The sequence below is a fragment of the Acidobacteriota bacterium genome (genome assembly GCA_012517875.1).
Classification (GTDB): domain Bacteria; phylum Acidobacteriota; class JAAYUB01; order JAAYUB01; family JAAYUB01; genus JAAYUB01.
The window spans coordinates 1-57671 of record JAAYUB010000104.1; the positions used below are offsets into that span (position 1 = coordinate 1).

Below are 57671 nucleotides of genomic sequence, written 5' to 3' on the forward strand. Positions count from 1 at the left end.
GCTGCATGGGCTGGAGCCAGGGCGGCTACATCTCGGCGTTCCGCACCACATCCTCGGACCGCTTCGCCGCCATCTCGGTGGGCGCCGGCATCTCCAACTGGGCGACCTACTACTACAACACCGACATCACGCCGTTCACCATCAACTATCTTGGTGACGATCCGGTGGACGACCCGGAAATCTACCGCCTCACCTCGCCCATGAGCTACATCAGGGAGGCGAAGACGCCCACCCTGATCCAGCACGGCGAGAACGACCGGCGCGTTCCCATCCCCAACGCCTATGAGCTGCGGCAGGGTCTCGAGGATCGGCGCGTGCCCGTGGAGATGGTGGTGTACAAGGGCTTCGGCCACGGCATCGGCAAGCCGCGGGCGTCGCGCGCCGTCATGCGCCACAATCTTGAATGGTTCGGCCACTATTTATGGAGCGATCCCAAACCCGACTTCACCATGCCCGATGTGCCCAAAGCCGACAAGAAGGAAGAGAAGTAAGCCGCGCCCGGCGGCCCGCGCTCGCCGGGCGCGGGCCGCTGTCTCATTCATCCTCCGCACGAGCAAGTTCGGCCGGTTTAGCCTGTCGAGTCATTCATCAAACAGAGCCGAAACAGACGGCGCGATCGTCACCCGGGCCGCAGCAAGAACCTGCGGCGTCGCCTGTGATTCTCTTGACACCGGGGTCCCGATTCGATACGTTTGCACCAATCTGTAGTTTTCAAACGTTCGGCAATATTTGGGGAGCGGTGAGTGATGGGGAACAAATCCGTCTGGATGTCCGTCCTGTTATGGACTGTGGCCGTGGCGCCCCTGATGGGGAGCGGCGGGGAGTCCAGGAACCGGCCGCTCGACGAGCGGCGCCTGCAGGCGCGGGCGGTGGTGGAAACCGGCTTCCACCGGTATGAGGGCGACGACCTGGAGGAGGCCATTCGGAAGGGCGATGCGGATCGGGTCTCGGCGTATCTCGATGCCGGCTGGGGGCCGGACCAGCCCCTCGACCTGACCGGCAAGCGGCCGCTGCACCAGGCGGCTGAATACGGCCAGGCCGCCATCGTCCGGTTGTTGCTGGCGCGGGGCGCCGACCCCAACGCGCCTGACAAACAGGGGGCCACGCCCCTGGACCGCGCGGCCCGTGCCGGAATAACCGAAGTGGTCACGCTGATGCTGGACGGAGGCGCAGTCATCCAGGGTGCCGGCCGGAGCGCCCTCTTTTCGACTCTCAGCGGGGAGAACTGCGCCGCGACCATCCGCCTGCTCTTAGCGCGTGGAGCCGATCCGGGACAATGCAACGCAGACGGTCTGACGCCGCTGATGGAGGCGGCGCGGTGGAACCGGGCCGAAGCCCTGGCGACGCTGCTGGAAAAAACGGATCCGGCCATGCTGGCCCGGCGGGACAAGCACGGGCAGACCGCGCTCGGCTACACGCTGTCCAGCGACGTTAAGCAGCTGCCGGCCACGCGCCTGCTGCTGGCGGCCGGCGCCGATCCCGTCGCGCCGGGCGGCAAGGTGACCGATCTGGAACGGGCCTGGCAGAACCGCAGCCCCGCCGGCCCCGACCTGGAGGCGGCGGTACTTCGGCGCGATCCGCTCGCGGCGGGCGCGCTCCTCGGGCCGGCCATCCGGCACGACCGGATGGGTTTCGCCGCGGCGCTGCTGGCCGCGGGCGTGCCCGCCGACGGGCTGGATCGGAAAACCCGGCTGTTCCTGGCCGCCGCCACGGGCGACGCGGTCATGCTGGCCGCCGCGTCCGACCAGGAGCTCCTGGGGACCAAAGGTCTCCAAGACGAGACGCTGCTGGGCCGGGCGGCGCGCCACGCCCAGCCCGCCACGGTCCGGGTGGCGCTCGCGGCGCTGAAGCGACAGCGGGCCACGTGGCCGACCCCGCCCAAACCACCGTGGGGCTGTCGGGAGATGCTGGACGCGGCCGAAGGCGGCGACGCCGTGGTGGTGCAGAACCTCCTGGCGGCCGGGGCCGACCCCAACACCCGGGATTTTCAGGGTTACCGTCCGCTGCACCGGGCCGCGCGCGGCGGCCACCACGCGGCGGCCACCCTCCTGCTGGCCCACGGGGCCGATCCGAACGCCGCCAACAACTGGGGGGAGACGCCCCTGGTGACGGCAGCCGAGACCGGCAGCGCGGGCGTCGTCCGGGCACTGTTGGCCGCCAAGGCCGATATCAACGGCCGATCGTTCCGCAACGTGACACCCCTGCTGGCGGCCGTGCAGTCCGGCCGACCGGACGTCGCCCGGTTGCTGGTAGCGGCCGGGGCCAATCCCTATCTGGTTTCGGACCACGACAACAGCTGTGCGGCGCTGGTCGCCGCCGCCAGCGGCGATCCGGAGTTGATGGATGCGGTTGCACCGGCTTGCACGGAAACAATGTTCCAAGCGGTGACGGAAGACGATCGCGATGCCGGCGCCCACTTCGCCCGCCGGCTGTTGTACCAGGCCATCGGAGACGGACGGACAGACGTGGTCAGGTCCCTGCTCCGGGTCGGGGTGCAACCCGATATCGGCAGCGGCAGCTTCTCCCGGCCGCCGCTGGCCGAGGCGGCGGCACTTCGGAAAGTCGAGATACTGGAGGTGCTGATCAAGGCCGGCTTCGATGCCAATGAAAACTACCGTGGCTGGACTGTCCTGATCACTGCCGTGATCCATCCCGCCTGCTGGGAAAAGACCGCCATCTGGGGCGATGTGCCGGACGACCATCCGTCGTTCGACCGGCTCCCGCCGGATCCGGAAGCCCGCCTGGTGATCGAACTCCTCGTGGCGGCGGGTGCGGATCCCAACGCCCGCAACGAGGCGGGACAGACGCCCCTCATGATCGCCGCCGCCCAGGGTGGGCCGGAGGCGGTCACGGCTTTGGCGGCCGCCGGCGCCCGGTTGGAAGACGAAGGCGGCGAGGGCGGTTCAGGCAGTAACCGCGCGCTGAACTTCGCCGCCGCGGAAGGCAACGTCGCGGCGGCGGCGGCGCTCCTCGACGCCGGCGCCTCCCCCGACGGCGGCCAGACCCCGCCACTGTGGACAGCCTGTTACACCGCCAATTGGGAAATCGCCCGGCTGCTGCTCGGCCGCGGCGCCAAACCCGACGCCGGTCCGGCAGACAGTTTCCGGACGCCGCTCATGGAAGCCGCCTGCCGGGGCAATGTGGAGATCGTGCAGGCCCTGCTCGACGCCGGGGCCGATCCGCGGCTGGCCAGGGCAGGGGGAATAGCCTTGGAGATTGCCGCGCGGGCGGGTCATCGGGAGGTGGCCCGGCGCATCTACCATGTTCAGTACGCCCAGGTGCCGGAGCTCACCCCGCTTCCGGACCCGCTCGGCGATGAGCTGTACGACTGGCTCGCGTGGGAGAGCGCCCCCTATTGGGGGTATTATTCGGAATCCGCAGCTGCCGAAACCGAAACGGACAGCGGAAAGGAGGCGGGAGCCCAGGATGAGCGCGGGGCGGACGAGCGGATCCACTCCAACCTGGAGCAGTATCTGCTGGACAGTGTCCGCGTGGGCGAGGCGGCGCCGGTGGCTGCGGCCATCCGCGCCCAGCACCTGCGTCAGATGGGGCAATTCGCGGAAGACCTCATGCTCGAGGCCGCCCGGTACGGGGAGCATGAGATCCTGCGAATGATCCTGGCGGCCCAGGCGCCCGCCCGCAAACGGGTAGCCGAGATCCTGGCCGCGCAGGCGGCCGAAAGGCGGCGGGAATCCGGGACGCCGGCGGCTCTGGCGGCTGAACGGGACGAAAAAACCGACAGGCCGAGAGAAGAAGGGTTTGATCCCGAGGCGTCGGTCCGGCAACGGTTGAATGACTTTGGCCGAGCCGCTCTGGCCGCGGCCATCCGGCGGGACGATCCGCCAGCGGTGGACATGCTGCTGCAGGCCGGGGTGAATGTTCGACGGCCTTACCCCATCAATCTGACGCCGCTTCATCTGGCCGCCGACAAGGGGCCGGCGGTGGTCCGACTGCTGTTGGACCACGGAGCGGCGGCGGACGCCCGGACCGTCCACGTGTACGGTCAAGCGCTGGATGAATTGGAAACCGGGGGCATGAGATCCTTGGGTATGGGATCCTATGATTTCCGGTTTTGCGGCGAGGAGGAGACCGGTCCGGGACCCAGAGCCGTACCCGGTGACGTCACCGCGCTGTTCCTGGCCCTGCGGTCGGGCCGGGCGGACACGGTGGAGCAGCTCATCCGGGCCGGGCGGCGGGAGCCGCCGCTGGAGGAACTGACCGCGCCGGATCACGCAGAGGGGAGCCGGCCGCTGCTCCATAACGCGGCGGGACGGGGCGACATCCCGCGCCTGCGCCTGCTCCTGGCCTTCGGCGCCGATCCGAACCTGCCGGACAAAGACGGACGAACGGCTCTCATGGCCGCTGCCGAAAACGGTTTCGTGGGGGCGACGCTGGCATTGCTCGCCGCCGGGGCTGATCCGTCTCGGAGCGACCCGACGGGGCGGACCGCCTGGCACTGCGCAGCCGTCGGTGACTTCGTGGCCGTCATCCGGGAACTCGCCGCCGCCGGCGCGCGCCCACCGAAGGCGGACACCGCGCCCGTGATGCTGGACTACCTCCTGCGCCAGCGGGAGGATTCCGAGCCGTACCGAGTCAAACAGGAAGTGATGGCTGCCCTGCTGCTGGCGGGCGCCGACGTCAACGCGGCGGACGCGGGGGGACGAACGCTCCTGGCCTGGGCATGCATCCGGGGGTGGGGGGATGTGGCGGCACTATTGCTGGATTTCGACGCCGACCCGAACCAGGCCGATACGACGGGCCGGACGCCCCTCCATCATGCCATCGCCGATGACGAGGGCCGGCCGGTGTTCGAGCGCCGATGGGAGCTCATCGACCTGCTGGTGAAACGGGGCGCCGACGTCCGCCGGGTGGACAAATCCGGCTGCTCACCCCTGGACTGGGCCAACACACTGCGCAACCGGCGGCTCATCAACGTGCTCTTCCAGGAGGAGATCTTCCCCAACCATCTGCTGGAGGGCCGGTACTTCGGATTGTCCTCCTCAAACCCGGTCTATCGGCACTGACGGGGTGGCGGCGGGCGGCATGGCCGTCGGCCGCGTGGCTGCGGCTTGGTATAATGGAGCCTGCAACGTTAAACCCAGACAAGAGGAGTCGCCCTGATGGATGCCGACCTGCGTGACCGCTTCTCCGGCCTCTGGACCAGATTTTTTCCCGGCGTCGAGTTGCCCGTGGGGTTTTTCTACACCGACGATCCGGAGTTGGGCCAACCGCCCCCAATTCCCACCGGGCATCGCTGCCTGATCGCCGATCTGGCCCGCGCCCGCCGCGGACAGTCCCTCCGACTCGATCCGACGGTGCTCGGCTGCAGCGGCGGGCGTCGCTACCTCGGCTTCGGCGGGGAACTGATGCCTGGCTTCGAGTATTTTCTCTCCTGCGGCATCACCGGCAAACTGGAAGGCGAGCGGTACAAAAAGACGCCGGAGCTGGTGAAGGAACACCTGAAACACCAGCCGCCGTTCACCGCACCCGGCCGCTACATCGTGTTCCGGCGGTGGGACCGGCTGACGGCGGATGATGCGCCGGTGGCGGTGATCTTCTTCGCCCCCTCCGATGTGCTGGCCGGATTGTTCACTCTGGCCAACTATGACGAGACCGAGCCTAACGGTGTGATTGCCCCGTTCGGCGCCGGCTGTGCGTCGATCGTGGACTACCCCCATCGCGAGGCGCAGTCGTCCCGCCCCCGGGCGGTGCTGGGCATGTTCGACGTGTCTGCGCGGCCGTGCGTCGGGGCCGGTGAGCTGACCTTCACCGTACCGTGGCCCAAGTTCGTCCGGATGGTGGACAACATGCTGGACAGCTTCCTGATCACCCCGTCCTGGGCCAAGGTGCGAAACAGGCTGCGGCGGACGAAGGGGAAATCGTAAGTCGTCGATACGCTGGTGGCGAGATCCGTATCTCCGTCCGGTATGCAAGGGGACATTCGTCATGGCCCATGCCACGGCCCGCGAGGCCTACCGCCGACTGACTGATCGGCTCAACCGATTCCCTCAGGGCGCGCCGCCTGGGGACCTGCTGTTCCGGATTCTGGCGCTGCTCTTCACCCCGCGGGAGGCGGAGCTGGTGGCCCGGCTGCCGCTGCGGCCGTTCACGGCCCGGCGCGCCGCGCGCGCCTGGCGCATCTCCGAGGCGGATGCCCGGCGGATCCTGGAAGAGTTGGCGGACCGCAGCCTCCTCCTCGACGTGGACCACAACGGCGAGAGCCGCTACGTCCTGCCGCCACCCATGGCGGGCTTCTTCGAATTTTCGCTCATGCGGGTGCGACCGAACCTCGACCAGAAGCTGCTGGCGGAGTTGTTCTACCAGTACCTCAATGTGGAAGAGGCGTTCATCCGCGCGTTGTTTTGCGAAGGGGAGACCCAACTGGGTCGGGTGTTTGTTAGCGAACCCGCCCTGTCGGCGGAGAACGCCCTGCATGTGCTGGACTACGAACGGGCCAGCCACATCGTTCGCACCGCCTCGGCCATTGGCATCGGCCGGTGCTACTGTCGCCACAAGATGGAGCACGTGGGCCGGGCCTGCAATGCGCCCCAGGACATCTGCATGACCTTCAACGGCCCGGCCAAATCGTTGAATCGCCGCGGGGTCACCCGGCCGGTCACAGTGTCGGAAGGCCTGGCGCTGTTGGAACAGGCCCGTGAGCGGAACCTTGTCCAGTTTGGTGAAAACGTCATGGAGCGTGCCGGCTTCATCTGCAACTGCTGCGGCTGCTGCTGCGAGGCGATGATCGCCGCGCGGCGGTTCGCGGTGCTGCGGCCGGTGCACACGACCAACTTTTTGCCGGCGGTGGACGCCGCATGCTGTACCGGCTGCGGGCGCTGCGTGGACGCCTGTCCCGTGGCGGCCATGGTCCTGGCGGCATCTGGCGAGCCCGGCGGTCCGCGCCGCCGGGCGCGCGTGGACGAGTCCCGCTGCCTGGGGTGCGGTGTCTGCGTACAAAGTTGCACCGGCGGGGCCATCCGCCTGGTGTCGCGGCCGGAGCGGGTGATCACGCCGGTGGACGGAGTGCACCGTGTGGTGGTGATGGCCATCGAGCGGGGCAAGTTGCAAAACCTGATTTTCGACCGCCAGACGCTCTGGAGCCATCGCGCCATGGCCGCTGTCCTGGGTGCGATCTTGCGCCTGCCGCCGCTGCAACAGGCATTGGCGCGGAACCAGCTCCGCTCCCGCTATCTTGACCAGCTCTTGAGCCGCCACAAGCTCTGACGCCGGGATGATCGGTAATAGGGATACGTCTGGAAACTAACATTTTCTTGGCATATATGTTATGCTAACAGTACATTCCGGGCGTGTTTGGTGTTTTATGAAACGAAGTCCCTCCTGGCAGCATCATTTCAATAATGTCAAAGAATACACTTTCCGTCATACCTTTATTCACAATCTATCTGGAGGAGCGATGAGACGCATGCGTTGGATCGGCTTGATGCTGGCTCTGCTGGCGCTCACCCTCACAGCGTCTGCTCAGGTGAAGGACAAGCGCGTGGAGCTGTCCCCGTACATCGGCGGCATCTTCTACGACGGTGACCTGAACCTGAAAGACAACCTGTTGTTCGGTTTCCGGGTCGGCTACAACTTCAATCCGCGGTTCGGGCTTGAAGGCGGCGCCGACTTCTCGTTCCCGGGTGTGGATGATACGAACCTCTACCCGCTCGAAGAGGCGACGTTTGGCATCCCGGCTATGAGCACCAACAACATGTTCTACCACGTGGACGGGTTGATTTACCTCTTCCCTGAGTCCCGGTTCAACCCGTTTTTCGTGGCGGGATTGGGCGGGGCGCGCTATGCTCCCGACCGGGGAGACACCCTGAATAAATTCCTCACCAACTTCGGCTTCGGGGCCAAGTACTGGATGAGCGATCGGGTGGCGCTTCGGTTTGATTTCCGGGATCTGGTGTCACTCGATGAAGCCCGGCACAACCTGGCGGCTCAAGCGGGCCTGGCCATCGCCATCGGCGAGAAGGCGGTGCCGCCGCCGCCACCACCGCCGCCGGCACCGGTAGTGGAGCAGCCGAGACCGGAACCGCCGCCGCCGCCGCCACCGCCGCCGCCACCGCCGCCGCCGGCACCGAAGCCGGAACCGAAGCCGGAGCCGAAACCGGAACCGAAACCGGAACCGCCGCCACCGCCGCCGGCGCCGAAACCCATCGTGCTGGAAGACGTGCACTTCGCGTTCGACAAGGCGACGCTCACCGATGAAGCCAAGGCGATCCTCTTCCGGAACATTGCCACGTTGAAGGAAAACCCGGGCATCAGGGTGACCGTGGAAGGCCACACCTGCGCGCACGGGTCGCCCCAGTACAACATGCGTCTGGGCGAACGGCGTGCTCAGGCCGTCAAGGAATTCCTGGTTCGCGAAGGCGGCATTGATGAGTCCCGCATGACCACGATTTCCTACGGCGAAACCCGCTTGGCCATGCCGGAAACACCGACGGCGGCCAACGTGAATTCACCCGAGTGCAACGCCAACCGGCGCGTTCATTTCGAAATCGTCGTTCAGTGACAGTTCCCGCGGGGCAGGGTGATCCCCCTGCCCCGCGTTTGTTTCCAGGATTTTTCGTGGCCTTGCGACGGACGCTCTGCCGAATAGGCCTCGTCGGGTTGATGGCCGGTCTGGCCGTATCCGCTGATCCGCGATATTTCCCCGCTCATGCCGCCGCGCAATCACCGGAAGGCAATGCCGACCGGGTCGTTTTACTCTCCCCTCCGCCGGAAGTGACGGACGGGGAAGCGGTCTGGCGTGATTGCACCGCCGTCACGTTCAATCCGTGCGGCCTGCCGGTGTTGCCGTTCCTGAAGCTGGCGTGCGCCGACCTGGATGGCGACGCCCGGACCGACCTCATCGCCGGCGGCAAGGACGGCCGTCTGACACTGTTTCGAAGCACCGACGGCAACGCCTGGCAGGCGGACGCCGACTATTTCGCCGGTGTGGGGGAAGGGGCGTTCGCGGCGCCGGCGCTGGGCGATCTCGACGGGGACGGCACCGTCGAGTTGATTGTGGGCACCGGGGGCTTTTCGTCACGCTCCGGCCAGGTGCTGGTCTATGCCAACGCCGGCACACCAGCGGCGCCGCGCTGGGAGCGCTGGCCCGACCCGGTGATCGATGTGGGCGACGACGCGGCGCCGGCGGCGGTGGATTACAATTTCGACGGCCATTGCGACTTGATCGTCGGCAATTCGACGGGTCACCTGACCATGTTGGCAAACGATGGTCGGGGGCGCCTGGCGCCTGAGGCGCTGCCGCTGGCGCTCCGGCGTTCCTTCGGTATGTACGCCACGCCCGGCGCATTCCGGTTGGACCAGGTGGTGTTGCTGGCGGTGGGGTCATCCATGGGGAAGATCGCGTACTTCCAGTTGAAGCGGGGCGCCCGCGGCCTGTCGGTGCAGCCATTCGCCGTCACGCACCCGCGCCGGGATTTTTATGCGCCGCTGTTTGTGTCGTTGCGCCAACCCGACCGGCTGGATCTCCTGCTGGCGGACGGCGACGGCGGCGTCCAGTACTTCGAACAGAAAGCGCCGGGCGTCTGGGCGTGGACGCGCAACCTGCAGCTGTTCCAGAACCGGCTGCTCCCGGGACCGGTGTGCGCGCCGACGCGCAGCCGTGCGGGCGGTCGTCTCCGGCTCGTGGTGGGCAACATGGACGGTGAGGTCCGCGCCTACGAGGCGCGGACGGAGGCCGGCAACCCGCCCTGGCAGGAATGGGCCTCGTATTTCCTCGGCGTCAAGGTGAGCGGCTTTGCCCGGGCCGTCCTCACCGAATGGGAAGGAAAGGAAGTGGTCCTGGTGGGCCAGGGGAACGGGGTTGTGGCCGCCTGGCGGAACACCGGCACCGCGAAGACCGCCCGCTGGGTGGCTTGGCCGGCCTTCACCGCCGGCGTCCGGGTCAAGGGGCACAGTGCGCCATGCCTGTTCGACCTCGACGGCGACAGGCGCGAGGAGTTGATCGTCGGCGCCGCCGATGGCCGCCTGGCGGTGTACCGCTCCCAGTCGCCGCGTGGCGGTCCGCCGTGGGAGGCCGCATCGGACTGCCTGGGACAAATCCGCGTCGGCGGCTATGCAGTGCCGTCCTTCGTGCGCGTCGCCGCCGCCGTCTGGCTGTTCGTGGGGCAGCAAGACGGTCGAATCCGGCTGTTTGTCGCCCCGGCCGGCGAGGCGGCCGCGGGGGGATTCAAGGAAGCCGTCATGCCCGAGCACGTGCGGGTCAAGGGCTTCGCCTCACCCTGGGCGGAGGCCGGCGCCGGCGGCGAAGTGGATCTCTATGTGGGCGACTATGACGGCAACCTGCGCCATTTCCAGCACGGGATTCGAGCGCCGGAGACAAGGAGACCGCCCGATGCCCACGTGGATTGACTACCGCGCGCTGTGGCGGGCTGACTTCGCCGTGATCGCGTTCCTCATGGCGACCGCGCTGCTGATTCTGCTGGTGGGCTGGCCGGCTCCGCCACCCCGCTGGCTGGCAGCGCTGGATCTCGTGTTGCTGTTCACCGCATTTGACGCCCTGGGCTACAAGTGGGTCCTGCGTTGGGGGTATCGGATCAACCGGATCCGGGACGCCCGCGAGCTGACCTACCTGGAGGCCGGCGCCGCGCAGCCGCTCCATCCCTGGTTCCAGCAGGCCACCGCCGCCTATCGGATCGTCCAGCACGGGATATTCATCCCCATCGGCCTGCTGGCCGCGGTGGCGTTCGGCTGGCGTCCGGTGGCGGCGTTTCTGCTCGTCTGGGTCACCGGGGGATGCGACCTGATGTTCTACGCCCTGGTGCGCCAGCGGATGTCGCGTGAGTTCCCGTGGCTCACCGGGTGGCTCTGGATTTTTCCCTTCGGTTTCCTGTGGCGGCTTCTGCGCCGGCCGCTCCCGCTGGCGGCGGTGACAGCCAACGCCGCGCTGGGTCTTGCCGCCGCCGCGCTGGTCCTGTTTTGAAACTTGGAATCTCGTGTTGAAACGGTTGCGGCGGCAACGCTGAAACCGCTGGAGAAGGCCGGGCGAATTCAGTCCGCCCGGTCTCGAGCGCGAAGCGCCAGAGGCCGCCGCCGAGGGGATCATCCGCGCGGACAAAGTCATTGATGCCGCGAACCCCGATCATCGTCATGCCAATGCCGGGCTGCCGTCATTCGGCCATTTCAGGCTCGGTGAACACCACCATTGATCTCGGCCACTTCCCCGGTGTGAAAATGGATTGCAGCCGACCGGCAGTCCGAATACACTGGGGGCAACGGCAACCCACACGGCAGCATACCCACGGGGGGAGCCGATTGCTCGGCCGGCCACGGTCGAATGCCGGTGGCGGGGCAGGGTGGTGTTCCGGCCTGGATTTGGAGGTCTGTAGCATGCTCTTCAACCAGATCGAGGATTTCCAGGAGGTGCTGCGCGGCGTCCTGGAATACGACCGACGGGGTGTCCGCAAGGTGCTTGACGAGCCCGCGCTGCGCGAGCGGCTGATCGAGCCGCTGGTCTTCAACGCGGTGTTTCATCCGGATGTCGAGATCAAAGGCCACTGCCGGTTCGCCATCCGCACCGCGGCCGACCGTCTGGGGATCTACCCGGCGTCGCTGTTTGATCTGTACGCCCTCAAAGGCAGAGGCAAACATCTCCTGTTCACCGTGCCGGCCGTCAACATCCGGGGGATGGCATTCGACACTGCCCGGGCCGTCTTCCAGACCATGTGCCGACACAAAGCCGGTGCGGTGATTTTCGAAATCGCCCGATCCGAGATCAACTACACCCTACAGTGGCCGGCGGAGTACTCGACGGTCATCCAGGCGGCGGCCATTCGGGAAGGTTATCGCGGACCGCTGTTCCTGCAAGGCGATCACTTCCAGGTGAAGGCAAAGATTTTCCGGGACGATCCGGAGATCGAAACTGCAGCCATCAAGCTGCTGATCCGCGACGCCATCGCCTCCGGCTTCTTCAACATCGACATCGACACCTCGACGCTGGTGGACCTGCGCCTGAGCACTTTGGCCGAGCAGCAGAACCTGAACGCCGATCTGACGGCGACCTTCACGGCTTACATCCGGGAACTGGAGCCGCTCAACACCACCATCAGCGTCGGTGGCGAAATCGGCGAAGTCGGCGGGCGGAACAGCACGTGCGAGGAACTCGACGCCTTCATGACCGGGTACTGCGACGCCCTGGCCAAGATCGACCGGAGCCTCAAGGGCCTGAGCAAAATCAGTGTTCAGACCGGCACCACCCACGGCGGCGTGCCGTTGCCGGACGGCCAGGTGGCCCGGGTCTCGCTCGATTTCGGCACGCTGGAGAAACTCAGCCGCCGGGCACGCGAAACGTACGGCCTGGCCGGCGCCGTGCAGCACGGCGCATCGACACTGCCCATGGAGCTGTTCCATCGCTTCCCCGAGAGCGGCACAGCGGAGATCCATCTGGCCACCGGGTTTCAGAATCTGATCTTCGACCACCCCTTGCTGCCGCAGGAGCTGCGGGCGGAGATCTATGATTATCTGCGGACAAAGCTGGCCGCCCAACGCAAGGAAGGCCAAACGGACGAGCAGTTCATCTACAAGGTCCGGAAGCAGGCGTTCGGGCCTTTCAAGCGGCAGTTCTGGACCCTGCCCGAAGAGATCCGGACGGCCATCCGCGACGATCTGCAGAGCCGGTTCGCCATGATCTTCGAGAAGCTGGGTGTCTTTCACACCCGGCATGTTGTGGAGGAATGCACGATCCCGGCCGACTACCAGCCCACGCTGGACCGGGAATGGGATATGCTGAAATGAAGAGATGCGTACCCGTCGCCGCTGCCGGCCCGTCCGTCACTTGAAGGTGCCGTGCACATCGGGCAAGGTCAGCCAGGCCGTGATCGCCCGGTGCATGATGACGGCATCCACCTGCGGGGACTGCTGGATTTTCACCAGGTAACGGTTCTTGAACAGCAGGCGGATCCGGGTCTGCTCCTCCGCAAAATCCTGCACCAGGTAGCCGGTGCCATACGGCAGGTCGAGGACCGTGATGCGATCGGCCGGGGCATTGGAGCGGTCGAATTCAAATTCGTTGTAATGCATGGGGGAATGCAGGGTGTCGATGACCTCGAATTCAGCCTCGCAGCTGTGGTCGGAGGACACATAATCCGCCCGGGCATAGCTGATCTGGAGGTGGGCGATCTGCCGCCGTCCGTACTCCTTCTCAGCCAGGAGATGAAGCTCCTGCCAGCGAACAGGAATCAGGCGAGCCAACACCAGCGGATCCGTCAGTCGCTCCGTGTCGGCGGGCGAGGCGGCTCCGATCACCAGCAGCACCAGCACCATCCAGCCGGCCAACCGGTTACGGTTAGACGCAACAGAACCGCGGTGTGACGAAGGCTCAACGGAAGACACGCGATATGTCGGCGCGGTGCGCATGGGATTCACCGAATCTGAATGTACGCCCCGGTGGGGATTGTGTCAATCCCGGACGATACCCAGTTCGCGCAGACGGTTCTGCCACCGCCGAACCATGGCGTCGATGCCGTTCGGGAAGCTCTCGGGCCACGGCTGCGACCCGGGATCCAAGACGAACAGGTGCCCATCCGTCCGGACCTGTGCCAGCACCGCCCCGCGAATGTCGAGTCGGGCGAGCGCGATGCCTCTGAACGTCGGCGTGGCGGCTTGCATTTCATCCCAGAGGGCGACCGGGTCGGCGGGACCGAAATCGGCGTCCCACAGATGAGCAAGGTCTTGCAGGATCTGGATGCCGGACTTGCCGGACAGCGGCGTCATGGCGGCACGAATTTTTTGAATCCGCCGTTCGGCGTTGATTACCGTGCCCGAAGTCTCGGCAAACGAGGCGGCGGGCAGGACCACATCAGCCGACTCCGCTGTGGGAGTGAGGAACAGATCCTGGACCATGAGAAAATCCAGTCCCCGGAGCAGCGTCTGCGACTGGGTCGATGCGGCGCCGCCGGCGGGATCGGCGCCGAACACCAGAGCGGCCCGGATGCCGCCGGATTTCAGCGCGGCGGACAGCTGCCGATGGTCCAGGCCGGGTTCGGCGGGAAGCCCGCGCTTCCACACCTGCTGGATCCGTTCACGCGCCGTGAGGCTGTCGGCGGGCTGCCAGCCGGGAAGGAAGGCGGGATGACACCCCATCTCCAACACGCCCCGGCTGTTGCAGCGGCTCACCATGGGTAGCAGGGCGATCCGGTAATTGTGGCTGTTGAGCAGAACAGCCAGGTTGTGGATGTGCGCGTTCGCGTCGGCGCTGATCTCCTCTGGATCGAACACGAGCACCGGTCGTTTGGCCAGCAGGAGATCGAGAATCGCCTGGATGTCAGCTTCGGCCAGGCCGGCCTGTTGCAGGTCGCTTTGGGCGGGCGGCGCAGCCAGCTCCCGGCTCAGCGCCGCCAGCGCCGGCTGGCTGCCAGGGACACCCAGCCGGCTGAATGCTCCGGCCAGAAGCGCCCGGGTGCAGACGGCTGTTTGGTCGACCGGCAGGGGAATCCAGCGGTGGGCCCGGCCGGCCAGAAACGTCTTGTCGGGGTGCAAGTAGAACACCCGGCTTCGACCGTTTTGGGCGATCCGCTGGAGTTTGAAGTCCAGAATCGGATATTTCTCCAGCGGGTTGAGGCCGAGCACGACGATTGCGTCGGCCCGCGTCAACCCTTCGAAATCGGTCGTCGGCTGGCTGGCGGCGAGCTCGGCGGCCCCGGCGTGGGGAGTGACGCCGGCCTCGTAGACGTTGGCGGTCTGCCAGACGCTCCGGGACAGTTTCTGGATGAGGTACGCCTCCTCGTTGGTCAGCCGGGCGCCGGCCATGACCGAGAGGGCACGGGGTCCGTGAGCAGACAGCACGGCGGCAAGCCGGTCGTGGATGACCGCGTAGGCTTCGTCCCACGTCGCCTCGACTAAACGGTTGTCGCGTCTGACCAGCGGCCGGATCAGCCGGTCGGACGAGTTGATGGCGCGGAATCCAAACCGGCCGCTACGGCACAGGTTGCCGCCGTCATTGACCGGCGCAGCCCGGTTCGAGAGCACCCGGACTACGCGGCCCCCAACGGCTTCCAGGAGAATACCGCAGCCGACGCTGCAATAATTGCAGACCGATTCCACCTGCGGCAGCTTGAAGGGGCCTGGTTTGGGCGCGTCGGGCTGGACGGTGATGGCCCCGGTGGGACATGTGTCGGCGCACTGTCCGCACGAGATGCAAGTGGTCTCCAGCAACGGTTTTTCCAGAGCGGGCTGGATCTTGGCATCGAAGCCGCGTTTGACGAAGCCAAGCGCCGCGGCGCCCACCACTTCGTCGCAGATTCGGACGCAGCGCCCGCACAGGATGCATTTGTTCAGATCAAGACGCAGGAACGGATGATGCTCGTCGGGCAGCTGGTGCTGGAATTCGCCGGAAAACGCCCGCTGGGTCACCTGCCAGTCGGTGCAGTGACGCTGCAGATCACATTCGAAAAACGCATTGCACCCGCATTCTAGGCAACGCTGCACTTCTTCGGCCGCCTGGTCGGGTGTGTAGCCCAGTTCCACTTCGAGGAAGCCTTTGATCCGCTCGTCGACCGGCATCGAGGGAATGACCTGTCGCGGAGTCCGGGACTTGACATACAAATCTTCGGCGACGAGCTCCGGCTTGAGATTTTCCTTCTTGCTGAGAAACGGCTTCTGAAGCCGGGGGATCACATGGCCCGTCAGGAACTGATGGATGGCCCCGGCGGCCTTCTTGCCCGCGGCGATGGCCTCAATGGCCGTCGCGGGCCCGGTGATCATGTCGCCGCCGGCGAAGATGCCGGGGACGCTTGTGGTCATGGCCTCGGGATCGACCTCCAGCGTGCCCCAGCGGGTCGTCTTGATCTCCTTGAGCAGGCGGGATGATTCGATGTAGTCGGTTTCGGCCTGCTGTCCGATGGCCTCAAGGATCCAGTCGGTCTCGATGTCGAACTCGGAACCTTCGATGGGAACGGGGCGACGGCGACCGCTGGCGTCGGGTTCGCCCAGTTGCATGCGGATGCAGGTCATTCGGGTGATCCGGCCCTGGTCGTCCTGATGGATGTGCGTCGGATTGGCCAGGAGCTCCAGGCGGACGCCTTCGTGTTCCATTTCCTCGATTTCCAGATGATGGGCGGGCATCTCCGAGCGGCTGCGGCGATAGACCAACGTGACGGAATCCGCGCCGAGGCGGAGCGACGTCCGGGCGGCGTCCACGGCGGTGTTGCCGCCGCCCACCACGACCACTCGGCCGGAGATGGAGTCGATTTCGCCGTTGTTGGCTTTTTCCAGGAAGCCGATCCCGGACAGAACTCCTTGCGCATCTTCACCCGGAATGTTCATCAGGGTGGACCGCCAGGCGCCCACCCCCAGGAAGACGGCTTCGTATCCCTGGTCGAACAGCGTTTCAAGCTGGAAGTCGCGTCCCAGCCGCTTGCCGCTCTCCAGCTCGACGCCCAACTGGAGGATCGATTCGATTTCATAATCCAGAACATCCTCGGGGAGGCGATATTCCGGTATGCCGTAGCGGAGCCAGCCGCCGGCCTTGGGCTGCGACTCGAACACCACCACCTGGTGGCCTTCGAGCGCGAGGTAGTAGGCGGCTGTCAGGCCGGCGGGTCCGCCGCCCACGACGGCGATGCGCCGCCCCGACGGCGGCTTGCGCGGCGGGGTGAAGGGATGGCGGCCGGCGCGGTCCAGGTCGGCGGCGTACCGCTTGAGATAATCCACCCCCACCGGTTCGTCGGTGAGGTTGCGGCGACACTTGCCCTCGCAGGGCCGGGTGCAGATACGCCCGCAGACGGACGGGAAGGGATTGGTTTCCTTGATCAGGGCCACCGCTTCGGAATATCGGCCCATCGCCACCAGCGCGATGTAGCCCTGGATGTCGACGCTGGCCGGGCAGGTCAGCTGGCAGGGGCCCAGGCAGTCGGCGAAGTGGTTCGACACGATGAGCTCGAGAGCCGTTTTACGCGCCTGACGCAGCTCAGGGGTGTCGGTTTTGACCACCATCTGGTCCGTGACCTTGGTGGCGCAGCTGGGCACATACCCCCGGGCGCCGGCCACCTCCACCACGCAGACGAAACAGGACGAGAACGGCGCCAGCCGCGGATCGTGGCACAGCGTGGGGATGGCGATACCCAGCGACTGGGCGACTTCCAGAATGGTCAATGCGCTGTCGGCCAGCACTTCCCTGCCGTCGATGGTCACTTTAACCTGGGCCATGAAACACTCCTTCGAATGTGGATCCGGAGCGCCGGCGGCGCTCAATCCGCCAGCACGGCGGCGAAATTGCAGCGGCGCAGGCATTCGCCGCAGCGGATGCAGGTGGCCTGGTCGATCACGTGCACCTGTTTCCGTTCACCGCTGATGCAATGGACCGGGCAGTTCTTCGCGCACACGGTGCAGCCGGTGCATTTGTCGGCGATGATGCTGTAGGTCAGGAGCTTCTTGCAGCGGTGCGCCGGGCACTTCTTGTCGTTGATGTGGGCTTCGTACTCATGGCGGAAGTACTTCAGGGTGGTCAGGACAGGATTCGGGGCGGTCTGCCCGAGGCCGCACAGCGAACCTTTCTTGATTTTTTCTGACAGCTCTTCCAGTGTCGGGATGTCTTCCGGGCGACCGTTGCCCTCGGTGATCCGGGTCAGGATCTCCAGCATCCGCTTGGTGCCCAGGCGGCAGAACGTGCATTTGCCGCACGATTCCTTCTGGGTGAAATTGAGGAAGAACCGGGCCACATCCACCATGCAGGTGGTCTCGTCCATGACCACCATGCCGCCGGAGCCCATGATGGCTCCGGTCTGGGTGACCGACTCGTAATCCACCGGTGTGTCGATCAGGGCGGCCGGAATGCAGCCGCCGGACGGCCCGCCCATCTGGACGGCCTTGAATGCCTTGCCGCCCTGGATGCCGCCGCCCACCTCATAGATGATCTCGCGGAGCGTGATGCCCATGGGTACTTCGATCAGTCCGCCCCGGACGATCTTGCCGGCCAGGGCGAACACCTTGGTCCCGCGGCTCTTGCCCACACCCATCTCGGCGAACTTGTCGGCGCCGTTCAGGATGATCCACGGCACGTTGCCAAAGGTTTCCACGTTGTTGATGGAGGTGGGGTGGGCCCACAAGCCGGCGGTGGTGGGGAACGGCGGGCGCAGGCGGGGCATGCCCCGCTGCCCCTCGATGGAGGCGATCAGAGCGGTCTCCTCGCCGCAGACAAAGGCGCCGGCGCCTTCCTTGACCTTGATATCGAAGGAAAACGCGCTGCCTAAAATCCCCTCGCCGAGGAACCCGTTCCGACGGGCCACCTCGATGGCCAGCTTGAGGCGCTTGACCGCGAGCGGATACTCGGCCCGGCAGTAGATGTAGCCGAAGCGGGCGCCGATGGCGTAACCGGCGATCAGCATGCCCTCCAGAATGTTGTGGGGGTCGCCTTCGAGGACGCTGCGATCCATGAAGGCGCCCGGATCCCCCTCGTCTCCGTTGCAGACCACGTACTTGATCTCATCCCGGCTCTGGCGGGCGAATTTCCACTTGATCCCGGTGGGAAATCCGGCGCCCCCGCGACCGCGCAGGCCGGATTGGGTGATCGTTTCGATCACCTGTTCGGGAGTCATTTCCTGGAGCACTTTGGCCAGGGCGGCGTATCCGCCGCGGGCCTGATATTCGGCCAGTGATTCGGGGTTGTTCACACCGCAATGGCGGAGCACGATCCGCTTCTGCTTGGCGAAGAACGCATCCTCGCTGCCGGGCAACTCGTCACTCTTGACCAGCCATTCCGGGATCACCCGGCTGGCCAGCACATGCTCATCGAGGATGCGGGGCAGACGGTCCGGGGTCACATCGCCGTAGATGAATGAACCGCGCTTGGGATCCCGGATCTCGACCAGGACTTCGCGGAAGCACATCCCGATGCAGCCGGTCTCGTCGATGTCCACGTCCAGGTTGCGTTTGGACACTTCCTTGACCAGCGCCTCGTGCACTTTCTTGCCGCCGGCGGCGATGCCGCAGCTGCCCAGGCCCACGACGATTTTAGGCCGGGTGAGAACATTCGGCTGTAGCGGGTGAGACAACGCACACCTCCAAAATTCGCCGGTTGGGATCAGGATTCCATCCGGTATTCCTTGACGATCTTGCGCACGGTCTTCTCATCAAGCCGTCCGAAGGTCTCCTCGTCAATCATCATCACGGGCGCCAGCGAGCAGCAGCCGAGGCAGGCGACCGTCTCCAGGGTGAACAGGCCGTCGCCGGTGGTGTCGCCGGGCGCGACATCCAGCGTTTGCGTCATGGCGTCGGTGATCCGCTCGGCTCCGGCGACGTGGCAGGCCGTGCCACAGCACACCCGGACGATGTGCTTGCCCACAGGTCGAAGGCGGAACTGAGCATAAAACGTAGCCACGCCGTAGATCTGGGCGAGGGGCACACCGGTGGATGTGGCAATCTCCTCGAGCGCGGCGGTGGGCAGATAGCCGTACGCGTCCTGCGTCTCCTGCAGCACGGGGATCAGAATGCCCTTTTCACCCTTGTACTTGCGAAGGATTGCCTGCACGGGGTTCACGTCGAATTCCACCGGGAGGGTTGATTGCGGGGTGTCCGTTGCCATGCGCGGCTCCATATAAAACAGGGTTTTAAAACTGAACAACTATAGCAACGAACCGGTTAACTTTCAACCAGAAGGTGGGCTCCGGGTGTCCGGCAGCCCGGTTTTGGACACCGGGTGGTCGGCTCGATATTGAATGACGGGTGTTGATCCACGGCGGAACTTCTCGTACAATTTTGGAGCAATCGATCCGCTCTGATGATTGTCTCCGGCGCGGCCGATCACTCGGGCGCCGACGGCAACGTCTGAATGTGAGCGGCTGTCTGGATCAAGGCCGACGTTCCAGAACGACCGGCGGCCATCTGGAGCCGGTGGAGGTAGGTGATGGCGCCCGACGACAACTCGCGGCACGCGCCGCATCCGGCGGTGTTCAAGACAGGCTCATATCTCAAGTGTCACTGTCCCCATTGCGGCCAGTCGTTGATCAGCGAGGACTGGATCCTGCTGGATGTGATCAACCAGGCCAAAGAGCGCGGCGTACTGAGGCTCAGCCCCTATCTCAATTTTTTCGACTCATCCAGCACCATCCAGCTGACCGAATGGCAGGAAGTCCAGGACCTGAGCTGCCCCCATTGCCGCCATACGCTGAAGGAGCCGGACGCCCAGTGCGCCAGCTGCCGCTCCCGCGTCGGCCGGCTGCAGATCAGGGAGGGGACGGACGCGTTCAACTTCCTGTTCTGCCTGCGCAAGAACTGCCGCTGGCACGGCCTGAGCGAAGAGGCCAAGGGGAGAATCATCCTGGAGGCATCCGGATTCGAGGAACCAAAGGATCACAAGGAATTCATCAAGTCGGGGACCAAGCTGCAGCTGTTCTGCCCCCTCTGCAAGTCCGGATTGGTGCAGGGCGACGACCTGGTGGTCCACGTGCATGACCGTCAGGGGCGGCTCAGCGTCATGAAACTGAGCCCGTACCTGAACGTGTTCACCAGCGAATGCTCTCTCTTCCTCCCGGCCGGTGAGGAAGTGACCAACATGATTTGCCCGCATTGCAACCGGAGCCTGTGGCTCGACAACAAACACTGCGAGGCCTGCGGCGCCCGGGCGGCCAAGTTTCTGGTCAAAGCATTCGTGCTCGATGTGGATTTCTATGTCTGCATGCGCTTGAAGTGCCACTGGCACGGGCTGGGTCCCAAGGACCGCCAGCGCATCATCCTCGACGAAAGTCTGGAGTGGTAGGGGGCTGCCGGGCGAGGGGCCGGCGGGCCGGAGTGGATGTTTGCGACCGCGCCGGCGGGAGTGGGTCCATAGAGACAACCCGGGCCGGCGGTGCGACCGCCGGCCCGGGCCGGAGTTTACTGCCGCTGCATCAGTTTCTGGAAATCCAGCTGTTCCTGTTTGAAGTTGGCCGGCGGATTGAACTTGTCGGCCGGGATCGAGGCGTTCGCATCGAAATTGACCAGCTTGGTGACGGAGCGGGTCTTGGTCCCCATGACCTCGCCGGTCATCTCCTGCTCCACCGCGTAGAGGTTGCCCAAGGAGCGCATTTTTTCCATCATCTGCTTGATGGCCGGGCTGTAGGCGACCATCTCGGCGGACATGGCGTAGTACTTGTCGTAGGGCATGCGGATGTCGCCGGTGCACCACATCCGGATGGTGAAGTTCATGAATCCCTTCAGGGTCATCACGACCTCTTCGCAGTTGTAGGCGCCCACCTGCTGGCGTTTGCCGGTCTTCTGAATGTCGGTGGTGAACTGGAAGGCGGCCATCATCTGCTGCATCTCCGGGGGGAACTTGAGCGGCAGATCGGAAACCTGGTAGGACTTGCCCTGGGTGTTGATGAAGTAGATCTTCTTCTGGTCGAGTCGGACGATCACCGACATGCCGTCGGAATTTTCGGAAGCCATCCGGTCATCGGCCAGGAAGATCTTCTGGACGGTTTCACGCGCCGGCTGGGTTTTGCCCATCACCGTGACGGGGTCGGACTTGACCACCTGCTCCAGGTACACACCGGCCATGGCGAACGGCACCAGCACCAGCACGCCCAGAAGCGTCAGCAAACGGACCGTTGTTTTCATTGTTCCTCCAATGGGATCGAATGTTCGTTGATCACAGGGTTGGCATTGTCATGCGGTCACTCAATCTATCAGACTCGCACTGTATTTTCCAGTCAAAACGGGGGCCGCCGGCGATTCATTCCACCCGGACCCAGGCAAACAGGTCCGGCCGGAAATACGTTTGGCGGACGCGGCGCAGGTCGTCCAGGCTCACCGCTCCGAGCCGGTCCAGTCGTTGCCGGTAGTAATCGGGCGGTCGCCCCTGGAACATCCCCAGTGCCATGAAATAAGAGCGGTTCAGGGCGGGAAAGTTTCGCATCAGGATCTGACCCTTGAGCCGGTTGATCGTCTTTTCCAGTTGGCGGAGCGTGATCTCGGCCCGGGCGAACCGGTCCATCTGCTCGCGGATTCCGGCGGTGGCGCCGTCCAGGTTCGCCTGCCGGGTGCCCATGGACACCGTCACCGTTGCCAGCCGGCCACTGTCGGCGGCGCCGAGACCGGCGCCCACGCTGTAGGCGAGACCCTGACGCTCGCGCAGCTCGAACGCGAGCTGTTCGGAGAACATGGCTACCAGGACCTCCAGTGCCGGCCAGTCGGCTGCAGCCACCGGGAAGGCGTGGCCCGCCCAGAGGTAGCCCTGCCGGGATTTGAGCGCCAGCGTTCGCTGCTGGCCGGCGGCGGAAGCCGGCGTTGCCGCGGCGGCGGACGTGGGCTCGGCCGGGCGGCAGCAGGCCAGGAGCGCGGCCACTTCGTCCATGGTTTCGGCCGCCGGGCGATTCGTGGACACGGTCCAGATCATGTTGGCGGCGCTGAAATAGGTGGGCCAGAAGGCGCGGACATCCTCGATGGTGATGGCGCCTGTTGACGCGCGGGCGCCGTAGATGGAACGGCTCATCCAGGGCGAGTCAAACAGGAGACCGTACAGTTGCTCCTGGCCGACGGCGCGGGGGTCTTTTTCCCGCCGACCCTGCACCTCAAGCAGGGCCGCCTGCGCCCGCTGGAGATTCTCCGCATCGAGGCGCGGCTCGAACAGGATCTCGGCCAGCAGGCGGAGGCCTTCCTGGCGGTAGGTGTCGATCACCTGGAAGCGGACCCAGGAGTAGTCCGGCACGGAGTAGTAATCATCGAAAGGGATCATGGGGCTGTCCACGGTCTTGAGCTGCGCGCCGATCGCGTTGAGCGCCAGCGTCATCTCGGAACGGCTGCGCCGCGCGCTCCCTTCCCCGAGGAAGCGGTGGGCGAGGTCCACCAACCCCTCCCGGCCCGGGGGTTCCGCCGCGGAGCGGTTACGCAACAGGACATGGACGGCAAAGATCCGGGATGCGCCCGATCCCGCCACGGCGACACGGGCACCGCAGGGCAGAGTGCGCTCCAGCGGAGCTTCGGCGCGGAGAGCGCCCGCCAGCAGGACCAGGCAACAGAGGGCTGTGAGTCGTACGTTCACCTTGAGCTCCTTTCAGCGGGGCATGCCGGCGCCGGGGGGCATCATTGGGGCAGGTGACTTGGCGGCGGGTTTAGCGGCCAGCACAGTGATGATGGGATTCGGGTGTCCGAGAAGCCGGGCGGTTTCGGTTCGGACCGCCGTCGCGTCGAACCGGACCAGGGGCGCGATCGCCCGGTCGCCGAAATAGTCCGGGTACCGGGCCGGATCGGCCAGCGCCAGGATCTGCCCTTTCCACATCCCCACGTAGTGGATATTCTCCATGTCGTAGATCTCACTGACCGTTTCCTGGGTGATGTAGGCGCGCACCACCGGTTCCGGCAGGTGATCCAGCGGCAGGGCACGCAGCTTGTCCGCCAACGCCCGCGCCCGCTCGGGGGAGACGGGACCGGGTCCGGGCAGCTCCAGGGTGATCTGATACAGGGAGTAATCCCGGTTGGTCAGCGTCTCGCCCTGAAAGCCCTTGACTGCGCCCGCGCGCACCAGCGCCGCCAGTGGGGACATCTCTTCGTCCTCGAGCCAGCGGCGGACCAGTCGAAACACGGTCCAGGCCGGCTCCGTCAACGCCGGGGCGGAGAGCGTGACCACCACCTGGCTGGCCGCACCGTCCACGTCGAATGCGGCGAACCGGTCTGGGCCGAACAGAGCGGGCATCGCCGGTCCGCCCGGCAGTTCGCCGCGAGGAAGCGCGCCCAGTTCGCGCTCCACATGGTCGAGAGCGGTCGGTATGTCCACGTCGCCCACGAGGAGCAGCACCGCGTTGTTGGGCACGTAGTACGATCGGTAATAACGCAGGATCTGCTCGCGCGACATCGTGGCGATGGACGCCTCGGTCCCCAGGGCGGGAAGCGCGTAGGGTGAGCCCGCGAAGACATGACCCGCCAGGGCGCGCTCCGCGGCGTAACGCGGGCTGGTCCGGTCGCGGGCCAGCTCCTCAAGGACGATGCCGCGTTCCTTCTCCAGCTTCTCCGGCGGGAGGATCGAGTGGAACACCATGTCGACCTGGAGATTCAGCATTTTCGGGAAGTGCTCCCGGGGTGCGAGCATCATGTAGCAGGTGTAATCGTCCCGGGTGAAGGCGTTGTGGTAGGCGCCCATCAGGTCGGCCTCCTCGTAGATCTGCTCCTGGGTCCGGGTGGCCGTGCCGTTGAACAGCAGATGCTCCAGCATGTGGGAGATACCGCTGGACGACATGCCCTCGCCGCGGAGGCCGGTCTTCACCACCACGAACGAAGCGATGGCCGGATTGGTGTTGTCGGTGAGGATCACTACTTCCAACCCATTGGCCAGGCGGCGGCATACCGGCTCGGCCGCTGCGGCGAACGTCCAGGCGGCGGCCAGGCAGACCGGTAACAGCAGGAGCCGAAGTTTCGGGGTATTCATGCGGAGCACCTCCGGGTGGCTGCGATGATTGTACCGGATCTCCCCGGCTGTTTCCAGCACCGGCCGGCTAGCGCGGGGAAGCGGCGGGCCGGCCGAGGCGCCGGAGCCAGCCGGCCGCCTCGCGGATTTCCGGTGCGCCCAGCGCGGCGGCAACGGCTGTGTATGCGACCAGACCGGCCAAAGCGGCCGTTCCGGCCGCCAGGTACGGGTTCGCTCCGGCGAGGCGGTCAGCCGCGAGCAGTCCAGCGCCGATCCCGGCGGCGGTTGCGGGGACCAGCCGGGCGAAGAAGTAAGCATAGCCGTCGGCGGCGCCCGGGAAGCGGCGCCGCAGCAGTAGGATCAGCGCCACGACATAGACCGACACCGCCAGCGAGCTGACGCACGCCAGGCCGGTGGGCCCCCAGCGACCGCCGGCCCAGACATAGAACGGATAGGCCAGCGGGACGATTGCAGTACCCAGGATCGAGGGCACCCAGGTGTTGCCCAGCGCGTAGAAGCCGCGGGCGACGACGGTCTGGGCGGCCCAGGCCCACAGCCCCAGGGAGAAGCAGCCCAGGGCGACGCCGATGGCGGCGTGCTGGTCCGGTGCGATCCGGCCGCCGTACACGAGCATGGAGATCCCGCGGCCGGCACCTGTGAGCACCACCTGGGCGGCGAACGCCAGCACCAGCATCCGGCGGACGGCGCCGGCCAGCGTCGTGTAGGCCTGCGCACCCTCGCCGTGGGCGATCAGCCGGGTCAGGGTGGGGAAGGCGGCCACGCCGGTGGCCAGGCCGAACACGCCCATGGGGACGTACATCAACTGCTTGCCGTACTGGAGGGTGGAGACGGCGCCCGAACCGATGAGGGAGCCGAGGCGGCGCAGGATCCAGTCGTCCACCGCGACGATGGACCAGGCGATCATGATGGGGATCGATCGAACCAGATACGTCTTCAGATCGGGATGGTTCAGGCGCAGAATCGGCCGCCAGTCGAAGCGCTGGCGGAGGCAGCCGGCCAGCGGTAGGGCGAACGGTCCGATGGCGCTCCCCACCAGCACACCCCACGCGAATCCGTATCCGCCGGCGGCGGGGCCGCCGATGAGGCCGCCGGCAATGACGGCGGCGGTGTAACACAACGGGGCCAGGGCGGGGAGAAGGTGGCGGTCACGGGCCTGCAGCACCGCTGACAACAGGCCGCCCACCAGGTGGAATGCCTGGGCCGGCAGCATGATGCGGGTCAGGCGGACCAGGTCGGCCTGCTGGACGGCATCGAAGCCCGGCGCCACCAGCGGGACCAGTCGGGGCGCGGCCACCCAAAGGGCGGGGAGCAGGATCGCCAAGAGCAGCAGGATGAAATTGGCCGTCACGCTGAATGCTTCCCATGCCCGGCCTTCCTCGCCGCGCTCCAGGTACCCGTTGAAGATGGGGATGAAGACGATGGACAGGGCGCCGCCCGCCAGGAGGTAGTGAAAAAAGTCGGGCAGGGTGAAGGCGGTGAAGTAAACGTCGGCCGCCGCCCCACCGCCCAGCACCCGTCCGATGACGGCTTCTCGCACCAGCCCGATCAACCGCGAGAGCAGGATGGAACCGCCCCAGATCATGGACGCGATGGCGATGCGGCGGGACAATCAGCCCTCCTTCGACGAGGCGGCGGCGGCCGGGCAGGCAGCGTGTTTTTGCTGGATAACTCTTGTTTTGACAGGCATTTAACTTGACACTCGTAAGGTATTATAATACCATAATTTGGAAGATGCCACCATATTTGCCCGCACCGAGCCGGTGTGGGCGCAGACGATGCACGCGGCGGGCGGCGCAGGCCGCCGGGAGTGACAGCATGAAAGTCAAGGACATTGCCGCTCGGGTGAACTGCCCGTATACCGGCGACGGTGAGACGGAGATCCGTGCCGTCCGAAGCGTCGAGCGGGCCGGTCCTGGCGAGATCACCTTCGTGATGGACCGCAAGCACCAGAAGATCATGGCCGGCTCCAAAGCATCAGCCTTCATCGTGGCCGAAGATTTTCCGGCAGTGGAGGCTCCCACCATCCGCTCCCGGTTTCCGAACCACACCTTTGCGCTGGTCCAGGAGCTGTTCTACCAGCAGCCGCTGCCCAAAGGACCGCTGGTTCACCCGTCGGCAGTTGTGGCGCCGGACGCCGTCGTCGGCCCGGACTGCTACGTCGGCCCGCACGTGGTCATCGAGTCCGGTTGCCGCCTGGGCCGGAACGTGCGGATCCTGGCCAACACCACGCTCTACCCCGGGGTGAGCGTGGGCGATGACACCCTCATCCATTCCAACTGCGTCGTTCGGGAATACTGCCAGCTGGGCTGCCGGGTGATCCTCCAAAACGGGGTGGTCATCGGGGCCGACGGCTTCGGCTTCGCGCAGACCGCCGAGGGCGGCTACCACAAGATCCCGCAGGCGGGGCGCGTCATCGTCGAGGATGATGTGGAGATCCAGGCCCATACTTGCGTGGACCGCGGCACGCTCGACGACACCCGCATCGGCCGGGGCACCAAGCTGGACAACCTGATCCAGGTGGGCCACGGCAGCACCATCGGCGAGAACTGCGTGTTCGCCGGCCAGGTGGGCCTGGCAGGCACCACGACGGTGGGCAACAACGTCAAGGTGGGCGGCCAGGTGGGGATGGCGGGGCACTGCATCGTCGGCGACAACGCCGTCATCGAAGCCGGCAGCGCCGTCATCACCGACGTGGAGAAGGGCGCCGTGGTTGTAGGCGTTCCGGCCACCGACCACAAACTGTACAAGCGGTGCACCCTCGCGTTCTTCAAACTACCGGAACTGATGAACCGGGTGCGCGAGCTGGAGAAGGAAATCGAACGGATGAAGCATGGGCATGAATGACGCGACGGCCTTTTCGACGCCACACATCCTGGATGCACTGCAGCGCGTCCACCGGCAGCGCCTTTCCGGAGAGCTGTCGTTCCCGTACGGCGACGGGTTATGCACACTGACCGTTGCCGAGGGCGACATCGTCGCCCTGGACACGGTTACCGCCCGCGAGCGGCTGGTCCCCTTCCTGAAGGAGCGGGGCGCCGATCCGACGGATCTTCTCACCGGGGCCACCAATACGGTCAGCCTGGGGCGGATCGAACAGCTCCGCGCGCTGATCGCCGAATACATCGGCCGTCTGGTCAACGAACTGGCCAATCCGAAGCTGGCTGTACTGATCAACTTCAAGCCCAGCGTCACCGGCAGCCCGGACCGCGTCCGGCACAAGATCGCCAGTCTCCTGCTCCAGCTCTACGACCAGTGGCTCGACGGCGGCGTCATCGAAGCGCTGTTGCCCGACCGCCAGGTGCGGGTGCGAGTGGCACCCGACGCGATGAGTCGCATCCGGGGTCTGCCCCTGACCACCCGACAGGGCTTCCTGTTCAGCCGCCTGCACGACGGTCTGACTGTTGATGAGCTGGTGCGCTCTGGCGGGCTGCAAGAGGAAGAGGTCCTGCGCGCATTGCTGGCTCTGGATTTCATGGAGGTGATCACTCTCAAGCCAGGGGATGAATCCGGGCCGAAGGCTGTCCGGAACGAACCGCCGCTGGCCCGCCCCGCGGCGCCCCGGGCCGCGCCGCAACCGGCGCCGGCCACGGCCGTGCCGCGTCCGGCCCCCCGAGCCACACCACCGCCACAACGAGCCGCCACACTGCCGGCCGCCAATGCGACGGCCCCATCGTCCGAAACCGTTCCACCCGAGCTGATGGCCGAGTTGGAGGACCTGTTTATCCTGGCCCAGAACGGCAACCACTATGAATTGCTCGGAGTGGACTATCGCGCCGAGACCGACGAGATCAAGAAGAGCTACGTGGAACTCACCAAGCGCTTTCATCCCGACCATTTCAACCGATTCAACAACCCGGCGCTCCAGGCGCGGGTGGACGCGCTGTTCGCCCAGATCACCGAGGCGGCCGAAACGCTGAAGGACCCGGCGCGCCGCGCCAATTACAACGAAAAGTATGAGCTGGACAAGACAATGCTCAAACCCCAGAGCATTCCCGCCCGGGCGGGACCGGAGAAGGAGAACACCAAGTTATACGCTTACGAAGACCGCGAACACACCGCCAAGCAGCACTACACCCACGGCAAGGAGGCCTTCAAGGCCCAGAAGTTCTACGACGCCACCGAGCATTTTCGGCAGGCGGTGCGGATCTTGCCGGACGTGGCGGAGTACCAGTTCTGGCTGGGCCGGACCCTGTCGCTGAATCCCCAACGACACAAGGAAGCAGAGGAGCGCCTGCTCAAGGCGCAGGAGATGAAACCCGACCGGATCGAGATCCTTCTTGAGTTGGCGCGGTTCTACAACAAGATCAAGCTTCATATCCGCGCCCAGAAGTTCTACCAGCGGGTGTACGAGCTCAAACCCGACAACGAGGAGGCCCGGCAGGCCCTCGGGATCAAGAAAGAGCGCGGGCCTATCACCTTCAAGGGTCTGCTGAAGATGGACCTGAGGAATTTCCTGAAATCAGACGACGAGAAATAGCGCCGCGAAGGCTGCCTCGACCCGTGCGCGGTACAGAAACGCCAGCGGCCGGGTGTCGTACGCCAGGCCGGCCTGCAGGGCCTGTAGCCAGCGGAGGGCGTCATCCGGCTGCAGGAGGGGCGGGGGGCAGCCGGCGGCCAGCAGGGGAAACCACGCCGTCACCCGGACCAGGTGAAACAGGCCGGCGGGGAAGGGTGCGAGATCGGTCAGCCGCACCGAAATCAGCACGCTCTGGGCCACGGGGTGCAGCATGGCCACGGCGGGGGCGGCGAGCCACTCCAGCGTGGCGGCGAGATCGCCGGCCAGCCGGGCCGGGTCGGCGGCCAGGCCCGGTGCGGGGAATCCGGTGTGCGTGCCGCTCCGCCAGGGGTGACCGTCGTTCCACGCGCTGGACAGGTCGGCAAGATCCGCCAGCTGCAACGTGCCGCGTTCCAGGCAGTGAAAGAGAATATCCACGGAGCGAGCCAGGGCGCTTGCGATGTCGGCCGGAGGGCGGTCCGCGGCAGGCGCCAGCGGCGCCAGTCCAGCTTCGGCGGGGAGAATGACTTGGCGCGTGAATGACCGGAGCAATTCCCGGCGGCGCTCCGGCGCCGGGAATTGCTCGAGCAGCCGGGCGCTTGCGGCGTCGACGGCGGCGAAGTCGGCCAGGGTGCGGTCCCGGGGTTCCATGGAGGCATTGTAACCGGCGGCGGCTCCGGCCGCAACGGTCCGCTGGCCGGGCCGGCCGGCCGGCGCGCCGGCGCCTCAAATCAACCGTCGGCGCCGGCGGGGAACACGATGAAATCCTGTCGTCGGTAGCCGCGGTACCGACGGAGCACGGCGTCGCCGTCGCGGCTGCCGCTGTCGTTGGTGTTTCCCTCGATGCTCTCGAACCAGTCGGCGGCCGCGGCGGTGACGATGCCGGCGTGTGCCCAATCGCCGGGCGCCCGGCGCGTGAGGAATACGCTGCCGGCCGGGATGGCGGCGCGGTCGGCGATCCGCACGCCGGCGACCAAGAGGCCTGTGGCGGACCCCTCGGCGGCCAGCACGTCGCACGAGCAGGTGTAGCGCAACGGCGCGGACACGGCCAGGCACTCCGCCGCCTGGCGGATGACAAAGCTGACGAACGCCGCGCACCACGGCCAGCGGTCGCCCTGGCGGCCGCGGGTGTAGAGGCGCACCCAGGGGCCCCGGTTCCGGCCGCCCGCCTCGCGGGGCCGTGCCGCCAGGTGCCGCTGGGCTACCGCCGCCACCAGCGCGCGGAACGACCGGCCCGCCGGTGCGATGGGCCGGAGCGCCCCGGTCATGGGGGCGACCAGGGCGGCGAAGGTGCGCGGATCGGCCGCGCCGCTCACCGGCAGACCGGCGCCGGCCTGGAAGCCGCGCACCGCCGTCTCGGTGGCCGGTCCGAAGCCGCCGTCCACGCGGAGGCTCCAGCCGTTGAGGCAGAGCCATTCCTGGATCCGGCGCACGTCCGCTCCGCGGTGGCCGCGGCGCAGCACGGGCGGCGGCTGCAATTCTTTTTCCATGGACGATCTCCGGCGGGAGGTGTGAGCCATTTCAGCACAAACGCTGCGAAAACACCACCCGCCAATCACCGTTCCCGCAGACAGGCGGAGAGGAAGCGGGAATCCGATTCGGCGGGTTTGGGGTATACTATCGGCTATCCCTGGCCGGTGCGCGCCATGGCCGCCAGTCGGGAGGACACCTGAGGGAGGATGCCATGACCATCAACAATCTCCAGCCGGTGGTTGTGCCGCCGGCCGAGACGGCGGCCCAGCCGGTGAAGCGGGCCCGCGGCGCGCGGATGGCCGTGCTCATCGGCCCGGCCCAGGACGCGCCCCGGTTTGTCACCCGCCGCTTTCTCTTCGAGCCGGGCGGGCGCATCCCGCGCCATCGCCATCCCGACATCGAGCACGAGCAGGTGGTGGTCCGGGGCGAAATGGTGCTTGGCTTCGACGGCGGCGAGCGGACGGTGCGGGCAGGTGACGCCGTCTACATCCCCGCCGGTGCCGCCCACTGGTACGAGAATCGTGGCCCGGAGCCGGTGGAGTTCCTCTGCATTATCCCCCGCACCGCCGACTACGCCACGGAGTGGCTGGAGGACCCGCCGCCTGGCGCGGCGGAGTAGCTCCCCGATTGGTCGGCGCAGGCAAATAGCCCCCCGGCCGGTCTTGGCGGGAGGGCTGGTAATCCCACCGGGAGAAGGGTTGTTGTTAGCAGTTGACGTTGGCCTGGGATGCGTTCTTGTCGGTGATGCTGGAGTTGGCGCCGGAATCGAAATTGCGGAAATACCCCCTTTCCGGATCCTGCTGCGAGTCATGGTACACCGACAGGGCATCGCGGACGCCCCGCTCGCCGCTCAGAACGAATGAGTCGTCGGGCCGCCGGGTGATGGTGGCGATACCCGCATACTCGCCCGCGCCCTTGCCGGAGAGCACCCAGTAGATGAACGCCCCGGTGGTCGTGTTGCGGCAGAGTTTCGCCAGGCCGGCGTCGCCGACATACACGGCGTCAAACATCTCCGGCACATCGAGCACCGCGGTGATCCGGTCGGTCCGGAGCTCTACGTGGTTCGGGATGCCGTCGGTGTCGACGGCGCGGCGCCGAACACGGCGTCCTCGATGAGGTACGTGCCCATCCACGGCGCGTTCTTGAAGCCGTCCCAGGCGGCCTCGGCGAATTTGCCCGACTCCAGCACGTAGAACAGCCAGTCGTCCAGGTACTCCAGCCCCTCCTGCGGGAAGCCGGAACCGATGTTCTGGAGCCAGCGCTGGTTCTCCACCTCGTGGGCGCCCACCGGCGGGCTGGTGATCACCGGCAGGCCCAGCGCGGTGTAGAAGGTGAGTTCCGACGGCTTGGTCCAGATGATGTCGGTGTCGTGGAGGGCGGCGTCCATCTTCTCGAAATAGCCGAACTTGTCGGGCGCGAACACGACGTCGACGCCGTTGGCGATCCCCAGCCGCTCCAACTCCTGCATGAAGAAGGTGTACACCTCCATCCGGATCCCCGCCACGAGGAACACCCGCACTTCGCCTCGTTCGATCCGCCCGCGCAGCGCCTCCACGAGCTGGATGCCGATCTCCCGCTGGGCGCCGGCGCCGCCCACGAGGTACATGAGGGTGAGGGGCCGGCCCGACTCCTCCGTGATGTTGTCGATCCCGAGGTCTGCAGCCATCAGCGGCAGGTACTTTTGCCTGAATTTCAGCTTCGGGTCCAGGTTGGGGATGCGCCGGGCCAGGTCGCGCTTCAGTACGGGGCCCTCCTTGCCGCCCACCAGCGAGTCGGGGAGGGGGAAGCCCGTCTGGATGATGCGCTCGGGCGGCACGCCGTACTGGATGAGGCGGGTCCGGGCGTGGCGCGACGGGGCCAGGTAGGTGATCCGCGACTCCCTGGGCTTGGGGGGAACCCAGACCCGGTTGATGTCGGTGTCGGTGACCACGCAGAACACCCGCTCCAGACCGTGGTGGTCGGCGGCCAGCGCGGGGATGAAGTGGGTGGTCAGGATGGGCAGGTCCTTGAGGCGGATGTAGTCGACGAGGCTCTTGCACAGGCCGCCCCGGATCTTGCGGTGGAGGAACAGCGCCGTGGTGGTGGGCTTGGACAGGTCGCGGAACGGGAAGAACGGTGAGATCCGCTGGAAGCGGTCGTAGGCGTCGAAGAGCAGGTGCAGGGGGAAGGGGGCGTTGCGCAGTCGCGAGACGAACTCGTAGCCGCTGCGGGCGCGCTCCCAGTAGCGGTGCTCGTTGGGCGCGATGATCTGGTCGTTGTTGGCGGTCAGGATCCGCTCCTCGGCGATGGGCTGGAACGGGAAGGCGGCCCGCTGGTGCCCGTAGCCCATGTCCACCGAGATGACCCACGCCTTGCGCTCTTCGGTCATGTGCGGCCTCCGCGAGAAGGTGCATGCTGCGACAGGGGATTGTCCGCTCACAGGTTAAGCCATCCGGCGGGGTGATGCAACCGGAAATCGGTGGGACTGGCCGGAACACGCCCGCGCCCGTTGGATAAAAAAGGCCCGCGCGCGGCGCGGGCCCTGGGGGTCGAACTGGATGCGGCGGTCGATCAGTCGCAGGAATCCGGATTGTCCGTGGTGATTCGGTCGTAGAGCACGGAGTTGATCCGCTTGGCGCCCCACTTGAGATAGCCGGTGGCCCGGTTGATGTTGGTGGCGTGGTTGACATAGACGAGCCACGGGTTGCCGTCCTGGTTGTAGAAGTAGTAGCCGTAGTTGTAGGCCTTAAAGACGCCCGTGCCGCTGTACTCGCCGGCGCCGGTGCCGGTGAGGACGTGGTAGACGTAGTCGCCGGTGTCGCTGTTGATGCACAGCTTGGAGCGGCCGTAGTCGTCCACAAAGATCAGGTCGAACACGTCGCACACTTCGATCCGGCTGGCGGTGCCGGTGGGGCTGAAGCCTCCGGTCGAACCGCCCAGCTTGTAAATGGTGCCATCCAGCGCCACGGCACTGGTGCGGTAAACGGCCGGTGACGGGAACACCCCGCCGCTCGTCCAGGAAGCGGCGCCGGGTTGCCAGTAATAGGACTGATTGAGAACAGTCGCAAGATAATTGGTGACACCACCGGCCATCCACAACTGGGACTTGCCGCAGTTGACTTGGCAATAACCCATGCCCCACAGAGTGATGGGAATAGCCGGGACATCCGCGTTTTCAGCATTCCAGGAACCGGTGTTGAAATCGTAACACTGCGTGCTGGTCAGTTCGACACTGGTGGATGTGATGCCCCCGGCCACGCAGAGCAGTTTGCGGTTGTCGCCGGGGCGCCGGAAGATGAAGGCGCTGTGAAAATCCCGGGCCGTGGTGAAGTTGGGCAGCGAGGCCAACCAGGCGTTCGTGGCGGGATTGTACACGTACACCGTGCTCAGGTTACCTCCGCCCGGGTTGGTGGCACCGCCGGTCATGTAGAGGATGCCGGTCTCCGGATCGGCCACCCAGGCCGGGGCCCAGATGCCGGCGGGCGGCGCCGGGGTCCCCGTGGGTGTCTCATGGGTCCAGACGTTGGTGGCCATGTTGTACGACCACAGGCCGGTGAATCCGACGGTGGTGGAGTCACCGTACATGTACACCTTGGAACCGTAGACCGCCCCGGATCGCGCGTAGTTGACGCCGAACGGCGGCGCGGAGCCGGCGACCGTGGACCAGGCGTCGGTGGCCGGATTGTAGACGCGCACGTTGGCGTTGCCGCCGTATCCGGTGATGGACCAGGCCAGACCGTTGTAGGCGGCCACCACGTTGTCCATGCGGCCGCTGTCGGGCTCGGTGGCGATCAGCTCCCACGCCGCCAGGGCCATCAGGCTCTGGATGTCGGTGGCCGCGGAGATTCCCAGCCCAAGGGCGAGGACCGAGGTGGAGATCGTCTGACCCGGCGGCAGCGCCGGATCAGCCACCACCGTCACATCGATGGCGGCCTCGTCCCAGGCGCCCAGGTAGACGGATTCGGGACCGGAAATGAAGCCCTGGGCGTCGTCGATGACGTACTCCAGCCGGACCAGGCCGGGGGCGCCCGTCCGGTTGGCCAGCTTCAGGGTCACGGTCTGGGGCAGGCCGGGGGTGCAGGCGGTGGACACCAGGGGCTGGTCGAAACTGAGGCCGGTGGCCCGATCCGGCGCGGCCGTCTGGAGCGTCCGGGCTGTGGCCGGGGCCATCCGGAAGGGCTGGTCGGCGGTGCCGGTGGACACCCGCGGCTGGACGGATCGCAGATCGAGACCGCGGCGGCTGGCGTCCGCTCCCAGCGCGACACAGGTGGTCGCACCGATCAGGATCAGAGCCAAAAGCACGACAAACGGCCTGATGTGTGAGTTAAACATAGAGACTCCTTCTGCTAAAGATATATGAAGTCAAAGCTATGCTGATCTTGCCTCACACAGACGGGAATTGCAAGCGATTCCATGCCGTTACGGAGAGATTTCGGCAGGACGACCGGTGGTGCGGGAGCGAAAGAACAGGGCCCGCGCGCGGCGCGGGCCCTGGGGGTCGAACTGAATGCGGCAGTCGATCAGTCGCAGGAATCCGGATTGTCCGTGGTGATTCGGTCGTAGAGCACGGAGTTGATCCGCTTGGCGCCCCACTTGAGATAGCCGGTGGCCCGGTTGATGTTGGTGGCGTGGTTGACGTAGACGAGCCACGGGTTGCCGTCCTGGTTGTAGAAGTAGTAGCCGTAGTTGTAGGCCTTGAAGACGCCGGTGCCGGCGTACTCGCCGGCGCCGGTGCCGGTGAGGACGTGGTAGACGTAGTCGCCGGTGTCGCTGTTGATGCACAGCTTGGAGCGGCCATAGTCGTCCACGAAGATCAGGTCGTAACCGCCGCCCGTCAGGTAGGCGAGGGTGTTGATCCACAACTCCACACCGTCGAGCATGAAGTCACCGTCCTGATCGATGGCCAAAGGGGCGTCCATGAAGCCCCGCAAGATCGACCGGCCGTCATTGCCCAGGATCAGGGCGGCTGAGTATGAATCCGGGCTGGGCGTGTATCCGGCGAGAGCATCAAAACCCGGCTGACACATCAGCATTTGGCCATAGATACCATAATAGACAGTAGCGAACGTGAGGAAGTCCGGCACGGATTTGGGATCGGTGAAGATCGGATGACTCGGATCCCACTGGTAGATTGGCATGGGTGAACCAAGGTTGGACCAAATATTAGCACCCATGTTGGTGATAAGTGAGGGAGCATTCCCCGCGCGCCAAGTGTGCACATACAGGATTCCGCCGCTGAGCAGGTAATTTTCAAGGGCGGTGAACGTGGATGGGGGCGGTCCGTTGTTGTCGTTGGCGAAGATGACGATGTCCCACGCCTGGCTGGCGAGGGTTGTCTCGAACGCGGCGAAAGCCCCGTTGTAGATCGCCGTATAGGGCAGACCCCACCACTGCAGGGCCTGGTCCAGCAGGGTGTTCGGCGCCGGATTATACGGGTCGTCGGTGTAGACCAGGATGGACGGGGCGCCGGCCTTCAGAGTCGCAGGCCGCCACCGGTACCCGGCTTGAGGCGCCGTGGATTTTTCCACCGCGTTCTGCAGCCCCGCCGCCGGAGCACCCTTGAACAACCAGATCCCGGTTCCCCGGGTGAGGGCGGGCTTCAGTTCCAGCGGGCGATGCATGAAGTCCGCCGCCATCGCCGGGATGGCGAGGGCAAGGATGGCCACCCATGTGATCATCATGACTCGTACTTTTGACATATGATCAACTCCAAATAGGATTTCAAGATGATTGTATTATGGACGGCGGTTGCGGCAAGTCAATCTATATTTGATCGTGTGGAAAAACCTGTGACAACCTGCCGGCCGTTCCGGTCGGGATCGTGGAGCTCGCGGTGGGATTTCGTCACGACCTCAGACCAGGGTTCCGGACGCCTGTCCGCGGGAGTCAATCGTGCGGATCCGGACGTCGACGGCGGTGTTGGGCGGGAGTGCCTCGGCGAGGGTCAGGGTGATGTAGTTCTCGGTGAGCGCCTGGCTGCCGGCGAACCGGCCGCCGCTCCGCAGGACGAGGGCGGGGAGCGCGCGGCCGAGGCATGCCTCCAGGTGCCGCCGGCGTTTCTCCTGGCTTACGCCACGCAGGATGCGCGTTCGCCGGGCTGTTTCCCGTTCGGGCAGGCGGCCGCGCATGGCGGCGGCCGGCGTGCCGGGCCGCGGCGAGAAGGGGAACACGTGCAGGTAGGTCAGGGGCGACGCGGCGACGAGCGCCGTGGTTTCCTGGAACTCCGCCTCGGTCTCGCCCGGGAACCCCGCGATCACGTCGGCGCCCAGGGCGGCCAACGGCCGGAGCGCCGCCAGCCGCCGCACCACCGCCAGGTACTGGTCCGGCGTGTACGGCCGGCCCATGCGCGCGAGCACCGCCGCCGACCCGCTCTGGAGGGGCACGTGGAAGTGGGGGGCCAGCCGCGGCTCGCGGCCGATGAGCGCCAGGAGCGCCGCGTCGAACTCCAGCGGCTCCACGGAGCTGAGGCGGACGCGGCCGATGGGCGTGTCGCGCAGCAGCCGCTCCAGCAGGTCGGTCAGTGAGGCGGGCGGCGTGAGCGTGTGCCCGTAGCGGCCCAGGTGAATCCCCGTGAGGATGATCTCGCGGGCGCCGGCCGCGGCCAACGCCGCGACGCGGGCCGTCACCGCATCGGGGGTCGCGCTGCGCTCGGCGCCCCGCACGGCGGGGACGATGCAGTAGGCGCATGCCGCGTCGCAGCCGTCCTGCACCTTGACCATGGGCCGGGTGTGCCCCCGCCACGCCACGGGGACATCCATCGCGGCGGCAGGAGCCGAGCCGGTGCCGCCGGGAACCGTGCGGCCCGCGGCCAGCGCTGCGACCAGCCGGGCCGGGTCGCCTGTGCCGGCCACAACGCTGACGCCGGGCAGCGCCGCGGCGTCCTGCGGGGCGCGCTCGGCGTAGCAGCCGGTGACCGCGAGCCGGGCCGACGGATGGGCGCGATGCAACCGCCGCACCGTCTGACGGAGGTCGGCGTCGCCACGATGGGTGACGGTGCAGGAGTTCAGGATGATGAGGTCGGCGGCGGCGGGGTCAGCCACGGCGACATGCCCGACGGCGGCCAGGGCGTCGGCCAGGCCGTCGCCGTCGGCCTGGTTGACGCGGCAGCCGAACGAATGCAGGTAGAAGCGCATCGCGGACGCCTCGGGAAAAAAGGGATGGCTCAGGCGCCTCCGCCGGAGCCGAGCTGCTCGCGGAGTTGGCGGGACTGCTCCGCCACCGCGTCGGCCTGTTCGGCCTTGAAGCGGTCGAGGCGGGCCGCCAGCGCCGGGTCGGCCAAGGCGAGGACCTGGGCGGCGAACACGGCGGCGTTGCGCGCCCCGGCCTTGCCGACGGCCATGGCCGCCACCGGCACGCCCGGCGGCATCTGCACGGTGGCCAGCAGCGCGTCCATCCCTTGCAGGGGCGACGAGTCGATGGGCACGCCCACCACGGGGAGCGTGGTGTGGGCGGCGACCACCCCGCCGAGGTGGGCGGCGGCGCCGGCGCCCACCACGATCACCCGCAGGCCCCGCTCTCGGGCGGTGGCGGCGTAGCGGGCGGTCTTGTCGGGCGAGCGGTGGGCCGAGGAGACGTCCACTTCGTAAGGGATCCCCAGCTTGGCCAGGGTGTCGAGGCAGCCCCGCATCACCTCGAGGTCCGACAGGCTCCCCATGAGCACGCCCACCACCGGTTGTTCCATCGCCTGCACCTCCGGACGGTTTCAGCGGGTATTTCACCACAAAGTTCTGCTCAACTCAACGGATTCGGCCGCAGCCCCGGACGGGCCGCGCCATCCCTCCCGCCGGATGGTGCATCAAACACTGAGTCCAGCCGCGCACCCACGATCCGTGACGGGCGGCAGTTGACACGATGCCGGATCGCGGGGCATGATGGGCCGTCGCTCCGGCCCGGCGGCGGCCGCGCGTTCAGACGGTCAACTGGGAGTCGCAATGGCGAACATTCTGAAAGCGCCCGAACCCGTCCTGCAGTGCATGGACATGATCGGGGGCAATCATCTCGACAGCTATCTCATCCGCACCCCCGGCCTCGACGTCTGGGTGGACAGCCGGCCTCACCAAACGGACGCCGGCGGCGACGTACACCTCCTGTCCGTGTGCGGCTCGGGCCGGGTCACCCGCATGGTCATGGCCGACGTGGCCGGTCACGGCGAGACCTCCCAGGAAACGGCCCGGATGCTGCGCCGCCTGGTCCGGGAGCACATCAACTACCTGGACCAGTCCCGGCTCGTGCGCGACGTGAACCAGGCGTACAGCCGGCACGTCCATGTGGGGCGGTTCGCCACCATGCTGTTCATGACCTACTACGCCCCCACCGGCCACCTGATCGTCTGCAACGCCGGCCATCCGCGTCCCTTCCATTACAGCGGCCGGTTGGGGCGCTGGCGGCCGCTGGACCACGCCACCCCCGACACCGGTCCGTCGATCCGCGAGGAGAAGGGATCTTACGGCTTCCAGCGGGTGGCTAACCTGCCGTTGGGCATCATCCCGGACACCGAGTACATCCAGTTCGAGGTGCATCTGGATCCCGGTGACCTCGTCGTGGCCGCCACCGACGCCTTCATCGAGGCCCGGGGGCCCGAGGGCGACGAGTTGGGCGAACTCGGCCTGCTGGCGCTGCTGGGCGAACTGCAGGTGGGCGAGCCGGTGGCATTCGGCCCGGCGCTCCTGGCGGCGGTGGACCGCTTCCGTGCCGCCGCTCCGCCTCAAGACGACCAGACGCTGCTGGTGGCCCGGCGGACCTACGACCCTCCTCCCAAAGGGGGCTTCGCAATGATCGGTCGCCTGCTGAACCGTCTGTTGCGGCGCGCGTAAAGCGGCGCAAGTGGCGGTGAAAATCCGAAGCTTCTGAAATTCTTCAGCGGTATCGCCGCAGACCTTTCAGGGCGATGTCCCGGCGGTAGTGCATCCCCTCAAAATAAATCTGGGACGCCGCCTCGTAGACGCACATCACCGCCGCATCCAGGTCGGCGCCGCGGGCGGTCACTCCCAGCACCCGGCCGCCGGCGGTCACGAAGCGGTCCCCCTCGCGCCGCGTGCCGGCGTGGAATATCGTCACGTGCGGCTGCTGGCCGGCGAGTTCCAACCCATGGATCGGCCGGCCTTTGGCGTACTCGCCCGGGTAGCCGCCCGAGGCCAGCACCACGCAGACCGCCGGCCACGGGTCCGTCTCCAGCCGGACGCGGTCCAGCCGGCCCTCGGCCAGCAGGTGGAGCGTCTCGGCCAGCGAGCCGCGCAGGCGGGGGAGCACCGCCTGGGTCTCGGGATCACCGAACCGCACGTTGAATTCCAGTACCCGGGGGCCGGCCGCGGTGAGCATGAGCCCGGCATAGAGCACCCCGCGGAAGGGATGACCCTCGACCGTCATGCCGCGGACCGTGGGGCGGATGACCGTGTCGAGGACGGCGTCGGCCAGACCCGGCGGCAGGATCCGGTCGTCGGAATAGGCGCCCATCCCGCCGGTGTTGGGGCCGCGGTCGTCGTCGAACACCCGCTTGTGGTCCTGGGCGGGGGGCAGCGGCACGACGTGCTCGCCGTCGGTCAGGGCCATGAACGAGGCCTCTTCGCCCTGGAGGAATTCCTCCACCACCACCCGGTCGCCGGCGGCGCCGAAGCAGCGCCGCTCCATCATCTCAGCCAGGGCGGCCTGCGCCGCGGACAGGTCGGCGGCGATCACCACGCCCTTGCCGGCGGCCAGCCCGTCGGCCTTGATGACCACGGGGAACTCGAACCGGCCCGATTCCAGGGAGCGGCGGGCGCCGGCGGCCCGGTCGTGCACCTCGTAGCGGGCGGTGGGGATGCCGTGGCGGGCCATGAAGTCCTTGGCGAAGATCTTGCTCCCCTCGAGCCGGGCGGCGGCGGCGCCGGGTCCGGCCACCGCCACGCCGGCCGCCGCCAGCCGGTCGGCCAGGCCCGCCACCAGCGGGGCCTCCGGCCCCACCACCACCAGGTCAAAACGTCCGTCGACGGCGAGGCGGACCAGCGCGTCCACGTCCGCGGCGTCCACCGCCGCCCGCGCGGCGGGCGGACACATGCCGTCGCTGCCGGGGGCGGCGGTCACCGCCGTCACCCCCGGGTCCTGCGCCAGGCGCCAAACAAGCGCATGCTCGCGACCGCCGCCGCCGATGACGAGGATGTTCATACCGGTGGCCGACTCCTAGGCGGACGCTTTGGCCCGGCGGGAATCCCAGTATAGGAACCCGCACAGGCCGATGAACATGATCAGCGAGATCACCTGCCCCAGGATGTCGTTGCGCTCGCCCACCGCGAGGTCGATGTACGGGTGGAGGCCGGCCAGCACGACGAGCGCGCCCACCACGCCCATGATGGCGCCGCCGGCGATGAAGCCGCTCGCCAGCAGCGTGCCTTTCTGGACGCGGGCCTCGGAGACTTTTTCGTCCTTGCTGCTCTTGGCCACCCAGTGGGAGATCAGGCCGCCGACGAACAGCGGCGTGTTGATTTGGAGCGGCAGGTACATGCCGATGGCGAACGCCAGGGGCGGAATTTTCATCATCTCGAGGAGGATGGCGAGCACGAGGCCGACCCCATAGAGCAGCCAGGTCACCGGCTGGTTGTCGAAGATGCCCGACAGGATGGTGGCGAACAGATTGGCCTGCGGCGCGGGCACCACGTCGGTGTTCATGAAGCCGGAGATGAACTGGCCGGTGGCCGCATCAGGCCTGCCATAGGCAAAGTGGATGAGCAGCACCGTCAGCACCACCCCCATGGCGGCGAACAGGGTGCCGATGACCTTCGACAGCTGCTGGTAACGCGGAGTAGAGCCGAGCCAATAGCCCGCCTTCAGATCGGTGACGAACCCGCCGCTCAGGGCCAGGGCGGTACAGACCACCGCGCCCATGACGATGGCGGCGAACTTGCCGAAGTCGCCCTGCAGGCCCACCGACACCAGGGCGGTGGAGCCGATGATCAGGGTGACCAAGGTCATGCCGGAGATGGGATTGTTGCCGGTCATGGCCGTGGCCAGCGCGGCCACGGTGGTGAACAGGAACGAGAAGATGAACACGATCACGAGGCCGGTGAGCGAGATGGCTACGGCCTTACTCGCGGAGGCCGGGTCCTGGCTGATGAGGTAGAAGAAGAAGGCGCCCACCGCGACGGTGCACACGGCGATGCCCATGAGCACGGTGCTCATCTTCAGATCGCGGTCGGTGCGCGCGGTGGCCGCGGCGTGGGTGTGGGGATGGAAGATCTGCTGGAAGCCCAGCGAAAAGGCCTTGTAGATAGTGGGGAGCGACTTGATGATGCCGATGATCCCGGCGCCGGCCATGGCGCCCACGCCGATGCGCTGGGCGTAAAGACGGAACACGTCGCCCGCCGACATGCCGGGGATGAACTCGGGGAACCCGGGCAGCGGCGCCGGCGGGATGGCCAGGGCGCTGACGTGCTGGCCGAAGTGGTAGATCAGGGGCACCATGATCAACGTGGAGAAGAGGCCGCCGGCACAGATGATGGCCGAGTAGCGCAATCCCGTGATGAAACCGAGGCCGACGATCAGGCTGACGGCGTTGATGCTCACTGTGGCCTTGGTTGTGGTGGCCAGGTGGCGCACGAAGGGGATGAACTGGAAGTTGATGATCTCAGACCAGGCCCGGACACTGGTGGCCAAAAAGTCGTAGACGCCGCCGATGCAGGCGGCGTAGACCAGGGTGCGGGCCTGCTCACCGCCCTTCTCGCCGGAGACGAACACCTCGTTGATCGCGGTGGCCTCCGGGAAGGGGAGTTTGCCGTGCATGTCGGCGACGAAATAGCGCCGCAGCGGGATCAGGAAGAGCAGCCCCAGGAAGGCGCCGAGCACCGAGACGATGTACATGGTCAGGACCATGGTCAGGGTGCCCGGCGCGACGTTCATGATGTACAGGGCCGGCAGGGTGAAGATGGAGCCGGCCACAATCAGGCCGGACGCTCCGCCGATGCTCTGGATAATAACGTTCTCCAGGATGGTATTGCGGCGCTTGAACATTTGCGACAGGCCCACCGCCAGGATGCTGATGGGAATGGCCGCCTCGAACACCTGCGCGACCTTGAGACCGGAATAGGTCGCGGCCACAGAGAAGAGCAAGGTCATGAGGATGCCCGTGATCACCACGCGGGCGGTGAACTCGGGCATGACGGCGTCGGCGGTCACGTACGGGACGTACTGCTCCCCGGGCTCCAGGGGACGGTAGGCGTTTTTGGCCAAGCTCCGGCTGGTGGGTTCCATGAGGTTCCTCCGCGTCGGTTAAGTGTCGGTTGCGTGCTCCAGCATGAACTGGTGCAGGTCCATCAGGGTCGCCAGAGCGGTGGCGGTGTAGCCGCCGTACCAACTCAGCAATTCGCCCCGCACCAGAAAGACCTGATCGGTCGCGACGCGGAAGTCCGCCGCCACGACCGGAATCATCTCCTCGTCGAAAGGATAGGGCTCGGTGGGCAGCAGCACCCGCAGGTCGGGACCGCCGGGGACCAGCGCCGTTTCGAAGCGGATGTAGCGCTCCGGCGCCTCGTCCAGGACGTTCTGGAAACCGCATTCCCGGAGCAGCGCGGCGATGTAGGTGTTGCGGTTGAACGTCATATACGGGTGCCGCCAGACGGGGCAGAGCACGGGGATGGGCACCTGCCATGAGCGGCTGGCCCGCTCTCGGCAGGCGGCCAATATCTCCGCCTGCGCCGCAGCGATGTCGGAGATCCCGAAGACTGCACCCAGTTCGGCGAAGAGGCGCGCCACGTCGTCGAGACTGGTGGGCAGGACCGCCCACACCGGCACCCCCCGGTCGAGGAGGGCGCCGGCGTGCGCGGCCCGGTTTTCCTCCATGTCCATGAACACCAGGTCCGGTTGGAGGGCCAGCACCCGCTCCACGTCCGGGTCCTTTGGGCCGCCGACGGCGGGAACGGTTGCGGCCAGTTCCAGCGGGCGCAGGCAGAAGACGGTGCGGCCCGCCATCCGATCGGCAAGGCCCAGGCCGGCCAGGGTGTGGCTCAGGCTGGGCACCAGCGAGACCACCCGACGGGGCGGGCGGTCAAACCGCCATTCCCGCCCGGCGGCGTCCGTGATGCGGACGGGCGCGGTCATGCGCCGTCTCCCGCCGCCGGCCGCGGGGCGCGGGTGAACAGGTTGTACTTCAGGATGCACCAGAGGGCCCGGACTCCGTCCTTCCAGCCGATCTTCTTCCCCTCCTCGTAGGTCCGGCCGTAATAGGAAATGCCCACCTCGTAGATGCGGCAGCGCAGGCGAGCCAACTTGGCGGTGATTTCGATCTCGAAGCCGAAGCGGTCCTCCCGCAGCTCGAAGCGGTGGAGCAGCTCCCGGCGGAACACCTTGTAGCAGGTCTCCACGTCGGTCAGGTTCAGGTTGGTCAACATGTTGGACCAGAGGGTGATGAAGCGGTTGCCCAGCATGTGCCAGAAATAGACCACCCGGTGGGCGGAACCGCCCATGAACCGCGAGCCGTAGACGACGTCGGCCTTGCCGTCGAGAACGGGCTTGAGCAGGATGGCGTATTCCTCGGGGTCGTACTCCAGATCGGCGTCCTGAACCAACACCCAGTCGCCGGTGGCGCGTCCGAAGCCGGTGCGCAGGGCCGCGCCCTTGCCGCGGTTCCGCTCATGGCGGAGGACCACGACGCCCGGCAGCTCCCGGGCCAGCTCGGCGGCGAGATCGCCCGAGCCGTCCTGCGAGCAGTCGTCAACCAGAATGATCTCTTTCTCGATCCCGGGCAGAGTCACCGCGTGAACGCGGCGCAGGATCTCGGCCAGGGTGTGCCGCTCATTGTAGAAAGGAATGACCACCGAGAGCTTCATGTGCCGTCCGTCTGGGAAATTGAAGGCGTATTGTACCATCTTTCGTCAAATCAGGCCTCTTTTTGTCGGTCGGCGGCGCGGGCGGGAAGACGCCCGCCCAACCGCCGAAAAGTCGGATGACAAGCCCCGGATTTTCATGTAGAGTGTCCCTTTGTGCAGGTGACACCATGGCCGCACGCAGCCAATTACTGAAAACACGCAACATCGGCATCATCGCCCACATCGACGCCGGCAAGACGACGGTGACGGAGCGGATTCTGTACTACAGCGGCAAGATCCATCGCATCGGCGAGGTCCATGACGGCACCGCCACCATGGACTGGATGGTCCAGGAGCAGCAGCGCGGCATCACCATCACGTCAGCGGTTACCAGTTTCCCCTGGGGCGACCACCAGATTCAGCTTATCGACACCCCGGGCCACGTGGATTTCACCATCGAGGTGGAACGCAGCCTACGGGTGCTGGACGGCGCGGTGGTGGTTTTCTGCGCGGTGGGGGGCGTGGAGCCTCAGTCCGAGACGGTCTGGCACCAGGCGGACAAGTACCACGTGCCGCGACTGGCTTTCGTCAACAAGCTGGACCGCGCCGGCGCCGACTTCTTCGGGGTAGTGGATCAAATGCGCCACAAGCTGGCCGCCGTGCCGCTGCCGCTCCAGCTGCCCATCTTCCACGGCGACCGCCTCGAGGGCGTGGTGGACCTGGTTGAGAGCCGCGCTCTGGTCTGGAAAGACGAAGATCTCGGCGCCGAAGTGGTGGCGGAACCGGTGCCCGACGCCGTGGCGGCGGAGGTCGAACACCACCGCGAGCGTCTGGTGGAAATCCTGGCGGACCACGACGACACCATCGCCGAGCGCTTCCTCGACGGCGCCGAGGTGAACGCCGGCGAATTGCGGGCGGCCATCCGGCGCGCCACCCTGAACCTGCAGTTGGTGCCGGTGTTCTGCGGCGCCGCGCTGCGCAACAAGGGGATTCAGCCGCTGCTCGACGGCGTCTGCGCCTACCTTCCGTCACCGCTGGATATGCCGCCTATCCGGGGCCACGTGCCGGACACCGGCGCGCCGGCGGAGCGGCATCCTGACCCGGCGGAGCCTCTCTGCGCGTACGTGTTCAAGGTGATGATGGAAGAGGGTCGTCGCATGTGCTTCCTGCGCGTCTATTCCGGCCGGCTGCAGGTGGGGCAGGCGGCTTATAACGCCACGCAGAAACAGGCGGAGCGCGTGGCCCGGATCTTCCAGCTGCACTCCAATAAGCGGGCGCGGCTTGACGAGGCCGAGGCGGGCCATATCGTGGCGGTGATGGGGTTCAAACTCGCCGGCACCGGCGACACCCTCTGCGACGAGGAGCATCCCATCCTGCTGGTGCGCATCGACGCCTATGAGCCTGTGATCTCCATGGCGGTGGAGCCCCGGCGCAACGCCGACCTCGAAAAACTCCAATTGATGCTCCGGAAATTCGCCGACGAGGATCCCACATTCCATGCCCACGATGATCCGGATACGGGCCAGACCATCATCTCCGGCATGGGCGAGCTGCATCTGGAGATCGTGACGGACCGCCTCCGCACCGAATATGGTCTGGAGGTGAATGTCGGCAAACCTCAGGTGGTGTACCGCGAGACCGTCTCGGCCGCGGCCGAAGGCGCCGCGGTCTTTGAGCACGAGATCGCCGGCCGCGACCACTACGCCGCCGTCACCCTGCGGGTGGAACCGCTGGCGCGGGGCTGCGGCAACCAATTCTCCAGCCAGGTACCCCGCGACAGCATCCTTGGTTTTGTGTACGAGGCGATCGAGACGGGCGTCCGCGAGGCTGCGTTCGGCGGGGTGCTGATGGGCTACCCCGTGGCGGATGTGGCCACCACGCTGCTGGCGCTGGAGCAGCGCGAGGGCCAGGCGTCGGACATCGCCTTCAAGGCCTGCACCATGAAGGCGTTCGCACTGGGGGTCCAGGCGGCCGGCCCGGTGCTCATGGAGCCCATCATGAACGCCGAGGTGCTGGTGCCGGAGGAGTTTCTGGGCGGCGTGGTGGGCGACCTGAGCGCCCGGCGGGGGAAGGTGCAGAAGATCACCCCTCGCAAGAACCTCGCCGTCGTCGACGCCCAGGTGCCGCTGTCCGGGATGTTCGGATACTCCCGTGCGGTCCGCACCCTGAGCCAGGGCCGGGCCACCTTCACCATGCAGTTTTCCCATTTCGAAGTGATGACCGGCTCCGGCGCGTAAGTCCACACGCCCCCGCCCGGGTCGAGGCGCACGATGTCCCACGAAACAATCATGTGGCTGGTGTTCGGTGTGGCCGTGAGCGGCATGCTGGTCCTGGATCTGGGCGTGTTCCACCGGCGGGCGCACAAGGTGTCCATTCGCGAAGCGCTGGTCTGGAGTGCGGTCTGGATTGCACTGGCCCTGGTGTTCGCGGTCGGGGTCTGGTTTGAGCTGGGGCGGGAGCGGGCGCTGGAGTTCCTCGCCGGGTATATCATCGAGAAGTCGCTCAGCGTCGATAACCTGTTTGTCTTCCTGGTGATCTTCTCCTATTTCGGCGTGGCGCCGCGCTACCAGCACAAGGTGCTGTTCTGGGGCATCCTGTCTGCGCTGGTGTTCCGCGCGGCGTTCATCGCCGCCGGTGTCACCCTCATCCGCCAGTTCCACTGGGTGATCTATGTGTTCGGCGTGTTCCTCGTCTACAGCGGGGTGAAGCTCTTCTTTCAGAAAGGCCACGAGATTCACCCGGAACAGAACCCCATCCTCCGGCTGCTGCGCCGCTTCCGCCGACTGTTCCCCATCACCAAGCGCTACCTGGGGGGGCGCTTCCTGTTCCGGCGCCGCGGCGCCTGGGTGGGGACGCCGCTGCTGGTGGTGCTGATCATGATCGAGACCAGCGACATCGTCTTCGCTGTGGATTCGATCCCCGCCATCCTGGCCATCACCACCGACCCGTTCGTGGTGTACACCTCCAACGTGTTCGCCATTCTGGGCTTGCGCGCCCTTTACTTTGCCTTGGCCGGCGTCATGGAGGTCTTCCACTATCTGCACTACGGGCTGGCGTTCATCCTGGCGTTCGTCGGGGCGAAGATGCTGTTGGCCGACGTCTACAAGGTCCCGGTTCCCGTCGCCCTCGGCGTGGTCGCGGTCATCCTGGCGGGCTCCGTGGTCGTTTCCCTTCTCCGGCCTCCCTCCTCCTCCAAAGACCCCGAGCCGCCGGCTGCCCTGACCGGTGATCGGGTGACCTCCGCGAAGGAGTAGTGGCCCGCCGCCTGCAGTAACGCCGAGTTGGGCCCGATATCCAGAGACCGCGAGCATGCGGCTGCGGCGATATAAACTGAGCGGCGCCCCCGATCTGTGTTATAGTGTCTTTGTAACCGAAACCGGAACCGCGATCACGCAAGCTATTTCACCGCCGCCTCCAACGACAACGCACAGGATCAAGCGATGCAACGACTGGCCGCCGTGCTCAGAGAGGATGTCTGTCGCCAGATCGGAGAGATCGGCGAGGCCGATGTCCTGGTGGGCATTCCCAGCTTCAACAACGCCCGCACCATCGGTCACGTGGTCCGGGCGGCGCAGGCCGGCCTCGGCAAGTACTTTTCGTCCTGCCGGGCCGTGTTGGTGAACTCGGACGGCGGTTCCACCGACGAGACCCTGGATGTGGTCCGCCAGGCGTCGGTGGATTTCGGCACGGTGCTCGTCCAGAACCAGGTGCAGCCCCTGCATAAGATCCTGACGCCGTATGTCGGATTGCCGGGCAAGGGAAGCGCGTTCCGGACCGTTTTCGAGATCGCCCGGGCGCTGAAGGTGAGGGCTTGCGCCGTCGTGGACTCGGACCTGCGCAGCATCACCCCCGAGTGGTTTGAGCTGCTGCTGCGGCCGGTGCTGGACAGCGGCTTTGATTACGTGGCGCCCTACTATCACCGGCACAAGTTCGACGGCACCATCACCAACACCATCGTCTACCCGATGACCCGTGCCCTGTTCGGCAAGCAGATTCGCCAGCCCATCGGGGGCGATTTCGGCTTCTCGGGTCGCCTGTCCGAATTCTACGCCAACCAGGACGTCTGGGAAAGCGACGTGGCCCGGTACGGGATTGACATCTGGATGACCGGCACGGCCGTGGCCAAAGGGTTCCGTGTCTGTCAGTCGTTCCTGGGCGCCAAAATCCATGACCCGAAGGACCCGGGCGCGGATCTCAGCGCCATGCTGCACCAAGTGGTGGGGGCGCTCTTCAGCCTGATGGAAACGTACCGGTTGTCCTGGCAGTCGGTGGTCGGGTCCATGTCGGTGCCCACGTTCGGATTCGTTTATGCGGTGGGACTGGAGCCCGTGTCGGTCAACCTGGCCGGCATGCTGGACAAAATGCGCATGGGGGTTCGGGAACTCCGGGACGTTTACTGCCAGATCGTCTCGCCGGAAAGCATGGCCGGTCTCGTCGCGGCCGCCGACCTGAGCGACGAGCGGTTTGTCCTGCCCGACGAGGTCTGGGTGCGGCTCATTTACGATTTCGCCCTGGCCTGTCATCGGCGGACCATGAACCGGGAACACCTGATCAAATCGCTGACCCCGCTCTATCTGGGCAAAGTGGCCTCGTTCGTGATCGAGTGCCGGGACAGCGACGCCGCCGCGGTCGAGCAGCGTCTGGAAGCACTGTGCCAGGCGTTCGAGCGGGACAAGCCCTACCTGGTCTCCCGCTGGGAACCGCAGCACTGATTCCACCGAGGAAGGTGCAGCCATGAAAGAAATCTGGGAACGGATCATTGTGGAGCCGTTTGAGCGCTTCGTGGGCATGATCGCCTCGTTCCTGCCCAACCTTCTGGTGTCGCTGATCCTGATCGTTGCGGGCATAATCTGCGGCTGGCTGACCAGGCAGGTGATCACCGGCCTGCTCCGGGTGGTGAAGGCGGACCGCTTTTTCAAGAAATCGGGCATGATGCAGGCACTGGAGCGGAGCGGGCTCAAGGACAGCCCGTCCCGGCTCATCGGCCAGTTGGCAGGCTGGCTGGTGGTGCTCGTCTTCACCGTGATCGCCCTAACCGCCCTGAAGGTACCGGCGGTCGAAAATCTGCTCAGCCAGATGCTGCTGTACCTGCCCAATCTGTTTGTGGCCGTCGTGATCCTGATGATCGGCTTCATTCTCGGCAACTTCCTGCAGCGGACCGTGCTGATCGCCGGTGTCAACGCCGGAGTGCGGCTGGCCCGGACGGCCAGCCGGTGCGTCCAATACGGCGTGTATTTTTTCGCGACGGCGATGGCGTTGGAACAACTGGGCATCGGACGCGAGACGGTTCTCATCGCGTTTGCAATCGTGTTCGGGGGCGTGGTGCTGGCGCTGGCGCTGGCCTTCGGCCTGGGTGGGCGGGCCATCGCCCGGGAGTACCTGGAGCGGTTGATCAAAGGCGGAGATGAAGAGCCGGATGATTTCCATCATCTGTAGGCACGTCCCGTGCACCGGTTTGCGGTTCGATCGCCGGCGGGCCGAGGCGGGACCGATGAGGTGGGTGCATGCATGATACCGCAACGCAGTGGGTGGTATTCACCGATCTGGACGGAACACTGCTGGACAAGCAGACTTACTCCTGGTCCGCCGCGCGGAGCGGGCTCGAACTCCTGGCCGGCCGGAGCATCCCCCTGGTGTTGGTGACCAGCAAGACCCTGGCCGAGGTGGAACCCCTGCGGCGGGACATGCAGTTGAACGACCCGTTCATTGTGGAAAACGGGGCCGCCGTGTTCCTGCCGCCGGACGGCGGAGGGCCCGAAATGGCTGATCTGTCGGAGGTGGCCGGGTACCGCTGTCGGCTGTTCGGCCGGACGTACGCGGAAGCACGCCGATTTCTGGTCAGCCAGGCGGCGCGGCTGGGTGCGCGCGGATTCGGCGATATGACCATCGACGAGATCTCGGCCCGAACGGCGCTGCCGCCCGACGCGGCGGGCCGGGCGGCGGCACGGCTCTTCACCGAGCCGTGCGCGGTGGAACCGGGCCGGCTCGCCGAACTCGACGCAATCGCCCGCCGGGCCGGCTTCAGGATTCTGGAAGGCGGACGGTTTTGTCACGTCGTGGCTGCGGGGCAGGACAAGGGGACGGCCGTGCGGTGGCTGATCGCAGCTTACCAGCGGCGATGGCCCGGCCGGAAAATCGGGACGGTGGGCATCGGAGACAGCCCCAACGACTTGGATTTTCTGTCAGTCGTGGATGTGCCGGTGCTCGTCCGGCGCCCTGACGGCACGCACCTCAGGGCTGACGGTCTGCCCCGGGCTCTGCTGGCGGCCGCGATCGGACCGGCGGGTTGGAACCTGGCGATCCACCAATTGCTCGGCGACCGCCGCTGAGGCTGCGGAAATGCCGTCGTTCCGGCACGGCGTCGCAGCCGGGCGAAAAGCGACAAACGGGAGTATGCCATGAGTGATTTCTTTCAGAACGGAGTCATCACTACCCTGCCCATCCTGGGAGACCATCCGGTCGAGGAAATGGAAGCGGAGCTCCGGAGCCATGCCGTGACCAGCAAGATCGCACTCCTGCTGCCTGCACTGGTCACCGAGTTCGAAGGGCCGGCGATGAAAAAGATCCTAAAACAGCTGCAGGGCGTCGACTATCTGCACCAGGTCGTCGTGTCGCTGGACCGAGCTGAACGGGCGCAGTTCGTTGACATTCGGGACTACCTGCGACGGCGACTGCCGACGGTGCAGGTGGTTTGGCACGACGGCCCCCGGATGCAGGCGATCTATCAGCGGTTGCGACGCGAGGATTTTCCGGTGGACATGCCCGGCAAGGGGCTGTCCGTGTGGATGACCTTGGGATATATTCTGGCGCAAGGAGATGTGGACGGGATCGCGCTGCACGACTGTGACATCACCAACTACGACCGGAACCTGCTCGCGCGCCTTGTCTATCCGCTGATGAGCCGCCGCGCGGATTTCGAATTCTGCAAGGGCTATTATGCCCGGGTGAACGGGCGTCTCTACGGCCGCGCCACCCGCTTGTTTTTCACGCCGATCATCCGGTCGCTGAAGCGCACGGTGGGCCGCCTGCTCTATCTGGAATATCTCGACAGCTTTCGTTATCCCCTGGCGGGTGAGTTCGCGATCCACTCCCATCTGGCCGAATCCATCCGGATCGCCCCGGACTGGGGCTTGGAGATCTCCACCCTCGGGGAGGTCTACCACAACACCTCGCTCAAGCGCATCTGCCAGGTGGAGCTGATGGACAGCTACTGCCATAAACACCAGGCCATCGACATCCGCAAACCCGGCACGGGCCTGGTCCGGATGGTCATGGACATCTCCCTGTCCCTGTTCCGGATCCTGACTCAGGACGGGGTTGTCTTGTCGGATGCCCACTTTCGTTCCCTCCAGACCAGTTACCTGCGCGAAGCCCGCGAGGCGGTGGACAAGTACAGCGCCCTGGCCGCCATCAACCGACTGGAGTATGACCGGCACGCCGAGATCTCGGCGGTGGAGGCCTTCCAGAAGGGTTTCCGGCTGGCCGTCGAGCGATTCCGGGAGGACCCGGTGGGCACGCCCATGATTCCGGCGTGGACCCGCATCCGCTCGGCGATTCCGGATCTGTCGGCCGAGCTGCTGGACGCGGTATGGGCCGACAACGCCTGATCCGACTGGCAAAAAGTGCTTGCATTCGGCATGAGGCTGTTGTATAAACTTCCGCTTGCGCGCATTGGGCGCGGCCGTGGAATCAGTCGGTCAGACGGAGCGAACATGAAAGAAAACATTCATCCCAAGTACGAGAAGGCCCAGGTCACCTGCGCCTGCGGCAACACCTTCGAGACCCGGTCCACCAAACCGGAAATCCGGCTGGAGATCTGCTCGAAGTGCCACCCGTTTTTCACCGGCCGCCAGAAGCTGGTGGATACCGCCGGCCGCGTGGAGCGCTTCACCCGCCGTTACACCAAGAAGGGAAGCACGGAAAGCAGCGAACAGTAGCCGGATTCTTCAGATACCCAAAGGGTTGCCCGGGCGACAGGCCGTCGGGCAACCCTTTTTATTTACTCGGGAGGGTCAACGGTCATGTCGGAGTGTCGCCGGAAGCTGGAGACGGATATTCTGGTGGGCGGCCAGGCGGTGCTGGAGGGGGTCATGATGCGCACGCCCAACACCATCGCCGTCGCGGTGCGTCGCCCTGACGGGGAGATCGTGGTCAAGCGCGAACCGGCGCCCAAATGGACCGACAAGGCGCGGGTCCTGAAATGGCCGCTGGTCCGCGGCACCGCCATTTTGTTGCAGTCTCTCGTCATCGGCATCAAGGCGCTCAACTTCTCGGCCGAGGTGGCCATGGCCGAGTCGGCCGAGGGCGACGGGCAGCGGAAGAAGAAGCATGACGGCCCCGAGGGCGGCAGCCGCTGGATACTTGTCGGGACGCTGGTGTTTTCGCTGGCGGCCGGCATCGCCCTGTTTGTGTTGGTGCCGTACTGGCTAAGCGCCCTGATCACCGCGTGGGTCTACCCGGCGGCGTCCACCGGCGCGGCGGTGCACTCGCACTGGCTGTTCTTCAACCTCGTGGACGGCGTCATCCGGGTCATCTTTTTCCTGGGTTACATCCTGCTCATCTCCCGGATGAAGGACATCCACCGCGTCTTCCAGTACCACGGTGCCGAGCACAAGGTGGTGCACCTCTGGGAGGCCAGGCAGCCGCTCACCGTTGAGCACGCCCGCACCCACTCCACGCTGCACCCCCGCTGCGGCACCAGTTTTCTCCTGTTCGTGATGGTGATCAGCATCCTGGTGTTTACGGTGTTCAAGTTCGACTGGTGGGTGTTCAAGGTGCTGTCGCGGGTGTTCCTGCTGCCGCTCATCGCCGGGATCTCCTACGAGCTCATCCGGCTGTCGGCCCGCTTCCCGCGAAATCCAGTCCTCAAGGCGATCATGGCGCCGGGTCTGGCGCTCCAGCGGATCACCACTCAACCTCCCGACGACGCCATGCTGGAGGTGTCGCTGCGGGCGCTGCAGGAGGGCTTGGAGCTGGAAGCACGGCTCAAGGGGGCGGCGGCGGAACCGGCCGCGGTCGCCTGACGCGGGAGTCCTATCATGTTCAGGAAACTGGAAGAAATCGAACATCAATACATGGAGCTGCAGCGGCTGCTGGAGGATCCGGCGGTCACGGCCAACCATCTGGAATATCAGAAGCACGCCAAAGCCCAGCGGGCCATCGCCGACATCGTCAAGGCGTACCGGGCCTGGAAGGAAATGACCCGGAGTCGGACCGAGGCGGAGCAGATGGCCGCGACTGAAACGGACAGCGAGCTGCGGGAGATGGCGGCCGCGGAGGCGGCCGAACTGGCCGAGCGGCTCGCCCAAGCCGAGGCAGAGCTCAAGGTGCTGCTCCTGCCCAAGGATCCCAACGACGAAAAGAACGTCATTCTCGAGATCCGCGCGGGCACCGGCGGCGAGGAGGCCGCCCTGTTCGCCGCCGACCTGTTCCGGATGTACAGCCGCTACGCCGAGCGCCACCGCTGGCGAATGGCCGTGGTCAGCGAGAACGCCACCGGCATCGGCGGCTACAAAGAAGTCATTTTGAACATCGAAGGGGATCGGGTGTACAGCCGGCTCAAGTACGAAAGCGGCGTCCACCGCGTCCAGAGGGTGCCGGCCACCGAGGCCAGCGGCCGGGTCCATACCTCGGCGGTGACGGTGGCTGTCCTGCCCGAGGCGGATGAGGTGGAAATCCAGGTCGACCCGAAAGACATCCGCGTGGACACGTTCTGCTCCTCCGGCCCCGGCGGCCAGTCGGTCAACACTACCTACTCCGCCGTCCGCCTCACCCACATGCCCACCGGACTGGTGGTGAGCTGCCAGGACGAGAAGAGCCAGATCAAGAACAAGGCCCGGGCCATGAAGGTGCTCCTGGCGCGGCTGTATGAGGCAGAGCGCGAAAAGCGGGACCGGGAAATATCCGCCGCCCGCCGCTCCCAGGTAGGCTCCGGCGACCGGAGCGAGAAGATCCGCACCTACAACTTTCCCCAGAACCGGCTCACCGACCACCGCATCGGCCTGACGCTGCACCAGCTGGATCTGATCATCGACGGGGATCTGGACGGGGTGCTCGACGCGCTCGTCGCCCACTTCGAAGCCGAGAAGCTGAAGCAATCGGCGACGGTGTTATAAGGACGCCCGCCTCCCCGGCGCCGTCCGTGTGTCCGACATGCAGAACGCCGATACCCGATATTCCACCGTTGCCGCGATTCGACGGGATGCGACCCGTCGCCTGCGGGCCGCCGGCCGGCCCGAGGCGGCGCGGGACGCCGACGTGCTGCTGGCCTGGGTGCTGGGGCGCGAGCGGACGGATCTCCTCGCCCATCCGGAGGCGATCGTACCGGCCGAGGCGGCCGCGGCGATTGCCGTGGCGGTGGATCGGCGCGCGGCCGCGGAGCCGGTCCAGTACATCACCGGCGAGCGGGACTTCTGGCGTGACACGTTTCGAGTAACCCGGGCGGTTCTGATTCCCCGACCGGAAACTGAGTTGCTCGTGGAAAAGGGCGCCGACGCACTGAGGACAATCCAGGCGCCGTCCATTTTGGATCTGGCCACGGGGAGCGGCTGCGTCGGCTTAAGTCTGTTGCGGGAGCTGCCCCGGGCCCGGTTGGTCGCGACGGACCGGTCGCCGGCGGCTCTCGAGGTCGCCCGCGGCAACGCCGACCGTCTCGGCGTGGCTGCGCGCGCCGCGTTCGTCTGCGGCGACGGATTGACGTTTCTGCGAGCCGGATCGGCGGGCGAGTTTCACCTGATTGTGGCCAATCCGCCATATGTCTCCCGGGGCGACCTGGAACTCCTGCCGGCGGAGGTGCGAGACTGGGAGCCCCGGCTGGCTCTGGACGGCGGGACGGACGGTCTCGACTGTTACCGGGCATGGGTGCCGCCGGCCCTGGCGCTGCTCCTCCCGGGCGGCCGCCTGCTCATGGAATTCGGTTATGGGCAGTGGCCGGCGCTGTCAGCATTGCTGGCGTCGATGGGGTGCGACGCCGCCATGTTTCCCGACCTGGCGGGGATCCCGAGGGTGTTTCAGATCGGGCGTGGTTGACCCGGCGATTCGGGTGGCCGGCGGCGGAGTCGTTTACCCGGCGTCATTGAAACCGGGGAAGAGGCGTCGAATGTCAGGTTGCATCAGGGTGATCATCGCCCAGATGCCGAACGGGATGCCTAGCACCAGGCACGGCGAACCCAGACAGGGGATGAGTGAGAGCATGGCGGCGCCCATGGCCCAGGCGTAAGACCGTGCCCGCTGCATCTGCAGCGCCCCAAAGCAGATGACGGCGTCAAACACCAGGCTGATGACAGGGAGGACCAGGCCGAGCGACAGGGTGTCCCACGGGGTGAAGGAAGAATGGGGCACATGCTCCAGCCCGGGAAGGAATTGCCCGAACGTCGGGCGGATCAACAGGTTCGAAATGACCATGAAAATGTCGAAGCCGGCATCCAGCCCGGCCGCGACGATCATGCTCACCGCCGGGCCGACGAGACGTTGACGCATCAGGCACCTCCAATCACTGGCAGTACGGCCGACCTGTCGGGTTCCCGTCGGCCGTCGGGTTGATCATTGTGTTTGTCCCAAGGCCGGGCGATCTCATGTGATGGTGGCGCGGCCGGTGTTCTGACCGCATGCCAGTCAGCTGAGTGGTACGTTCATCCGCCGGATGAACACGCGGGTGTCACCGGCGGCCGATTCCGGCTGCTCCGCGGCGGGTGCCGGCGGGATCAAGTCGTCGGGGATGAAACCGCCGGCGCTGGCCACGTGGCGCAAGGAGTGGTCGGTCGCACGGGCCATGTTGGCGGTCTCCCGGCGTGGAGCGGTAACCGTGTCGCGGATGTCGGCGGCGTCCCCGTCAAGTCGAACGTCCCGCCGGAAACGGATGCCGGCGGACACCCGCTTGAAGATGAGCGCCTGTTTCAGCCGTGGGATCAGCCGCCGTCCCAGGACGAACGCGGCCAACCGGAGCACGGTGTGACGGAGTGGAGATGAGACGCGCCAGCGGTGGACGGTCATGGCGCCCTCGACGGACACGGCCGCCGCACCGTCGGCGCCGGCCGCCAGTTGAATCCGGTAGCCGGGATCCTGCCAGTGGGTGACCGCCACGCGGCCGCCGGGTCGCGGTAGGCGCCAGCCGTGATCGGCGTCCCGGATCCCGTCGGGACCGTACCGGCAGACGACACCGCCCTTGCGGGCGGCGACGTAGACCGACGCACGACCAGGGACGTGACGGATCAGCACGCCTGCTTCGGGCAGCACGTAATCGCCGCCGGTCTGGCAGGGGAGGAGCGCCGCGGCGGCGGGAACAGCGTCCAGATGGGCCAGGCTGCGCGCGCAGGATGCGTACACATAATGGCACAGGTAGCGGTCGTCGGTCCGGGCAAGAGGGTGCGCCGCCGTGTCCGCCCGTTGGAACAGGGCGCGGACGACGGCGGCGGCCAGCGGATTGTGCGCCGCGGCGCGCACGAGTCCGTAAGGCAGGATGTAATCGGTGTTCCGGGAATTGACCGCCGGCGGCGTCTCGCCGGACACCGCGATCAGTGTGGCGATATAGGCCGCGCCGCGGTCCAGGGCGTCGCGAAAACGGAGCTCGCCGGTCGCCTCGAAGAGGTCCCAGAGGCAGTCCAGCGTCACCGAGAGGTATCCCGTGTCAGCGCCGCCGTACTCGGGAAACCAGCCTTCGGCGGACTGCCGGGCCAGGAATCGGTCCAGCCGCGCCATCAACCGATCGGCATCCAGGCGGATGCCCGGCAGACGGCGGGCCAGCGCCAGCGCGGCCAGGGCGGCGGCTTCCTGGTTGAGCGCTTCCGTTTCCGTGTGGCGGATCAGCCACCGGGCCGCTTTCTGGATTGCGGCGACGATGCGGACATCCGGGTCGGTCAGGCCGCGTGAGCGCAGCACGAGCAGCGCCGCTCGGAGGCTGAAGGCGGTGGGCGGGAACCCGTGCTCGCCGGGATAGTACTCGTTGAACGAGCCGTCGCCGAGCTGCTGGGCGGCCCAGAACCGCAAGGCGCCATCCACCCAGCGGATGGCCAGGGGATGGCCCCGCAGCGGATTGTCGGGCGCCTCCGGCCGGCGGAGACACTCGATCACCACCATCCCCTGCTGCAGGATGGCCGACGCAAAGTCCCGGATCTTGTAGTGCCAGTAATCCCGATCGAAGCAGCCGAACGTTGGGGAGTCGGCGTCTCGATCCAACTGGCCCAACAAACGGGGCAGGGCATGGATGACCCGCATCCGGATCGATTGCGGCGAGGGGTCGTGATTCATGGTACTCGCCTTCACCGGACCGGACGGAGGGCGGACGCCGACCGGTCGGCGGTTGGGCCGGTTGGTCGCTGTTGATTCGATAGATCCGCGCGGGAGCAGAAGCGGGCCGCCACGGAAGCCACCAGCACCACGAGCAGCATCTCGTGGGGCGAGCGATACCGGTAAACGTTGCACTGGCTCAGGAAATGAACGATGGGAAAAAAGGCGAAAAAGATCACGATCACCTGCTCGAGAGGATTCCAATTGCGCCACCCGATCCGGTACAGGCCTGTCGCCGCCAGCGCCATGTATGCCAGATACCACGGAATGAGCAACAGCCGGGTGGGACGCAGGTAATCCGGGTTAAACACCCAGTAGGCGA

45 protein-coding genes and 1 pseudogene (1 of these 46 running past the window's edge) are annotated in these 57671 nt (G+C 66.3%); 23 read left to right on the forward strand and 23 right to left on the reverse strand.

Annotated elements, in window-relative coordinates; genetic code table 11:
• The 8 genes from GX414_11125 to GX414_11160 form a co-directional block, all read left to right on the forward strand.
• Positions 1-491, forward strand: a 491-nt coding sequence (locus tag GX414_11125) for a prolyl oligopeptidase family serine peptidase (GenBank protein NLI47646.1), incomplete at its 5' end; no start/stop codon positions are given.
• A gap of 255 nt (positions 492-746) precedes the next feature.
• Positions 747-5024, forward strand: coding sequence for a hypothetical protein (locus GX414_11130; GenBank protein NLI47647.1), 4278 nt, complete (start codon positions 747-749; stop codon positions 5022-5024).
• Positions 5025-5120: 96 nt separating this feature from the next.
• On the forward strand, positions 5121-5885 hold the full coding sequence (locus tag GX414_11135) for a DUF169 domain-containing protein (protein NLI47648.1): 765 nt from the start codon (positions 5121-5123) through the stop codon (positions 5883-5885).
• A 61-nt stretch (positions 5886-5946) separates the two neighbouring features.
• Positions 5947-7224, forward strand: a complete 1278-nt coding sequence (locus tag GX414_11140) for a 4Fe-4S dicluster domain-containing protein (GenBank protein ID NLI47649.1) — start codon at positions 5947-5949, stop codon at positions 7222-7224.
• 190 nt (positions 7225-7414) lie between these two features.
• The gene (locus GX414_11145; GenBank protein NLI47650.1) at positions 7415-8518 is read left to right on the forward strand and encodes an OmpA family protein; all 1104 of its coding nucleotides are present in this window, start codon (positions 7415-7417) and stop codon (positions 8516-8518) included.
• A gap of 56 nt (positions 8519-8574) precedes the next feature.
• A complete protein-coding gene (locus GX414_11150; GenBank protein NLI47651.1) occupies positions 8575-10365 on the forward strand; it encodes a VCBS repeat-containing protein in 1791 nt (596 codons plus the stop codon).
• On the forward strand, positions 10349-10936 hold the full coding sequence (locus GX414_11155; protein ID NLI47652.1) for a hypothetical protein: 588 nt from the start codon (positions 10349-10351) through the stop codon (positions 10934-10936). Before GX414_11150 ends, GX414_11155 begins: the two co-directional genes overlap by 17 nt.
• Positions 10937-11343: 407 nt before the next feature.
• Entirely contained in the window at positions 11344-12747 is a 1404-nt protein-coding gene (locus GX414_11160; GenBank protein NLI47653.1) for an aldolase, read from the forward strand.
• Positions 12748-12783: 36 nt separating this feature from the next.
• On the opposite strand, the gene GX414_11165 is transcribed toward GX414_11160, so the two are convergent.
• The 4 genes from GX414_11165 to nuoE all read right to left on the reverse strand — a co-directional run bounded on the left by GX414_11165 (position 12784) and on the right by nuoE (position 19531).
• Positions 12784-13266 (reverse strand): hypothetical protein, encoded by a 483-nt coding sequence (locus tag GX414_11165; GenBank protein ID NLI47654.1) that lies wholly within the window; start codon positions 13264-13266, stop codon positions 12784-12786.
• 144 nt (positions 13267-13410) lie between these two features.
• On the reverse strand, positions 13411-17157 hold the full coding sequence (locus GX414_11170; GenBank protein NLI47655.1) for an FAD-dependent oxidoreductase: 3747 nt from the start codon (positions 17155-17157) through the stop codon (positions 13411-13413).
• Positions 17158-17198: 41 nt separating this feature from the next.
• On the reverse strand, positions 17199-19001 hold the full coding sequence (gene nuoF, locus GX414_11175) for an NADH-quinone oxidoreductase subunit NuoF (protein ID NLI47656.1): 1803 nt from the start codon (positions 18999-19001) through the stop codon (positions 17199-17201).
• Between the two features lie 29 nt (positions 19002-19030).
• Positions 19031-19531, reverse strand: a complete 501-nt coding sequence (nuoE, locus tag GX414_11180; protein ID NLI47657.1) for an NADH-quinone oxidoreductase subunit NuoE — start codon at positions 19529-19531, stop codon at positions 19031-19033.
• 321 nt (positions 19532-19852) lie between these two features.
• Here nuoE and GX414_11185 point away from each other — a divergent pair, with 321 nt between their 5' ends.
• Positions 19853-20704, forward strand: coding sequence for a hypothetical protein (locus tag GX414_11185; GenBank protein ID NLI47658.1), 852 nt, complete (start codon positions 19853-19855; stop codon positions 20702-20704).
• Positions 20705-20820: 116 nt separating this feature from the next.
• Here the strand turns inward: GX414_11185 and GX414_11190 are convergent, their stop codons facing one another.
• The 4 genes from GX414_11190 to murJ form a co-directional block, all read right to left on the reverse strand.
• Positions 20821-21543: a hypothetical protein gene (locus GX414_11190; GenBank protein NLI47659.1), complete on the reverse strand. Its 723-nt coding sequence runs from the start codon at positions 21541-21543 to the stop codon at positions 20821-20823.
• A 115-nt stretch (positions 21544-21658) separates the two neighbouring features.
• Positions 21659-22966, reverse strand: a complete 1308-nt coding sequence (locus GX414_11195) for an insulinase family protein (GenBank protein NLI47660.1) — start codon at positions 22964-22966, stop codon at positions 21659-21661.
• A 12-nt stretch (positions 22967-22978) separates the two neighbouring features.
• The gene (locus GX414_11200; protein NLI47661.1) at positions 22979-24346 is read right to left on the reverse strand and encodes an insulinase family protein; all 1368 of its coding nucleotides are present in this window, start codon (positions 24344-24346) and stop codon (positions 22979-22981) included.
• Between the two features lie 67 nt (positions 24347-24413).
• The gene (murJ, locus tag GX414_11205) at positions 24414-25928 is read right to left on the reverse strand and encodes a murein biosynthesis integral membrane protein MurJ (protein NLI47662.1); all 1515 of its coding nucleotides are present in this window, start codon (positions 25926-25928) and stop codon (positions 24414-24416) included.
• A 233-nt stretch (positions 25929-26161) separates the two neighbouring features.
• On the opposite strand from murJ, the gene lpxD reads away from it, so the two are divergent.
• Positions 26162-27190, forward strand: coding sequence for a UDP-3-O-(3-hydroxymyristoyl)glucosamine N-acyltransferase (lpxD, locus tag GX414_11210; protein ID NLI47663.1), 1029 nt, complete (start codon positions 26162-26164; stop codon positions 27188-27190).
• Entirely contained in the window at positions 27177-28823 is a 1647-nt protein-coding gene (locus tag GX414_11215) for a DnaJ domain-containing protein (GenBank protein NLI47664.1), read from the forward strand. The genes lpxD and GX414_11215 overlap by 14 nt, the downstream gene beginning before the upstream one ends.
• On the opposite strand, the gene GX414_11220 is transcribed toward GX414_11215, so the two are convergent.
• Together GX414_11220 and GX414_11225 are read right to left on the reverse strand one after the other, a co-directional pair.
• Positions 28806-29492, reverse strand: a complete 687-nt coding sequence (locus GX414_11220) for a hypothetical protein (protein NLI47665.1) — start codon at positions 29490-29492, stop codon at positions 28806-28808. The genes GX414_11215 and GX414_11220 overlap by 18 nt on opposite strands.
• A 626-nt stretch (positions 29493-30118) precedes the next feature.
• Positions 30119-30361: pseudogene (locus GX414_11225) on the reverse strand (peptidoglycan-binding protein).
• A 170-nt stretch (positions 30362-30531) separates the two neighbouring features.
• Here GX414_11225 and GX414_11230 point away from each other — a divergent pair.
• Entirely contained in the window at positions 30532-30933 is a 402-nt protein-coding gene (locus GX414_11230; protein ID NLI47666.1) for a cupin domain-containing protein, read from the forward strand.
• 85 nt (positions 30934-31018) lie between these two features.
• Here GX414_11230 and GX414_11235 read toward each other — a convergent pair whose 3' ends face one another.
• The 6 genes from GX414_11235 to purE all read right to left on the reverse strand — a co-directional run bounded on the left by GX414_11235 (position 31019) and on the right by purE (position 37974).
• On the reverse strand, positions 31019-31324 hold the full coding sequence (locus GX414_11235; GenBank protein NLI47667.1) for a hypothetical protein: 306 nt from the start codon (positions 31322-31324) through the stop codon (positions 31019-31021).
• A 44-nt stretch (positions 31325-31368) separates the two neighbouring features.
• Positions 31369-32682 carry a hypothetical protein gene (locus tag GX414_11240; protein ID NLI47668.1) on the reverse strand — a complete coding sequence of 438 codons (1314 nt, stop codon included), beginning with the start codon at positions 32680-32682 and terminating at the stop codon, positions 31369-31371.
• Positions 32683-32864: 182 nt separating this feature from the next.
• A complete protein-coding gene (locus GX414_11245; GenBank protein NLI47669.1) occupies positions 32865-34625 on the reverse strand; it encodes a hypothetical protein in 1761 nt (586 codons plus the stop codon).
• Positions 34626-34813: 188 nt separating this feature from the next.
• Positions 34814-35992: a hypothetical protein gene (locus tag GX414_11250; protein NLI47670.1), complete on the reverse strand. Its 1179-nt coding sequence runs from the start codon at positions 35990-35992 to the stop codon at positions 34814-34816.
• A 153-nt stretch (positions 35993-36145) separates the two neighbouring features.
• Positions 36146-37426 (reverse strand): tRNA (N(6)-L-threonylcarbamoyladenosine(37)-C(2))-methylthiotransferase MtaB, encoded by a 1281-nt coding sequence (mtaB, locus tag GX414_11255; protein ID NLI47671.1) that lies wholly within the window; start codon positions 37424-37426, stop codon positions 36146-36148.
• A 29-nt stretch (positions 37427-37455) separates the two neighbouring features.
• On the reverse strand, positions 37456-37974 hold the full coding sequence (gene purE, locus GX414_11260; protein NLI47672.1) for a 5-(carboxyamino)imidazole ribonucleotide mutase: 519 nt from the start codon (positions 37972-37974) through the stop codon (positions 37456-37458).
• A 250-nt stretch (positions 37975-38224) separates the two neighbouring features.
• Between purE and GX414_11265 the strand changes: the two genes are divergently transcribed.
• A complete protein-coding gene (locus tag GX414_11265) occupies positions 38225-39106 on the forward strand; it encodes a serine/threonine-protein phosphatase (protein NLI47673.1) in 882 nt (293 codons plus the stop codon).
• Between the two features lie 43 nt (positions 39107-39149).
• Here GX414_11265 and purD read toward each other — a convergent pair whose 3' ends face one another.
• The 4 genes from purD to GX414_11285 are packed head-to-tail and all read right to left on the reverse strand — an operon-like array spanning position 39150 to position 44086.
• On the reverse strand, positions 39150-40433 hold the full coding sequence (purD, locus tag GX414_11270; protein NLI47674.1) for a phosphoribosylamine--glycine ligase: 1284 nt from the start codon (positions 40431-40433) through the stop codon (positions 39150-39152).
• A gap of 15 nt (positions 40434-40448) precedes the next feature.
• Positions 40449-42512 (reverse strand): oligopeptide transporter, OPT family, encoded by a 2064-nt coding sequence (locus tag GX414_11275; protein NLI47675.1) that lies wholly within the window; start codon positions 42510-42512, stop codon positions 40449-40451.
• Positions 42513-42530: 18 nt separating this feature from the next.
• Positions 42531-43358: an ABC transporter substrate-binding protein gene (locus GX414_11280; GenBank protein NLI47676.1), complete on the reverse strand. Its 828-nt coding sequence runs from the start codon at positions 43356-43358 to the stop codon at positions 42531-42533.
• Entirely contained in the window at positions 43355-44086 is a 732-nt protein-coding gene (locus tag GX414_11285; GenBank protein NLI47677.1) for a glycosyltransferase family 2 protein, read from the reverse strand. The genes GX414_11280 and GX414_11285 overlap by 4 nt, the downstream gene beginning before the upstream one ends.
• A gap of 167 nt (positions 44087-44253) precedes the next feature.
• On the opposite strand from GX414_11285, the gene fusA reads away from it, so the two are divergent.
• From fusA to prmC, 10 genes are all read left to right on the forward strand, one after another.
• A complete protein-coding gene (fusA, locus tag GX414_11290; protein ID NLI47678.1) occupies positions 44254-46302 on the forward strand; it encodes an elongation factor G in 2049 nt (682 codons plus the stop codon).
• A gap of 33 nt (positions 46303-46335) precedes the next feature.
• Positions 46336-47319, forward strand: coding sequence for a TerC family protein (locus tag GX414_11295; protein ID NLI47679.1), 984 nt, complete (start codon positions 46336-46338; stop codon positions 47317-47319).
• Positions 47320-47505: 186 nt separating this feature from the next.
• Positions 47506-48777: a glycosyltransferase gene (locus tag GX414_11300; protein NLI47680.1), complete on the forward strand. Its 1272-nt coding sequence runs from the start codon at positions 47506-47508 to the stop codon at positions 48775-48777.
• Positions 48778-48799: 22 nt separating this feature from the next.
• Positions 48800-49501, forward strand: coding sequence for a hypothetical protein (locus tag GX414_11305; GenBank protein NLI47681.1), 702 nt, complete (start codon positions 48800-48802; stop codon positions 49499-49501).
• Positions 49502-49569: 68 nt separating this feature from the next.
• Positions 49570-50394 (forward strand): HAD-IIB family hydrolase, encoded by an 825-nt coding sequence (locus GX414_11310; GenBank protein NLI47682.1) that lies wholly within the window; start codon positions 49570-49572, stop codon positions 50392-50394.
• A gap of 69 nt (positions 50395-50463) precedes the next feature.
• Positions 50464-51672, forward strand: coding sequence for a glycosyl transferase (locus GX414_11315; protein NLI47683.1), 1209 nt, complete (start codon positions 50464-50466; stop codon positions 51670-51672).
• Between the two features lie 105 nt (positions 51673-51777).
• On the forward strand, positions 51778-52002 hold the full coding sequence (rpmE, locus tag GX414_11320) for a 50S ribosomal protein L31 (protein ID NLI47684.1): 225 nt from the start codon (positions 51778-51780) through the stop codon (positions 52000-52002).
• A gap of 84 nt (positions 52003-52086) precedes the next feature.
• Positions 52087-53088, forward strand: coding sequence for a DUF1385 domain-containing protein (locus GX414_11325; GenBank protein NLI47685.1), 1002 nt, complete (start codon positions 52087-52089; stop codon positions 53086-53088).
• 15 nt (positions 53089-53103) lie between these two features.
• Positions 53104-54180 carry a peptide chain release factor 1 gene (gene prfA / locus GX414_11330; GenBank protein NLI47686.1) on the forward strand — a complete coding sequence of 359 codons (1077 nt, stop codon included), beginning with the start codon at positions 53104-53106 and terminating at the stop codon, positions 54178-54180.
• A gap of 37 nt (positions 54181-54217) precedes the next feature.
• On the forward strand, positions 54218-55093 hold the full coding sequence (gene prmC, locus GX414_11335) for a peptide chain release factor N(5)-glutamine methyltransferase (protein NLI47687.1): 876 nt from the start codon (positions 54218-54220) through the stop codon (positions 55091-55093).
• A 33-nt stretch (positions 55094-55126) separates the two neighbouring features.
• On the opposite strand, the gene GX414_11340 is transcribed toward prmC, so the two are convergent.
• The 3 genes from GX414_11340 to GX414_11350 all read right to left on the reverse strand — a co-directional run.
• On the reverse strand, positions 55127-55543 hold the full coding sequence (locus tag GX414_11340; GenBank protein NLI47688.1) for a hypothetical protein: 417 nt from the start codon (positions 55541-55543) through the stop codon (positions 55127-55129).
• 135 nt (positions 55544-55678) lie between these two features.
• Positions 55679-57310 (reverse strand): hypothetical protein, encoded by a 1632-nt coding sequence (locus GX414_11345; protein ID NLI47689.1) that lies wholly within the window; start codon positions 57308-57310, stop codon positions 55679-55681.
• Positions 57311-57321: 11 nt separating this feature from the next.
• Positions 57322-57671, reverse strand: partial view of a hypothetical protein gene (locus GX414_11350; protein ID NLI47690.1) — the final stretch only. 1120 nt of this gene lie beyond the right edge of the window; the window shows 350 of its 1470 coding nt (coding positions 1121-1470); its start codon lies beyond the right edge, outside the window; its stop codon occupies positions 57322-57324.

Excerpts from the sequence above, each read along its gene's own strand:
- GX414_11130 (NLI47647.1), top strand. The coding sequence starts at position 747 with ATGGGGAACAAATCCGTCTGGATGTCCGTCCTGTTATGGACTGTGGCC.
- GX414_11135 (NLI47648.1), top strand. The coding sequence starts at position 5,121 with ATGGATGCCGACCTGCGTGACCGCTTCTCCGGCCTCTGGACCAGATTT.
- GX414_11140 (NLI47649.1), top strand. The coding sequence starts at position 5,947 with ATGGCCCATGCCACGGCCCGCGAGGCCTACCGCCGACTGACTGATCGG.
- GX414_11145 (NLI47650.1), top strand. The coding sequence starts at position 7,415 with ATGAGACGCATGCGTTGGATCGGCTTGATGCTGGCTCTGCTGGCGCTC.
- GX414_11155 (NLI47652.1), top strand. The coding sequence starts at position 10,349 with ATGCCCACGTGGATTGACTACCGCGCGCTGTGGCGGGCTGACTTCGCC.
- GX414_11160 (NLI47653.1), top strand. The coding sequence starts at position 11,344 with ATGCTCTTCAACCAGATCGAGGATTTCCAGGAGGTGCTGCGCGGCGTC.
- GX414_11170 (NLI47655.1), bottom strand. The coding sequence starts at position 17,157 with ATGGCCCAGGTTAAAGTGACCATCGACGGCAGGGAAGTGCTGGCCGAC.
- nuoE (NLI47657.1), bottom strand. The coding sequence starts at position 19,531 with ATGGCAACGGACACCCCGCAATCAACCCTCCCGGTGGAATTCGACGTG.
- GX414_11185 (NLI47658.1), top strand. The coding sequence starts at position 19,853 with ATGGCGCCCGACGACAACTCGCGGCACGCGCCGCATCCGGCGGTGTTC.
- GX414_11190 (NLI47659.1), bottom strand. The coding sequence starts at position 21,543 with ATGAAAACAACGGTCCGTTTGCTGACGCTTCTGGGCGTGCTGGTGCTG.
- GX414_11200 (NLI47661.1), bottom strand. The coding sequence starts at position 24,346 with ATGAATACCCCGAAACTTCGGCTCCTGCTGTTACCGGTCTGCCTGGCC.
- murJ (NLI47662.1), bottom strand. The coding sequence starts at position 25,928 with ATGATCTGGGGCGGTTCCATCCTGCTCTCGCGGTTGATCGGGCTGGTG.
- lpxD (NLI47663.1), top strand. The coding sequence starts at position 26,162 with ATGAAAGTCAAGGACATTGCCGCTCGGGTGAACTGCCCGTATACCGGC.
- GX414_11215 (NLI47664.1), top strand. The coding sequence starts at position 27,177 with ATGGGCATGAATGACGCGACGGCCTTTTCGACGCCACACATCCTGGAT.
- GX414_11220 (NLI47665.1), bottom strand. The coding sequence starts at position 29,492 with ATGGAACCCCGGGACCGCACCCTGGCCGACTTCGCCGCCGTCGACGCC.
- GX414_11235 (NLI47667.1), bottom strand. The coding sequence starts at position 31,324 with ATGTTTGACGCCGTGTATGTCGGCGACGCCGGCCTGGCGAAACTCTGC.
- GX414_11240 (NLI47668.1), bottom strand. The coding sequence starts at position 32,682 with ATGACCGAAGAGCGCAAGGCGTGGGTCATCTCGGTGGACATGGGCTAC.
- GX414_11245 (NLI47669.1), bottom strand. The coding sequence starts at position 34,625 with ATGTTTAACTCACACATCAGGCCGTTTGTCGTGCTTTTGGCTCTGATC.
- GX414_11250 (NLI47670.1), bottom strand. The coding sequence starts at position 35,992 with ATGTCAAAAGTACGAGTCATGATGATCACATGGGTGGCCATCCTTGCC.
- mtaB (NLI47671.1), bottom strand. The coding sequence starts at position 37,426 with ATGCGCTTCTACCTGCATTCGTTCGGCTGCCGCGTCAACCAGGCCGAC.
- purE (NLI47672.1), bottom strand. The coding sequence starts at position 37,974 with ATGGAACAACCGGTGGTGGGCGTGCTCATGGGGAGCCTGTCGGACCTC.
- GX414_11265 (NLI47673.1), top strand. The coding sequence starts at position 38,225 with ATGGCGAACATTCTGAAAGCGCCCGAACCCGTCCTGCAGTGCATGGAC.
- purD (NLI47674.1), bottom strand. The coding sequence starts at position 40,433 with ATGAACATCCTCGTCATCGGCGGCGGCGGTCGCGAGCATGCGCTTGTT.
- GX414_11275 (NLI47675.1), bottom strand. The coding sequence starts at position 42,512 with ATGGAACCCACCAGCCGGAGCTTGGCCAAAAACGCCTACCGTCCCCTG.
- GX414_11280 (NLI47676.1), bottom strand. The coding sequence starts at position 43,358 with ATGACCGCGCCCGTCCGCATCACGGACGCCGCCGGGCGGGAATGGCGG.
- GX414_11285 (NLI47677.1), bottom strand. The coding sequence starts at position 44,086 with ATGAAGCTCTCGGTGGTCATTCCTTTCTACAATGAGCGGCACACCCTG.
- fusA (NLI47678.1), top strand. The coding sequence starts at position 44,254 with ATGGCCGCACGCAGCCAATTACTGAAAACACGCAACATCGGCATCATC.
- GX414_11295 (NLI47679.1), top strand. The coding sequence starts at position 46,336 with ATGTCCCACGAAACAATCATGTGGCTGGTGTTCGGTGTGGCCGTGAGC.
- GX414_11300 (NLI47680.1), top strand. The coding sequence starts at position 47,506 with ATGCAACGACTGGCCGCCGTGCTCAGAGAGGATGTCTGTCGCCAGATC.
- GX414_11305 (NLI47681.1), top strand. The coding sequence starts at position 48,800 with ATGAAAGAAATCTGGGAACGGATCATTGTGGAGCCGTTTGAGCGCTTC.
- GX414_11310 (NLI47682.1), top strand. The coding sequence starts at position 49,570 with ATGCATGATACCGCAACGCAGTGGGTGGTATTCACCGATCTGGACGGA.
- GX414_11315 (NLI47683.1), top strand. The coding sequence starts at position 50,464 with ATGAGTGATTTCTTTCAGAACGGAGTCATCACTACCCTGCCCATCCTG.
- rpmE (NLI47684.1), top strand. The coding sequence starts at position 51,778 with ATGAAAGAAAACATTCATCCCAAGTACGAGAAGGCCCAGGTCACCTGC.
- GX414_11325 (NLI47685.1), top strand. The coding sequence starts at position 52,087 with ATGTCGGAGTGTCGCCGGAAGCTGGAGACGGATATTCTGGTGGGCGGC.
- prfA (NLI47686.1), top strand. The coding sequence starts at position 53,104 with ATGTTCAGGAAACTGGAAGAAATCGAACATCAATACATGGAGCTGCAG.
- prmC (NLI47687.1), top strand. The coding sequence starts at position 54,218 with ATGCAGAACGCCGATACCCGATATTCCACCGTTGCCGCGATTCGACGG.
- GX414_11340 (NLI47688.1), bottom strand. The coding sequence starts at position 55,543 with ATGCGTCAACGTCTCGTCGGCCCGGCGGTGAGCATGATCGTCGCGGCC.
- GX414_11345 (NLI47689.1), bottom strand. The coding sequence starts at position 57,310 with ATGAATCACGACCCCTCGCCGCAATCGATCCGGATGCGGGTCATCCAT.